Genomic DNA, 57,671 nt, shown 5'->3' with positions numbered 1-57,671 from the left:
GCCCGGTTCACCGACCGGGCGCCCCGGCTCAGCGACTACACCGGTAGGGACATCTACTACCGCTCGATCCAGCGCAACGCCGACCGCGGATCCGGCGACCACCTCACCGTTCACGACTACCTGTGGCGCTGGGACACCGACTGGTTCTGGTGCTCGCGCGCCTTCGGCGTCCAGCACCCCCTGGTGCGCCCCCTCTGGCCGCGCTCCCTCAAACGCTCCGACGTCTACCGCAGGCTCGTGGCCTGGGACCGGCGTACCGCCTTCTCCCGGCTGCTCGACCACTACCGGGGCCACCGGCCCCGGGAACCCCTCATCCAGGACATCGAGGTGGGCGTGGAGCGCGGCGCCGAGTTCCTCGACTTCTTCCACGACGAGATCGGCATGACCCCGGTGTGGATGTGCCCCCTGCGCCTGAGCGAACCCCGCGGGGCGGCCCCGGACCTCGACGGCCACGTGTGGCCGCTCTATCCGCTGGAGAACGACCGCCTCTACGTCAACTTCGGCTTCTGGGGCCTGGTGGACATGAAACCCGGCCAGCGCCGTGCCCACCACAACCGGCGGATCGAGGAGCGCGTCGCCGAACTCGGCGGCCACAAGTCGTTGTACTCCGACTCCTTCTACACGGAGGACGAGTTCTGGCGGCTCTACAACGGTTCGGCCTACGCCGACCTCAAGGAGACGTACGACCCGCAGGGGAGGCTGCTCGACCTGTACGCCAAGTGCGTACGCAACGGCTGACCCGTGCGACAACGGGAGGCGACCCGTGGGGCGGGCCGCGTCCACGAGAGGAAGGAACAGAACATGCGGCTTGCCGAGATCTTCGAGCGCATCGTCGGACCCGACGCGCCCATTCACTTCACCGCCTACGACGGCAGTGCCTCCGGGGATCCGAACAGTGGCGTCCGGCTGCACGTGCGCACTCCGGTCGCGGTCAATTACCTGGCCCAGTCGCCCAACGCCGTGGGGCTGACCCGCGCCTACGTGTCGGGGCATCTGGAGGTGGAGGGCGACATGTACACCGTCCTCAGGCGGATGGCCGATTTCGTCTTCGCCAAGGGGATCACCGTCTCCCCCCGCGACCTGGTGGCCATCGCCCGCTCCATCGGCTGGGTCAAGTTCGTCAACCGGGTCGCCCCGCCGCCCCAGGAGATGACGCGCGGACGCCTGGCCGGGCTGGGCTGGCGCCACTCCAAGCAGCGCGACGCCGAGGCGATCCACCACCACTACGACGTCTCCAACGCCTTCTACGCAATGGTCCTGGGCCCTTCGATGACCTACACCTGCGCGGTCTTCGACGACGCCGACGGCGCCCTGGACCGGGTGGCGGCCGACGACGGCGCACTGGAGAGCGCCCAGTTCCGCAAGTACGAGCTGGTCTCGCGCAAGCTCGGCCTGGAACCGGGCATGCGCCTGCTCGACGTGGGCTGTGGGTGGGGCGGCATGGTCATACACGCCGCCCGCGAGCACGAGGTCAAGGTCCTGGGCGTCACGCTCTCCAAGGAACAGGCCGAATGGGCGGCCAAGCGCATCGCCCAGGAGGGACTGTCGGATCTGGCCGAGGTCCGCCACATGGACTACCGGGACGTCCCCGACGGCGGCTTCGACCGGATCAGCTCCATCGGCCTGACCGAGCACATCGGGGACCGCAACCTCCCGGCCTACTTCTCGTCGCTGCACGACAAGCTGGTCCCGGGCGGAAGGCTGCTCAACCACTGCATCACCCGGCCCCGCAACGACCTGCCGCCCATGCACACCGACGGTGTCATCAACCGCTACGTGTTCCCCGACGGTGAACTGGAGGGCCCCGGCCGGATCCAGACCGCCATGAACGACGCCGGGTTCGAGATCCGCCACCAGGAGAACCTGCGCGAACACTACGCGCTCACCCTGCGCCACTGGGGCGCCAACCTGGAGCGCAACTGGGACGACGCCGTCGCCGAGGTCGGCGAGGGCACCGCCCGCGTGTGGCGGATGTACATGGCCGGCTGCGTGCTCGGCTTCGAGCAGAACGTGGTGCAGCTCCACCAGATCCTCGGCGTCAAGACCGACGGCGCCGATTCCCGCATGCCGCTGCGTCCGAGTTTCCAGTGACCCCGCGGGCCGGGATCATCCCGACGGTGATCCCGGCCTGTCCGGTCCACACCCGGGCCCGTGACACGGCATCATGGACCCGACACCGTACGAGGAGCGTTCCGTGACCGAGAACCCCGAGGGGCAGGGCCCCCTCGCACCGGATCCGCCCGATCACGTCAAGCGGACCGCGATCGATCTGATCGCGGCCTACGCCGACCACGATCGGGACGCGTTGGAGCGGGTGATCCCGCGGGCGACCGACGACGCCGAGGCGGTGCGGTCCGAACTGCGGATCATCAGCGCCTTCCTCGGCCGCCGCGTCCAGGAGACCGGGGTGGTGTGGAAACCCGTCGACTCGCGGGAGGCCGTCGCCCGCACCGTGGCCGAGATGCTCCCGCCCGAACTGGAGTTCGCGGTCTCCACCGCCTGGGAGGCGCACACGGTGGGCGAGGAGGAGGCCGCCGAACGCCTCACCCGCGGGGACCCCATGGTCTACGTGCACATGCTCGCCGCGTTCGGCGCCGCCATCGGGCTCGCCGTGTACAAGCGCGCCGAACTCGTCTCGATCCTGCGTCAGGTCACCGGGCTCTCCGAGTGAGGGAAACGGGCAGGGGCGTCATCGCGCCCCTGCCCTCACGGCGCTTCGGGGTCGTCGGGTGATCCCCCCTTAACGGCTCAGACACGAATGTCAGCGGTTTACTTCACTCCGGGCGGTTCCTTACGTAGGTTTCCTACCAACCCCGAGGGGACCCACGAAAGGAACGGGAGGCGAGCCCATGGCCCGCACACGAACCCGCAAGTACGTTCCGCTCCCCGCGGCCGCGCTCGCCCTGACCCTGGCCGCGACCGCGTGCACGGGCGGTGGTGGAGGCGGTGACGCCGACACCCTCACCGTGTGGATCATGCAGGGCACCAACCCCGACGAGAGCGGATTCTTCGACGAGGCCAACGCCGCCTTCACCGAGGAGACCGGCATCGAGGTCGACGTCGAGTTCGTGCCCTGGGACGGCGCCCAGGAGAAGATCTCCACCGCCATCGCCGGCGGCACCACACCCGACGTCATCGAACTCGGCAACACCTTCGTCCCCGGATTCGCCGACTCCGGGGCCCTGCACGACCTGTCCGGGTACGGCGTCGACACCTCCCTCTACGTGCCGGGCCTCATGGACATGGGAGCCGTGAACGAGGGCGTCCACGGCGTCCCCTGGTACGCCTCGATCCGCTCCATGGTCTACCGCACCGACGTGTTCGAGGAGCACGACCTGGAGGTCCCCGAGACCTGGGACGAACTCCGCGAGACCGCCCTGGCGATCGAGGAGGCCGAGCCCGACATGATCGCCCTGCCCGTGCCGGGCGACGCCCAGTACTCGGTGATGCCGTGGATCTGGGGCGGCGGCGCCGAGATCGCGGTCCAGGGGGCCGACGGCACCTGGGTGTCCGAGGTGGACACCCCCGAGGCGCGCGCCGGGATCGAGTTCTTCACCGGCTTGGCCCTGGAGGACGACACCTCCACCACCGGCGCCGTCAACTGGAACGAGATCAAGATCATGGAGTCCTTCTCCGAGGGCGACGCCGCCATGGCCCTGCTCGGCAGCGCCAACCCCAAGGCCATCGTCGAGAACAACCCGGAGTTGGAGGGCGCCCTGGGTTCCTTCCCCATCCCCGGCCGGGAGAGCGGCACGTACACGCCGTCGTTCGCCGGCGGTTCGCTGTTGTCGGTGTTCGAGGGCACCGGCAACGAGGAGGCCGCCTGGAGCTACGTGGAGCACCTCACGAGCGAGGAGAACATGATGCTCTGGGCCGAGCAGACCGGTTTCTTCCCCGGCCTGCTCTCCGGCGTGGACACCTTCACCGCCTCCGCCGACCCCGTCCTGGAGGCCTACGCGATCCAGCTCAACGAGGCGAGCAAGGGCGTGCCCACCGCCCCCGCATGGAGCCAGGTCGAGGCCGAACAGGTCCTGGTCGGCATGCAGCAGGCCATCCTCAACGGCACCTCGGTCGAGGAGGCCACCACCAAGGCCGCCGATGACATCGAACGCATCCTCAACGGGGGCTGACACGTGGGAACACCGGTCGGGCAGGCCGTCGACGGACACGGTGCGCGGCAGCACCGCCGTGCGCCGACGGGCCCGCCCGGCCGGGGGCGGCGCGCGTCCGCCCTCGGCCTGAGGCGGCGCCGCGCCCTCCTGCCCTGGGTACTGCTCGCCCCCGCCCTGGCGGTCATCGCGGCCCTGCTGCTCTTCCCCCTCGCCCGGATCGTGTGGCTGTCCTTCCGCGAGTACCGGCTGCGCAACCTGGTGTCGGGCGAATCCGAGTTCATCGGGCTCGCCAACTACGTCTCCCTGTTCACCGACTCCTACCTGTGGCGGATCGCCCTGCCGAACACGGTGGTGTTCGCCGCGGTCGCGGTCGTCGCCACGGTGGTCCTGGGCACCCTCGTGGCGCTGCTGCTGTCCCGGCTGCGACCGGTCACCCGGGTCGTCGTGGTCTCGTGCGTCATGGTGGCCTGGGCCATGCCGGCCGTCAGCGGCACCTACGTGTGGCTGTGGATCTTCGACGTCGACGACGGCATCGTCGCCCAGGCCCTCATGCGGCTGGGGGTCATCGGCCCCGAGGGGTACAACTGGTTCGCCGACCGGCTGTTCTTCTACGCCATCGTCACCCTCAACGTGGTCCACGGCGGTTTCCCGTTCGTGGCCGTCACCGTCCTGGCCGGCCTGCTCACGGTGCCCCGCGAACTGCACGAGGCGGCCCTCATCGACGGCGCCGGCGCCTGGAAACGGTTCTGGCACGTCACCTTCCCCGTCCTGCGCCCGGTGTTCGCCGTCGTCACCATCCTGTCCACCATCTGGGACTTCAAGGTGTTCGCGCAGGTCTACCTGATGCCCGGCGGTGGGGTCGGCGGCTCGGAGATGCTCAACCTGGGCGTGTGGACCTACGTGAGCTCCTTCGGCCAGCGGGACTACGGGACGGGATCGGCCATCGCCGTCGTCCTCACCCTGCTCCTGCTGGGCGTCACCGCGATCTACCTGCGGGCCCTGTTCCGAGAGGACGAACTCCGTTGAGCGCCCCCGTCGACACCGACTGGGAACACCGGGTCCGTCGGGCCCGCCGACACGGCGACGCGCTGCGCCTGACGCGGCTCCTCGGCCGGGCCGCGGGGGTGACCGCGATCCTGCTGTTCACCCTCTTCCCCGTCTACTTCATGATCGCCAGCGCCTTCTCCGGCCGGATGACCTCCGGCATCGGCACGCTGGTGCCCCGGGACCCCACCCTGGACAACTTCGTCCACGTCCTCACCGAGGGCGACTTCGGGCTGTACATGCGCAACTCGCTGGCGGTCGCCGGCATCACCGTCGTCGGGGCGTGCCTGCTCTCCCTGCTGGCCGCCGTGGCCGTGGCCCGGTTCCGCTTCCGGCTGCGCACCTCGGTCCTGGTGATGATCCTCATCGTCCAGATGGTCCCCCTGGAGGCCCTGGTCATCCCCCTCTTCCTCCAGGTGCGCGACCTCAGGCTGCTCAACACGGTGCTGGGCCTGGGCATCGCCTACATCGCGCTGTCCCTGCCGCTCGCGGTGTGGATGATGCGCGGATTCGTGGCCGCCGTGCCCAAGGAGGTGGAGGAGGCCGCCTACATCGACGGCGCCTCCTGGCCCGTCATGTTCTGGCGGGTGCTGTTCCCGCTGGTCGCACCGGGCCTGGTGGCCACCGCGATCTTCTCGTTCATCATCGCCTGGAACGAGTTCGTGCTGGCTCTGACGTTCATGCAGCAGAGCGACAAGTACACCGTCGCGGTGGGGCTGCGCCGGTTCTTCGGCGAGTACGCCAACGAGTGGGGACACGTCATGGCGGCCTCGACCCTCATCACCCTTCCGGTGATGGTCTTCTTCGTTCTGGTACAGCGCTGGCTGGCCGCCGGACTCGTCCAGGGCGCCGTCAAGGGCTGAAGGGCCGGGGAGACGAGGTGAAGAGGGGAGGGGCGGGACCCGCGCGGTCCCGCCCCTCCCACGTCCGAGAGCGTCAGCCGCGCAGCTCGCGCTTGAGGATCTTGCCGGTGGAGGTCATCGGCAGGCTCTCGCGGAACTCGATCTCACGCGGGTACTTGTACGCCGCCAGACGCGCCTTGGACCACTCGACCAGTTCCTCGACGGTGATCTCGACGCCCTCCAGGGGGATCACGAACGCCTTGATCTCCTCGCCGTGGGTGTCGTGGGGGACGCCGACGACCGCGGCGAGGCTGACCGCCTCATGGGTCATCAGGACCTCTTCGATCTCGCGCGGGTACACGTTGTATCCGCCGCGGATGATCATGTCCTTGGACCGGTCGATGATGAAGTAGAAGCCCTCGTCGTCGCGCCGGGCGATGTCGCCGGTGCGGAACCATCCGTCCCTGAGCACCTCGGCGTTGGCCTCGGGCCGGTTGTGGTAGCCCTTCATCACCAGGTGGCCGCGGATGGCGATCTCACCGACCGGGTCCTCGTCGCCCTCCTTGACGATCTCGTTCCACTCGTGGTCGATCAGCTTCATCTCCACACCCCACAACGGCCGGCCGATCGAGCCGGTCTTGGCCTTGACGGCGGGGTTGTTGAAGGAGGCGGCCGGGGAGGTCTCGGACAGGCCGTAGCCCTCCTTGATCCCCACGCCGAACGTGTCCACGAAGTCCTGGGCGAGCTGGGCGGGCAGCGCCGCGCCGCCGGAGACCGCGTCGACCAGGTTCTCCGCGATCGCCTTGAGGTCGTACTTCCCCTCACCGGAGGAGCGCACCGCGTTGAGCAGGCCCCAGTACATGGTGGGCACCCCGGCGAACCCGGTGACGCCCTCCTTCTCCATCAGGCGCAGCGCCTCGTCGCCGTCGAAGCGCGGCATGAGCACCAGGGTCGCGTGCCGGTACAGCGCCGCGTTGAGCATGACGGTCTGACCGAAGATGTGGAACAGCGGCAGCACCACCAGGGCCACGTCGCGGCCGTCCGGGTGGGGGTTGACCAGGCTGCACGAGACGATCGAGTTCATCATCAGGTTGTTGTGGCTCAGCTCGGCGCCCTTGGGCCTGCCGGTGGTGCCGCTGGTGTAGATGATGACCGCGGTGTCGTCGGAGTTCGCCTGCACGGTCTCGAAGTCGCCCGGCCGGCCCTCCAGGGCCTTCCACAGCGTCTCGGCGCCCTCGATGGCGGACTCGGTCGCGCCGGGGGAGGCGGGCAGGTCGATGTAGATCTCACAGGTGTCCACCTGGTTGAACGCCTCGAACGCGCGCTCGCCCAGCGGCAGCTCCGGGGTGCCGGTGAACGCGAAGATCGCCTTGGCGCCCGAGTCCTCCAGGTGGTAGGCGATCTCACGCGGGGTGAGCAGGACGTTGAGGGGGACGACCACCGCCCCCGCCTTCAGCGCGCCGTAGTAGACGAACGGGAAGTAGGGCACGTTGGGACTTGCCAGCGCGATCCGATCACCCGGCCGGATCCCCCGGGCGACGAGAAGGTTGGCGACCTGGTTGGCGATCATGTTGGTGATCGCGTAGTTCAGGCGCAGATCGCCGAAGACCAGGCAGTCCTTCTCGGGGACGGATCGGGCGCCGTCCTCCAGGACCACGGACAAGTTGAGCATGGGGCCTCCCGCAGGCGGATGTGCCGTGAAAACGGCAGAGATGGAACCCGGTGTGATCCGGGTCGCGTGTTCTGCGCCACTTTTACGGCAGAGTAACAAACCGGGCGGTCGGTGTGGAGGGGCGAGGGGTCCGTAATATCACGCGACTTCCCCTCACCCTCCGTGACGATGGCGTGTCGTGAAGGGCCGCCTCGGAACCCGTCCCCAACCCGTCCGAACCGCCCGGGGGCGGCCGAAAACCCGTCCGCGCCCCACCCCGCCAGCCGCTAACCTGAAACGGAGTGCACCGGCCGACACGGTGCGCGCGGACGGACCGACCCGAGGGAACAAGCAGCGATGACAGCGGTAGACGGCGACCAGACGACGGGCGACACCTACGACGCCCGCGCCCTCCAGGACAAATGGCAGGCGCGCTGGGCCGCCGAACTCCCGTTCCAGGCGAGCGAGGACCCCGGCGACACCCGGCCCCGCTCCTACATCGTCGACATGTTCGCCTACCCCTCCGGGGACCTGCACATGGGCCACGCCGAGGCCTACGCCATCGGCGACGTCATCGGCCGCTACCGCTTCCAACGCGGCGACAACGTGCTGCACCCCGTCGGATGGGACTCCTTCGGTCTGCCGGCCGAGAACGCCGCCATCAAGAACAACTCGCACCCCGCCGAGTGGACCTACGCCAACATCGACACCCAGGCGGCCTCCTTCGGCCGCTACGGCATCGCCGTCGACTGGTCCCGGCGTCTGCACACCAGCGACCCCGAGTACTACAAGTGGAACCAGTGGCTGTTCACCCGGTTCTTCGAGCGCGGCCTGGCCTACCGCAAGGACGGCCAGGTCAACTGGTGCCCCAAGGACCAGACCGTGCTGGCCAACGAGCAGGTCGTCCAAGGGCGCTGTGAGCGCTGCGGCACCGATGTCGTGCGTCGCAGCCTGAACCAGTGGTACTTCAAGATCACCGACTACGCGCAGCGCCTGCTGGACGACATGGACCAGCTGGAGGGCGGTAACTGGCCGGACGAGATCCTGGCCATGCAGCGCAACTGGATCGGCCGCTCCACCGGCGCCGACGTCGACTTCTCCATCGAGGGACGCGACGAGCCGGTCACCGTCTTCACCACCCGGCCCGACACCCTGTACGGCGCCACCTTCTTCGTGGTGGCCGCCGACGCCGACCTGGCCGACGAACTGTGCGCCCCCGAGCGGCGCGAGGCCTTCGAGGCCTACCGCTCCGACGTCGCCAAGCTGTCCGACATCGAACGCCAGACCACTGAACGCCCCAAGACCGGCGTTTTCCTGGGTCGTCACGCGATCAACCCCGTCAACGGCGAGCGCATGCCCGTGTGGGCCGCCGACTACGTGCTGGCCGACTACGGCCACGGCGCCATCATGGCGGTGCCCGCCCACGACCAGCGCGACCTCGACTTCGCCCTGGCCTTCGACCTGCCCGTCCGGGTCGTCGTCGAGACCGGCGAGCCCGACCCCGTCGAGACCGGCGTCGCCACCACCGGCGAGGGCACCCTGCGCGACTCCGGTCCCCTGGACGGCCTGTCCAAGACCGAGGCCATCGAGCGGATCATCGAGGTCCTGGCCGAGCGCGGCACCGGCAAGGGCACCATCAACTACCGCCTGCGCGACTGGCTGCTCTCCCGCCAGCGCTACTGGGGCACGCCCATCCCGATCATCCACTGCCCCTCCTGCGGCGAGGTGCCCGTCCCCGACGAGCAGCTGCCCGTCACGCTGCCCGAGCTCAAGGGCGCCGAACTGGCGCCCAAGGGCGTCTCCCCGCTGGCCGGCGCCACCGACTGGGTCAACGTCGACTGCCCCTCCTGCGCCGGCCCCGCCCAGCGCGACACCGACACCATGGACACCTTCGTGGACTCGTCCTGGTACTTCCTGCGCTACTGCTCGCCGCGCCTGGACACCGCGCCCTTCGACACCGAACTGGTGAACGAGTGGGGCCCCGTCGACCACTACATCGGCGGCAAGGAGCACGCGACCCTGCACCTGATGTACGCGCGTTTCTTCACCAAGGTCCTGCACGACATGGGCCTGGTGTCCTTCACCGAACCGTTCCGCCGCCTGACCAACCAGGGCCAGGTCATCAACCAGGGCCGGGCCATGTCCAAGTCCCTGGGCAACGGTGTCGACCTGGGCAAGGAGATCGACGCCTACGGTGTCGACGCGGTCCGCCTGACCATGCTGTTCGCCAGTCCGCCCGAGGAGGACGTCGACTGGGCCGACGTGTCCGTCGGTGCCGCCCAGAAGTTCCTCAACCGGGCCTACCGCGTGATGAACGAGGCCGGCGCCGCCTCGAAGCCGGGCGTCGACGTCACCACCGGCCACACCGAGCTGCGGCGGGCCACCCACCACGCCATCGACCAGGTCACCGCCCTGGTCGAGGCCAAACGGTTCAACGTCGCCATCGCCCGCGTCATGGAGCTGGTCTCCGCCGCCCGCAAGGCGATCGACTCCGGTCCCGGTGCCGCCGACCCGGCGGTGCGCGAGGCCGCCGAGTTCGTCGCCATCGCCCTGTCCCTGTTCGCGCCCTACGTGGCCGAAGAGGGCTGGGAGCGCCTCGGCCACACCGGTACCGTCGCCGTCGGCAACTGGCCCGAGGCCGACCCCGCCCTGCTGGTCCAGGAGACCGTGACCTGTGTCGTGCAGGTGCAGAGCAAGGTCCGTGACAAGCTGTCCGTTGCGCCCGACATCGATCCGGCCGAACTGGAACGGCTCGCACTGGCATCGGAGAAGGCGCAGGGCTTCATCGGCGACAAGCAGATCCGCAAGGTGATCGTGCGCGCGCCGAAACTGGTGAACATCGTCGTCGGCTGACCCGGCACCGCGACGGCGGCCGCGATGGGCGGCCGCCGTCGCGATGCCGTCCGACCGGCGACCGGACAGGGAGGCGGTGACCGGGTGGGTCCCCTCGTACGGGCGGCCGTGATCACGGCGGGCGTGGCGGTGGTGTCCGTCGCGGCGATCGGCGGCGGGCTGTGGGCCGCCCGGGACGACCCCGACCGACCCCACCCCGGGGACGTCCACACCTCCGCACCCGACTGCGGTGACCTGGGCGGACCGCTCGACGAACACCTGCCCGGCGCCGTCTTCGACCTCGACGGGCGAGGACCCCTCTCCGGAGGGGAGGGCGTCGTCTGCCGATGGACCTCCGCGGGCACCTCCGACGACGCCCGTCAGGGCGCCCTGCGCGTGGAGTTCTCCGCGCTGTTCACCGACCCCACCGACGCCGAACCCGTCCCCGGCGCCGACCGGGCCCGCGAGGCCTACGAGGCCCTCACCCCCGGAACCGCCGAGGCGGTGGCGCTGCCCACCGGTGAGGGACAGGTGTGGCGGGGCGGATCGCCCGGTGACACCGAACTCGCCTTCTTCGTCGACAACCTCCTCGTCCGCGTCTCCTACGCGGCCGTGGACGGGACCGAACCCGTCGGCGCCGACGAGGGCCGGGACACGGTCGTGGCCTTCGCCGAGCGGATCGGTGAGGGCCTGTGAACCCTCACCACCCGATGCCCGAGACCGTGCCCGCCGGTCAACCCCACAGCCGTGGCTGCGCCGCCGTCGGCGTGATCCTCGCCGCGGTGCTCCTCCTCGGCGCGGCGGGAGGGGCCGCCTGGTACGTCCTCACCCGGGAGGACCCCGAGACCGGTGCCTACGACGCGGCCCCCGGCTGCGAGGTGGGGGAGACCGGTGCCCTCGACGCCCGGGTCCCCGACCACGAACCCACCCTGGAGGAACCCCTCGGCACCGCCGTGGACGTGTTCGGCCAGGGGTGGCAGTGCCGCTGGGCCACCCCCGGCGGCGACGGTGACTCGGTGCCCGCCACCGCCACCCTCGTCCTGGTGGCCGCGCCCAACCCCGGCGGGGTGCCGACCGCGCGGGACAACTTCGACTCCACCACCTCCCGCCACGCCACCACCCCGGTCGAGGACCTGGGGGAGGAGTCCGTCGCCTGGATCGCGGAGGACGTCTACACCACCGCCTGTGTGGCCACCCGTGTCTCCAACCTGTACGTGGAGACCTGCCACAGCACGGCGGCCGGCTACGACGCCCGCGAACCCGCGGACGAGGAACGCGTCATCGCCGGGGCGGAGGAGATCGCCCGCGCCACCGTGGCCGCCCTCCCAGACGAGGTCGTCGGGGAGGGCGACTGACCCCCGGGTGAGAGGTGGGGCGTCGGCGGCCTCGGAGACGGCCGCCTCCCCCGTGCCGTTGGCGGGCGTGCCCGGCCGGGGGCGTTCGTCCATCCGGGCCGACGGGGCACGGGGACCGGACCCGTCGGGTGCTCGGGGTCCGTCCCATCAGGACCGCGTGCCGGGCCACCGGGGGTTCTCCGGGCCGGTGGGCGCGGGGTTCACCAGGCGGAGTCGACGAACTCCGTCAACGCCGGACCGACCTGCGGCGCGAGGGGACGCTCGGAGTCCAGTACGGTCGCCCCCGGCTCGTCCTCGTAGATCCGGAAGATGTGGTCGGCCTCGGGGACGTCCACCCGTTCGGCGTCGGGCAGCCCGGTCATCAACCGGTCCACGTCCTCCCGGGAGACCTGGGCGTCCGCCTCTCCCCACAACACCAGGACCGGGGTGTCCGCGGGCAGCGCCCCGGCCAGCTCCACCGGGTCCAGCGCGTCCATGGAGGCCAGGAAGTCGGCGTTCTGGCGCGAGTACAGGGAGCCGATGAAACCGCTCAGGTCGTCGGGCACCGCCCGACCGCCGCGTACGGCGGCCCGCCCGGCTCTGGCGTCGGAGAGCAGCGTCACCGCCTCGGTCTCGGCGATCCCTCCCTGTGCTTCGAGCGTTCGCACCTGTTCGGTGAGCTGACGGTCCAGGAGGTCCAGGTAACGGTTCCCGACCGGGGCGGCCAGGATCAGCGCGGGTTCGGCGTCCACCAGTTCGTGGGCGCGCAGGGCGTACAGCGATCCCTCGCTGTGCCCCACCACCGCGGTGCGGTCCGGGTCCACCTCTCGCTGGTCCACCAGCGAGGTGTAGGCCGCCGTCACCTGGGCCTCGAACAGGCCCGGGTCCACCGGGTCGTCGGGGTCGAGGTCGCCCATGCCGGTCTCGCCGCTGCCGAGCTTGTCGTAGCGCAGCGACGCCACCCCGGCCTCGGCCAGCAGCCGCGCGAAGTTCAGGTTGGTGTTCGCCTCCGGGCGCATGTCGCCGTTGCCGTCGCGGTCCGTGGGGCCGCTGCCCGAGATGATCAGCGCCCCCGGCACCGGGCCGGACACGTCCTCGGGCAGGGTGAGGGTGGCGAACACCTCCAGCCCGTCCACGGTGAAGCTCAGCTCCCGTTCCAGCCCCGTCACCCCGGGCTGGGGGGCGGTCTCCTCCTCTGCCGTCGGAGTGCAGGCGCAGGTCGACGCCACCAGGGTCACGGCCACGGCTGCCGCCGTGGCGCGTCCACGGGCGGAGCGGGAGGAGGAGAGGGAAGCGAACACCCCCTCAGCTTAGGGGAGGGGCGGTCCGGGGGAACTGCGGCGGCCGGAGGACGCGACCCGGGGTGAGGGACGGCGAGGAGAACGCCCGCGAGGCCGGGGTCCCGTGGCGGTCGCCCCGTCGGTACGCCGGTCGAGGTCCCGCCGGGGGCGGGGGTGATCGCGGGTGGTGGGTGAGGGGCCGTGGGTCCCGTGGTCGACCCCCTGTGGGAGATCCACCGGGCGTCCGCCTGCCGAGGTCCCGCCCGGGGCGGAACCGTGGGATCCCACGGGTACCTCCGTGGCGCCCGCCCCCGTGCGGCGGGGGCGGGCCGAGCGGTCAGATCCGGCGCATCACGGTGACGACCTTGCCCAGGATGGTGGCGGCGTCCCCGTTGATCGGCTCATAGGCGTCGTTGCGCGGCATCAGCCACACGTGCCCGTCCTCGGTGCGGCGCAGCACCTTGACCGTGGCCTCCTCGTCCAACAACGCCGCGACGATGTCACCGTTCTCGGCGTCGGGCTGTTGGCGGACCACCACCATGTCGCCGTCGGTGATGGCGGCGTCGGTCATCGAGTCGCCGACCACGGTGAGCATGAACAACCGGCCCTCGCCGACCAGCCGGCGTGGCAGCGCCAGCACGTCCTCCACCGACTCCTCCGCCAGGATCGGCCCTCCCGCGGCGATCCGACCGATCAGGGGCACTCGGGCGGAGCTCGCCGAGTCGGACTCCTCGGGGGTCGGAACCCGCATGCCGGGGTGGCCGGGCCGACGCAGCTCCACGGCGCGCGGCCGGTTCTGATCGCGGTACAGGTAGCCCTTGCGCTGGAGCACCTTGAGCTGATGCGCGACGCTGGAAGGGCTGGACAGGCCGACCGCTTCGCCGATCTCCCTTATCGACGGCGGATAGCCGCGCTCTCGCAGGTACCGCTGGATGCAGTTCAGGACGCTCTGCTGACGCGCGGTCAGCTTGGGCGCCTCTTCGGGTGCACCCGGCTCGCCCACGGGCGCGAGAACGGTGGTGGTTCCGGAATCCAGGGTTCCGGGATTCTCCTCCGGCACGGCCGGCCTCCTCGGCATTGGTTCGGTCAGGGCCTGTGGCCACCACCGGTCCGCGCCTTCACCGGACCTCAGTCCGCGCGATGGCGAAACCGGCGTGAAATCAAGGCCAACGTTAGTCGTTGCGCACGGTGATATCAAACAAGCGTTCGAGGCCTGTGGATAATTGCCGTGGGATTTCCCGGACGATTTTCCGACCTCACTTACGTGTGTACACGTGTTCACGTCGTGTCGTCCCCGGAATGGCGCAAGATGTGCGCCCGGGTTCGAGAACTCGGGGATGTGGGGCTCGTCTCTTCCGCGCAAAGGTCGGTCCGAAAACCGGCGAGGCACGTTGGGGGCCGATCGGCGGCGATATCCTGGGCCGCGTTCCCCGTGTGACACGCGTACCTGCGGAGCTTGCGGCACGCTCGACCCCCGGGCTAGGTTCGACCACAACATCTGGTGTCGATCTATGAAGCTTCGACCTAGGAGTTGTGGTTAAGTAGAGGCAGGGGTTGTCAGTTCGGCGAGGGGAGCAGGTGAACCGGGATGCATTGTCCGTTCTGTCGCCATCCGGACACCCGAGTGATCGACAGCAGGTCCACCGACGACGGTGCGGCCATCCGTCGGCGCCGCTCCTGCCACGCCTGCGAACGCCGTTTCACCACCCAGGAGACCGTCCTCCTGATGGTGGCCAAACGCTCCGGGGTCACCGAGCCCTTCAGCCGCACCAAGATCATCGCCGGCGTCCGCCGCGCCTGTCAGGGCCGCCCCGTCTCCGAGGACGCCCTGGCCAAACTCGGCCAGCAGGTCGAGGAGGAGATCCGCGGACGGGGCGTCGCCGAGGTCCCGGCCCATGAGATCGGCCTGGCCATCCTCGGCCCGATGCGCGACCTCGACGAGGTCGCCTACCTGCACTTCGCCAGCGTCTACCGCGGTTTCGAGAGTCTCGCCGACTTCGAGGCCGAGATCGCCAGCCTGCGCCGCGACCGCGAGGCCGAGGCCCGGGCGGGGCAAGAGGCCGACAGCACGGCCTGACACCGCTCTCCGGGGGCGGTGGAGGGGCCGCCCCCGCGCACCCACTTCGCGCCACACCTTCGGGGGACTCCGCCATGACGGAAACCACCAGCGGATCGACGGGACGTAAGGGCAAAGGGAAGCGCAAGGGGCTGAAGATCCCACGGATCTTCACCACCGAGGGCGTTCATCCCTACGACACCCTGGAATGGGAACGCCGGGACGTCGTCATGACGAACTGGCGCGACGGCTCGGTCAACTTCGAACAGCGCGGGGTGGAGTTCCCCTCGACCTGGTCGATGAACGCCACCCAGATCGTCACCGGGAAATACTTCCGGGGCGCGGTCGGCACCCCCGAACGGGAGTGGAGCCTCAAACAGCTCATCGACCGCGTCGTCGGCGTCTACACCCGCACCGGACACGAACACGGGTACTTCGCCACCGAGGCCGACGCCGAGATCTTCGATCACGAACTCAAGTACGCCCTCTCCCACCAGTTCTTCAGCTTCAACTCACCCGTCTGGTTCAACGTCGGAACCTCGGCGAAGGCGCAGGTCAGTGCGTGTTTCATCCTGTCCGTCGAGGACACGATGGAATCGATCCTGGACTGGTACAAGGAAGAGGGGACCATCTTCAAGGGCGGCTCCGGCGCGGGGGTCAACCTCTCCCGCATCCGCTCCAGCAGGGAACTGCTCTCCTCCGGCGGCACCGCGTCGGGGCCGGTCTCGTTCATGCGCGGAGCCGACGCCTCGGCGGGGACCATCAAGTCCGGCGGCGCCACCCGCCGGGCCGCCAAGATGGTCGTGCTCGACGTCGATCACCCCGACATCGAGGAGTTCGTCGAGACCAAGGCGCGGGAGGAGCACAAGATCCGCGCGCTGCGCGACGCCGGGTTCGACGTCGACCTGGGCGGAGCCGACATGGTCAGCGTCCAGTACCAGAACGCCAACAACTCCGTGCGCGTCTCCGACGACTTCATGCGGGCCGTCGAGGCCGGCGACGACTTCGGGCTGGTCTCCCGGACCACCGGAGAGGTCATCGACGAGATCGACGCCAAGACCCTCTTCCGGAACACGGCGCGGGCCGCCTGGGAGTGCGCCGACCCGGGGATCCAGTACGACGGCACCATCCAGGACTGGCACACCACCCCTGAATCCGGCCGCATCAGCGCGAGCAACCCGTGCTTCCCGGCCGATCAGAGGGTCGCGACGGACAAAGGGCAGATCGCCATCGGCGACCTCGTACGCCGGGCCGCGCTCGGAGAGACGTTCGCGGTCTACACCGACGACGTCACCTCCGAGGGGGAGCCCGGGGAGGGAGTGACGGCGACGGTCCCGGTCCGCTACATGGTCACCGGTACCAATGAGATCCTCGAACTGCGCTTCTCCGACGGCTCGCGGCTGCGCTGCACCCCCGGCCACCGTGTCTGGACGGGCAACCGGGGCTGGGTGCGCGCCGAGGACCTGGACGAGGACGACCGCGTGGTCCGCTCCTTCCACTACGCGCCGCGGTCGAACCCCGACCTCGGGCTGCCCGCCGCCGCGCTGGAGGCCGCACGGCAGGGCGCGCTCGGCCCCCACGCCCGCCCCGTCGCCCTGCCCGACAAGTGGGACGAGGACCCCGACCTCGCCCACCACCTGGGATGGCTCATCGGTGCCGGGTCGGTCACCGGCGACGAGGTCACCACCGTGTACGGCACCGCCGAGGAGCGGGAGACCGTCCTGCCCCGGCATCTGGCGCTGATCGAGCGGCTCACCGGGCATCCGAGCGAGCCCGATGTCCGGGCGAACGGCACGGTCCGACTGCGCGTCACCCACCCGGGCATGGCCGCGTTCGTGCGCGCGCTCGGCATCGGCGCCACCGCCGAGCGCGCGTCGGTGCCCCCGGCCCTCTTCGAGGCCCCGGAGGAGGCCGTACTGGAGTTCCTCCGGGGCCTGTTCGACGCGGCCGGGTGCGTGGTGGACGCGCCCGACGGCACCCGCCACGTCGGCCTGAGCAGCCGTTCGGACCGGCTTCTGCGGGACGTGCAGGAACTGCTCGCCCCGCTGGGCATGGCGAGTCGTGTCCATCGCACGTCCCGTGGCGAGCCGACGAGCTCCTCCCATCTCCGCGAGGACGGCGGCGAAGCGACCTACGGCGGCGACGGTTCCTTCCATGAACTGCGCATCACCGGCCGATCGCTGCGCGAGTTCGCCGCAGCGGTCGACTTCTCACGTGAGGAGAAGGGGGAGGAACCGCGCAGGACGGCGGACCTCCGCCGGGAGTACGCCACCGACGAGACGGTCCGACTGGTCTCCCGAGAGCCCCAGGGACACGAGACCACCTACAACCTCACCGAGCCCCGCAACCACTCGTACATCGTGGCGGGAACGGTCGTCGCCAACTGCTCCGAGTACATGCACCTGGACGATTCGTCCTGCAACCTGGCGTCGATCAACCTGCTCGCGTTCCTGCGCGAGGACGGCACCTTCGACGTCGACGGCTTCACCCGGCTCACCGAGCTGATCATCACCGCGATGGACGTCTCCATCACCTTCGCCGACTTCCCCACCGAGAAGATCGGCGAGATCACCCGCGCCTACCGTCAGCTCGGCATCGGCTACGCCAACCTCGGCGCCCTGCTCATGACCACCGGGCACGCCTACGACTCCGAGGGCGGCCGCGCCATCGCCGCCGCGATCACCTCGCTGATGACCGGAGTCGCCTATCGGCGCAGCGCCGAACTCGCGGGCGTCGTCGGAGCCTACGACGGCTACCGGCGCAACGCGGAGTCCCACGAGCGGGTCATGCGCAAGCACGTCGCCGCCAACGACGCCCTGCGCACCGTCGGGACCCTGGAGGAGCCGATCCACGCCGCCGCCACCCGCGCGTGGGCCGCGTGCCTGGAGACGGGTGGGCGACACGGCTGGCGCAACGCCCAGGCGAGCCTGCTGGCGCCCACCGGGACCATCGGCTTCATGCTCGACTGCGACACGACGGGGATCGAGCCGGACTTCTCACTGGTCAAGTTCAAGAAGCTGGTCGGCGGCGGGTCCATGCAGATCGTCAACCGGTCGGTGTCGCGGGCCCTGCTCAACCTCGGCTACCGGCCCGAGCGGGTCGAGGCGATCGTCGAGTACGTCGCCGAGCACGGCCACGTGGTCGACGCCCCCGGTCTGCGGGAGGAACACTACGAGGTGTTCGACTGCGCCATGGGCCGCCGGTTCATCGAGCCCATGGGGCACGTGCGCATGATGGCCGCCGTGCAGCCGTTCCTGTCCGGGGCGATCTCCAAGACGGTGAACGTGCCGGAGACGGCCACCGTCGAGGACTTCGAGCACATCTACCTGGAGGGCTGGCGGCTCGGCCTGAAGGCGCTCGCGGTCTACCGGGACAACTGCAAGGTCGGCCAGCCGCTGTCCACCTCCCAGGAGGCGCCGAAGGCGGCCGAGACGCCCCGGCCGGTCCGGCGGCGACTGCCCAAGCAGCGCCCCAGCGTGACCACCTCGTTCTCGGTGGGCGGCGCCGAGGGCTACATCACCGCCGGCTCCTACCCCGACGACGGGCTGGGCGAGGTGTTCATGAAGCTCGGCAAGCAGGGGTCCACCCTGGCCGGGGTCATGGACGCCTTCTCCATCGCGATCTCCATCGCCCTCCAGTACGGGGTGCCGCTGGAGACGTACGTGGAGAAGTTCACCAACATGCGGTTCGACCCCGCCGGGATGACCGACGACCCCGACATCCGCATGGCCCAGTCGGTGATGGACTACATCTTCCGTCGGCTGGCGCTGGACCACCTGTCCCCGGAGGAACGGACCGCACTGGGCGTGCTGTCGGCGGCCGAGCGGGAGGCACAGCTGGCGGGGGAGGACACGGCGCAGGTCGCCGCGCAGGTGGAGTCCTACGCCCAGTCCGCGCCCACGGGCGAGCGGGAGCCGAAGGTCGCGCCGCCCACCGGTGAGGCGCACTCCACCACCGAGGTGGTCGAGCGCGCGCAGGGGTTCGTCGCCGACGCCCCGCTGTGCGTCACCTGCGGCACCAAGATGCGCCCGGCCGGGAGCTGCTACGCCTGCGAGGGCTGCGGCTCCACCAGCGGTTGCAGTTGAAACGAGGCAGAGTTTTCCGAGAAGCCGCTCTGGAGCGGGGCGCGGACGACGGTAGGCCCCGCTCCAGAGATCGGTGAGCCATGCGGGGCCTCGGTGCGGCTTCCCGACGGAGCAAGTACGTCGCGTACTTGGCGTACTTGTCTGCTGATGGCAAGCTGAGAGCACGCCCAGACGGAGGTACCGCCATGACGACTGTGCACTACGACAGCTATACCGAAGCCCGCATCCATCTCAAGGCACTCCTGGACGCGGCGGAGAGGGGTCGAGTCGCCACAGTACGTCGTGAATCGGCTAGAACCGCTGTCGTGGACGTCGAGAGGCTGCGCCACTACCTCGCTACAGTCACTCCATCGCGTGCGCAGGTGGTACCTGAGGCCGAAGGATGGTCCGTCTTCATTCCAGGGCTGCCCGTCGCCGCGGACGGAGCCTCCTTCGAGGAGGCCCTCGCTGAAATGGTCGACGCCCTGCGGGAGTACGCGGAGGACTGGCAGGACTACCTGTTGGACGCGCCCAACCATCGGGAGAACTGGGGGCTGGTCCAATTGATCAGCCTCAGCGACGATGAGCAGCTGCGCGACTGGCTGGTGGGCAAGGCACGGTGACCTGGCCACAACCCACACGTGAGCATCATGACCGCTTCTGTAGGACGGAAGGGTGGCGTCTGGTCAGAAACGCCCACGGTGGCACAGGCACCCGTCACCTGACCTATGTACCGGATGTGCCGGATGGGCGGATCTTGAGAACGCGGGTGTCCTGGCCTGTGGATCGAACCGACTATGGCGGGAGAATGTGGCCGCACATTCTCCGGGACCAACTCGACGTCGACGAAGCCACGTTCTGGGCATGTGTTCGGGACCGAGCCGTTCCCGATCGGGGCGTGCCCGCGCCCCCTTCGGAGGCTCTGCCCGCTGATCTCGTCCACTTGCTGATCTCCAACCTCGGTCTTGACGAGACCGAGATCGCGCGGATGGACAAGGAGGAGGCGGTGGGCAGACTTCGGCGGTACTGGATGGAGGGTGACCGGTCGGGCGACCCGGGGAGTACCGCCCCCTCCGAATGAGCGCGCCGTACCGTCGTCCCGGTCCCCTCTCCGGCATCGTCCCGAGGGCCGGAGAGGAGACCCGTGTCACGCACCGCCCACCACGTGGAGGCCCACCGGCGGGGCCGGCCGATGTTCGTCCTGCGCCGGGGCCGCTCGCCAGGGCGGATGGTCCGTCGGGTGCGGGTGCACGAACTCGCCCGGGTCCTGGCCCGAAGCGGCTCCCTGGGCCCTGAGGAGGCCGTCGCCGAGCGCCGCGAACGCCGCCGTGCGCGCCGGGCCGCCGACCTGTCCCGCCGCGCCGTCGTCGCCGACGGCCGTCTGAACCCCGAGGCCGCCGACGAGGTGGTGTGGCCTCCCGGCCACCACCGCAGGAGCGCCCTCTGGTCCGTCTGAAATCGTCACGGTGTATCCGTGGGAAGTCGGGGAATGATGTTGCCACCGCCGGTGGCATCATTCGTGTGAAGGTCGAACCCATGGAATCCGGAGACACCGCACGGATCGCACGGCTCCGTCGAGCGCTGGCGTCCTCGCACGCCGCTCCCGGTGACGTCCCCCGGCTCCTGCGCCTCGACGCGTTGCTCGACGCCTTCGAGGAAGTGCTTCCGGAAGGCCGTACCGCCGAAGACAGGGGCGGCCGTGCGCGCAAGATCAGCGTCTCGATGCCCGAGGAGTTGACCACCGCCGTTCAGCGCCGCGTGGGACGGGGCGAGTTCAGCCGCTATGTCACGGAGGCCGTCGCCCGGCGCCTGGAAGCGGACCTGCTGGCCGAACTCGTCGCGCTGCTGGAAGAGGAGCACGGCCCCGTGGACGAGGCCGCGTTGGCGGAGGCGGAGGCGTTGTGGCCGGACGCCGACTGAAGGGCGGAGGAACGCTGGTCCTCGACAGCGAAGGGCTGTCGAAACTCGCCGCCGGTCACGAACGCGCCAGGGCCCATCTCCAGGTCGCCCTGGAACGCGGTGCCCGCGTCGTGGTCAGCGCGCTCACGCTCACCGAGGTCCTGCGGGGCGGTCCCCGCGACACCGAGGTCCACCGTGTTCTGTCCCGCGTCACCGTGGTCCCGGTGTCGCCGGAGATCGCCCGCGCCTCCGGCGAACTCCTCGGACGGACCGGTCTGTCCGGTCACCGGTGTGCGATCGACGCGGTCGTCGCCGAGACCGCCCTCGGGCGGGAACGTCCCGTCCTCCTGTTGACCAGTGACGCCGACGACATGCGCCGGCCGGTCGAGATGCGCCGGCTGGTCGAGGAGCCCGACCGCCCCAAGGGCGAACGGGTGGTGGTGGTCCACGTGTGAACGCCTCGCACGGACCGGGGGCGCTCGCCCGGGGCCTGCTCCGGGGCGGCTCCCCGGGCCCGGAGCGACCCCGTCGCCGAGCGTCGCGAACGCCCCCGCGCGCGCCGGGCCGCCGACCCGTCCCGCCGCGCCGTCGGAGAGTTCGCGGAGCGGCCCGGCGTCCCCGGGGGAGAGCACCGGTATGGCCGGGAGGAGGCGGAGGCACCGGATCGGAGGCCTCTGACCCGGTGGTGGTTGGGCGGTGCCGGCGGCGGGTAGCCCTTCAACAGCGACACGTCGGCGGAAGGTGGTCCCATGCTGATAGCCGCGATCCTCCGGACCAAGGGATCGGAAGTGGTGCGCGTCGCCCCGGACGACACCGTGGCACTCATGCTCACCCGACTGGCCCGGCACAACATCGGCGCCGTCGTCGTGGCCGACGGCGACCGTCTGCACGGCATCGTCTCCGAACGCGACGTGGTGCGCGGGCTGGAGCGCGAGGGCGCCGACCTGTTGGCCGCACCGGTCTCCTCCATCATGACCGTCGACGTCGTCACCTGCGCGCCGCGCGACACCGTCGAGGACATCGGCGAGACCATGACCCGCGGCCGGTTCCGGCACGTCCCCGTCGTGGAGGACGGTCGGTTGACGGGCATCGTCAGCATCGGTGACATCGTCAAGAGCCGGGTGCGGGGGCTGGAGTACGACCGGGCCCAGCTGGAGGCCTACATCCAGGGCGGCTAAGGTTCTTCGCGTGCTCTTTCGCGTCCTCGGGGGCGCGAGGGCGCCCACGGGGTCGCCGCGAGGCCCGGAGCGAACCTCCGCGCGACGAGGACGTGAGCGCGGTGCCGACGGTCCCCGTCCTCCGGGCGCACCGAGCACGCACCGGAGCGCGGGTCCGCTGAACAGTGCCTAGTCGCGTTCGGCGGCGACCGCCAGCGCGGCGGTGGCCGCGGTCACGCCCAGCACCGCGGGCCAGGAGCCGACCTTCTTCGCCAGCGGGTGGGCCAGCCCGAACGCCCCCACGTACACGCCGGTCAGGGCGATCGCGGTGCCCAGGCCGGGACCGCGCCGCCAGGTCTCGAACGCGGCCGCGCCGAATCCGGCCAGCACGGCGCCGCCCAGCGGCCGGTTCCCGGTGGTGCGGGCCACGGCGTAACCGCCGATGAGACCGGCGGTGGTCAGGACGGCGCTCGGCACGGGGGCCATGGGGACTCCTCTTGTCGGTTCGGTACGTACGGAAACGACGTTATCGCCAGGTTCGACGGCCCTGCCGACCGGCACGCGTGCGGTCCGGGAGGATCACCGTCCGGCCACGCTCCGGGCTCGCCCCCTGGGTTCCGGGTCTGACATATGCCAAGGTCGGAACCGTCCACTATGTCGCCGACCCGCGTAGGATCACCGCCCACCTGGAACCGGTCGCCCGTACGCGGCGTCGAAGCGGATAGTTCCCGCATCTCCCGACTAGGAGTACCCGCACATGTCGTTCGCTCAGACGGTGCGCGGTGCGGCCGCCGCGGTCGCCCAGGGAGGCGATCCGCGGCAGGCCGTGACCGACGTCCTGCAACAGACCTCCCAACAGGTCACCGAAGGGGGTGGACTCGACCCGAGCGACTTCGTCGCCGCCCGTGACCAGGGCGGTTCCGTGGGCACCCGGATCGAGCAGAAGACCGCCTCCCTCAACAACGCCGGCGAGGCCATCAACCGAAGCAGCTACGAGCGCGGCCCCGGCGGTCCCGTGCACGTGGTCTGTCCCATGGTCATCCCGCGCGGTCGCACGTTCATCACGATGCTCCCGGCGGTCGCCCTCATCGCACTGGGCCTCTTCGGCGCGGTCGCGGTCCTCATCCCGCAGTCGCTGGCCGGCGGCAACCCGCTCATCAACCCGTTCTTCGGGGTCCACTACTGGATCATCACCTTCGCCATCACCGCGTTCATGTGGTGGCGGCAGGGCATGGTCATGGTTCCGGAGGGCTGCGTCGCCATCGTCACCCACTTCGGTCGGATGGAGCGCATCTACCCGCCCGGTCTGGTGACCCTGTTCAACCCCTGGAAGCGCGTCTCCTACATCGTCAACGTGGTGCGCGAGTACCCCTTCAACGCGCCCATCCGATCGGCCCCCACCAAGAGCGGTGTGCAGGCCTCGGTGGATCTGTTCGTCCAGTTCAAGATCAAGAACCCGGAGGGGTTCGTCTACACGCTGGGCGGTGTGCACGGCTTCCAGGAGAAGCTCAACAACGCGATCAGCGAGACCACCCGCAGCCTCATCTACGAGCAGGAGGCCTCGGCGATCTACGACCTGGTCGGCGAGAGCACCCAGACCCTGTTGAACCAGCTCAACCGTCAGTTCAGCGACATCGTCGTGCTGACCAGCGCCAACATCACCCACGCCGAGCCCTCCAACCAGGAGTACCGGATGGACCTGGCGGCCCCGGAGATGGTGCGGGTCGCCAAGGACGCCTACACGTTCGAGTACGAGCTGCAACTGCGCAAGGAGCAGAACGAGGGTGACCTGAACAAGGAACTCGCCACCCTCAACGAGACGCTGTCGGCGATCCAGGCCGACATCGCCCAGTACCAGGCGCAGATGGACACCGCCCTGGAGCGCGAGACCAACCGGGCTCGCTCCCTGGCCCGTCAGCGGTTCGTCGAGGCCGAGTCCGAAGCCAACGCCAACGCCGCCCTGTTGCAGGCCCAGGCCTTGGACATCCGCGCGGTCAGCGCGGCCGAGGCCCCGGAGATCCTCAACTACCGGTTCCGGGAGAGCCTCCTGGACAAGCTCGCCGACGTCGCCGACAGCCTGCCGCAGGTGCTGCGGATCGGTTCGGGCGACGCGGCCAGCGTCGACTACCTGCGCATCGCCCAGGAGATCATCGGCCAGGCCGACACCGCCCTGTTCTCCCAGGAGGACATGCACGCCCTCCGCTCCCGGCTGGGCGAGATCAACGCCCGCATCGCCGAGCGCCAGGAAGAGATCGACGCCCTGCTGCGCGAGGACGGCGCCGCACCGGCGCGGACCCGTACCGAGGACGCCGACCCCGGTCGCGACCCGGTGGAGGAGATCCGCCAGTCGGTCTCCGACGAGGCCATCGGCGAGCGGTTGGCCGAGGCCCGGGAGACGATGGAGCCGCCGGCGGAGGAGTCGCGGTTCGACGCTCCGCCGCCCACCGGTGAACCCTACGGGGGGCCGCCGTCTCCGCCGTGGTCCCAGGGACCCGGCCCGCACGAGGGAGGTCGCTAGATGAACCAGCTCGCCAATGTCAGGAGCGGCTCCAGCATCAAGGAGTCCCTCGCCTCCTGGGGCGACCTCGCCGGCCTGCTGCGCGGCGGTGACCAGGGCGCCGTGGTGCCCGTCGTCATCCCCCGGGACAACCGCGGCCTGCGGTGGATGATCCTGGTGTGGTTCGGTCTGTTCGCGCTGACGTCGGCGTTGATGATGACCGTCAACGCCGCTGTCGGCGGCCCCGCCACCGGTCTGGTGAACACGGTGCTGGCGGTGCCCACCCTGTTCGTCGGCATCGTCGCGATCATCGTCGCGGTGCTGTGGTGGTGGCGCGGTTCCATCATCGAGATCGAGCACGGCACCCAGGGCATCCTCACCAAGTACGGCAAGGTGCAGGGCGTCATCGCCCCGGGCCGCCACTACCTGTGGCACCCGTGGAAGCGCGTGGACTACGTGGTGGACACCAGCACGGAGATCCCGTACACGGCCCCGGTCGTGGCCTGTCCCACCCGGGAGAACGTGCCGCTGAAGTCGATCGAGTTCTTCCTGAAGTTCCGCATCGACGACCCGCAGCGGTTCGTGCTGACCATCGGCGCGAGCAACTTCGACCTGGTGCTGTCCAGCGCGGTCCAGGACGCGATCCGTCAGCGCAGCCGTCAGGTGCGCACGGAGTCCGCCTACGACCTGCGCGGTTCCAACGTCGAGGACATGCGCCGCCTGCTCAACCAGCAGCTGGAGAAGTACGGCGTGGTCATCACCGGCTGCAACATCCCCGACGTGCAGCTGCCCAACCAGTACCAGCAGCACCTGGCCACCCGGGAGCGGGTGTCCAAGGAGCTGGTGGCCTACGAGCAGGAGTGGGAGCTGACCCGCAAGCGGCGCATCGACACCCTGCTCATGGACATCGAGCGGTCCAAGAAGGTCTGCGACGCGAAGATCATCGAGGTCAACGCATCGCTGAACAAGGCCCGCAAGGACGTCGCCCAGATGCTCCAGGAGCAGGAGACCGAGGCGCAGCGGGTGCGCTACGAGATCGAGACGCGCGGCCGGGCCGACCTGGTCGCCGCCGAGAACGAGGCCAAGGCCCAGCGGCGTCTGGCCACCGCCTATCGGGACAACCGGGCGGTGCTGGAGTACGAACTGGCCCGTCGCCGACTGGACGTGGGCGCGACGCTGGCCGAGCGGGCCCCGCGCCCGGTGGTGGTGCAGATGGAGGCGGGCTCGGGGGACACCTCGGCGTTGTCGACGCTGCTCACCGCCCAGCTGTTGCCGCAGGTGCTGGGCAACGGCCCGGCGGGCGGCCGGACGGCCGTGGGCCCGTCGGCGTCCCAGGTGGCCGAGGGCCTGGAGTCGGTGCGCGGATCGGTCGCGTCGGCGGCCTCCCGTCAGCAGCAGTTGGCCGAGGAGTACCAGGAACAGCAGGAAGCGGCGATGCGCCGGCAGTTCGAGAACGGTGAGGGCTACGGCGGGGGTTCGAACCGCCGCCGCTGATCACCGGTGAGGGCCCCGCGACCACGACGGCCGCGGGGCCCTTCGCCGTCCGGTGTCAGCCCCGGACGTAGAGGTCCGCGTAGCCCGCGCCGAGGTCGATGCCGTTGCGGGCGGCGAGTTCCACCAGGTCCTCGACCTCTCCCGCCTGGCAGGTGGCCAGGTCGTCGTCACCGCGGGCGTGGGCGCGCCGCAGGGCGGTGATCGAGTCATGGATCCGCAGGTGGAGGGTGAGCGTGAACTCGCGCATGAATCCTCTTCTCGGAAAGGCTGCGAGGAGGGGATCAGGGGGATCCCCTCCGGGGGGTGACCCCAGGTCTACACGGCCAAGGTGAGAGCCGTGTTGGAGAAGCGCATGAGCGGGCAAAGGGACGGCGGGGTCCGGAGAACGACGAGGGCCGGGCCGGAGGCGACGCGCCTTCCGAACCCGGCCCGTGATCGGATCGTGGCCCCTGGGGCGTGTTCGGCGGATGCCTTCGTTCGGTTCGGCTCTCGCGCCGAGTGACACGAGCGGCCTGGAGGCCGCGAGGCGGAACACGCCTTAGTGCTCGACCCACACGTACCAGTCGTCGGTGACGTGCTCGTAGATGCGCGCGCCCTGACCGGGGACGAACACGCCCTCGGGGATCTCGTCGGCGCTGTGCGCCAACCCGGCGCGACCCCACAGGCCGGCACCCTGCACCTCGTAGTGGACGACCTCGTCGGCCATGGTGATGCTGCGCAGCGCGTACATCCCGGCCCGCTCCCCGTTGAGGGGGATCGTGGTGGACTCGTCGGCCCGTTCCCGCAGGTCCAGCAGGTCCTCGGCGGAGGCCTGCACCCGGGCGCTCAGCGGAACGTCGGCCGCCGAGATCCCGATGGCCAGGGCGGCGATGAGCGGAGCGGAGATCCACCGCAGCCAGTAGTGGCGGATCATCGGCCGGGCGACGGCCAGGGCGATGCCCAGCCGCAGCGCGCCCATCCCCGCCAGCAGCAGGCCACCGGCGAGGCCCACGATGAAGGAGGGAAGGTGGCCGGAGGGGACGCTGTCCTCGAAGAGGATGATCAGGGCCACCGCCGCGCAGGCGGGGATGTAGAGCCGTCCCGGGGGTCGTGAGGCCCAGCTGATCAGGCGCCGGCCCAGCGTGGGCTTCTCGGCGATCTCGATCAGTTTGGCCACGGACCCGTCAGAGGTCGGGCCGGAACCTACGACGGACATGGTGTTCCCCCCACCGAATCCATGCTGGCGACGGACGCGGGCCCGAAGGCCGTGAAGGAGGAGCCGGAAGGGGCCGCGTCACAGTTGATACGGCCGTCGTACCGCGGCCTGACCCACAGGATAGAGCAGTGGAGGAGCGTGTTCGGGGCGACGAGTGGAAATGGCGGGAGGTTTCCCCGACGTGACGTTCGGGTGACGGCGGCGCCTCCCGAGGTGCTCGGGCCGCTCGGGGGCCTCGGGCGCCAGGACGAGGTGGTCCCAGGACCAGCGTCCGCCGTTGACGGCCATGAGCAGGCACACCGCTGTGACCAGCACCGTCACCGGCAAGGAGTCGAACGGGGACAGGTTCGGCGACCCCGGGGCGAGGGCCCCGAGGAGCGCGCAGAGGGCGAGGAGGGGGCCCGCGGTCCATGTGAGCAGGCCCACGGCGAAGGACAGGGAGGCGGCCACGATGAGCGCGGGCAGGAGGGGGACGAGGAAACCGGGCAGGGGCGTTCCGGCTTCGGTCAGGTGCGTCGCCAACGGGCTCTCCCGGCCGCGCAGTGCCAGGCCGTGATCGGCGAACACCCAGCCGACGCCGACCCGGGTCAGCGCGGCCCCGATGTCGTACAGGCCGCGACGGCGCAGGCGGACGCGCGGGCGGGGACGTGGCCTCCGGCGCCGGGAGTGCGGGGTGGAGCGCTGCATGTCCATTCCTCCGGGTCACACCTGTGCGCGGTCCTGACAAGCGGAAACTACCGAAAGTCATGACCCATGACTCGTTGTGATGTTCGGCGAGTCGCACAAAGACCCTCTTCGACTCCGGCCCGCGGGCCGGAGCGGATCTCAGGCGGCCCCCGGGGGCCGCTCGCGGTGTCGGCGCACCCGCATGCGGGTGGAGCACCGGGGGGAGCAGTAGTGCCGGTTCGCGCGGTGCGAGGAGTCCAGGAACGGGGTCTCGCAGTCGTCGGCGCCGCAGGCGCGCACGCGCGAGGTCAGGCCGGCCGCCCAGGCGAGCATGACGCCCGGCACCAGGACCTCGGCGGCGCGGGCCACCGGGCGCGGGTCGGGGCTCACATGACGGATCGGGCCGCCGACGGAGTCGACCGTCGGCCTGAGGCCGAACTCCTCGGCCAGCGCGGACAGCTCCGCGGGGGCCGCGTCCGGGTCCGGCGACAAGACGAGCGGGGTCAGTCGGTCGCGCAGGGCGCGCACGTCGGCGACGTCGGTCGCCGTGGTGTCCTCGGCTCCGGGCAGGATCTCCGAGAGTTGCTCCAGGGAGTGCAGTTCCTCCGGCCAGGCGCCCGCCAGGGGGCGGGTGGCGACGAGGGCGAGGGTGATCCGGAGCAGGTCTTCGGGGGAATGTTCCGAGGTCATTCCCCCATGATCTCATGTAACGCATAAATGTCATAGTCATGCGTTACATTGATCCGTATGACCTCACCCCTCAGGGAGACCCTCACCTCCCGCCGTTTCTGGTCCTACTCCCTGGTCGCCGCCCTGTGCCGGGCCCCGGCCCTCATGGTCGCCGTCGCCACGACCACCACTTCCCTCATGCTCACCGGACGCATCGACACCGGCGCCCTCATGACCACCTGCCACGTGGTCGGCACCCTCGCGGCCACCCCCATCGCCGCCCGGATCGTCGGTGGCCGGCCGGCCCGCCGTGTCCTGGGCGTCCAGATGGCCGCCCACGGCCTGCTCTGGCTCGTGCTCTGGGCCGCCATCGGCACCGGACAGCCCGTGTGGACCTGGTATCTCGGGGCGGCCCTGGCCGGCACGGTCATCGCCGGATCCGGGGGAGTGATCCGCTCCCTGCTGCCGTACACCGTGCCCGAGAACGCCGGCCGCTCCGCCTCCACGGTCGACGTGACCTTCATGGACCTGCTCATCTTCCTCGCGCCGCTCGTCGTCGCCGCGACCGCGCCCCTGCACCCACTCGGCCCCATCGCCGCCATGGCACTGGTCAGCCTGATCGCCGTCGCGGTGCTCCCCTTCACCGGACTGCCCTCCCCGGAGACCGATATCGACCGCCGGGGGTCCCGGCTCCGGTGGAACACGGCCGCCGTCGCGTGGATCGTCTTCGGCGCCGCGATCGGCGTGTACTTCGCCACCGTCGAGGTGGGCGCCACCGCTCTGATCACCTCCTACGGCCTCGACGTCGGTCTGGCCTGGATCGTCTTCCTCCTGCTTTCCATCGCCAGCGTCGTCGGCGGGTACCTCGACGCCGCTCGGACCCCCGGGCGGCACGAGGCCCTGTGGGCCTTCGGCGCGGTGGCCCTGCTCGTGGCGGGCTGTCTGCTGCTGGCCTCCGGGCCGCCCCTGCCCCTCGCCGCGGCGGCCCTGCTCCTGAGCGGGCTCCCGGTGGCCGCGCTCCTGGGCCTGCGCTCGCACATGATCGACGTCGCCGTTCCCCCCGCGCAGCGCGCCGGGTACTTCTCCTGGGCCTTCGCCACCCAGAACGTCGGCTTCGCCATCGGGAGCACGGCACTGGCCGTGATCGGGCAGCCCGCGCTCCTCACGGCCGCCTCCCTCACCACCATGGTCGCCCTCGTCGTCGCCGTGGGGCTGTCCCGTTCCCTTCGCGAACCGGCACCGGAGGCCGCCGTACGGTCTTAGGCTGGGGGACGTGCCGACGACATCCAGGACCGTGACCAAGGCCCCCGCACCGCCCGCCCCCACCTACGAGGTGGAGGACGAACTCCGCGCCGCCGGCGCGCGCGTCGTCGCCGGAATGGACGAGGTCGGTCGCGGGGCCTGGGCCGGCCCCCTCCTCGTCTGCGCCGCCGTCCCCGGCGAGGGCGAGCCCCCCTCCGGCCTGACCGACTCCAAACGCCTCACCCCCGCGCGACGCCGCGACCTGGCCGCCCGCCTGGAACCCTGGGTGGCCGATCACGCCTTCGGCTGGTCGGCGGCCGTCGAGATCGACGAGGTCGGCATGACCGAGGCACTGCGCCGTGCGGCCCGCCGCGCCCTGGAGGGGCTCTCCGTCCGTCCCGACGCCGTCGTCCTCGATGGCTCCCACGACTTCATCGGCCGTCCCTGGCGCGTCCGCACCCAGGTCAAGGGGGACCTGACCTGTATCGGCGTCGCCGCCGCCGCGATCCTGGCCAAGGTGCGCCGCGACGCGCACATGGCCGAACTCGCCGAGGAACACCCCGGCTACGCCTTCGAGCGGGCCGCCGGGTACCCCTCGCCCGTCCACCGCGCCCACCTGGAAGAACACGGTCCCACCCCCGAGCACCGGATGAGCTGGTCCTACCTCGACGGCCTGCCCCGGTGGAGCCATCTGCGCACGTCCCGCCCCGGTCCCGGGGGACAGATCCCCCTGTTGTGACCCGGCCCCCGGCGACGACACGCCGCCCCGTACTGGACAACCGGGGGCGGTTGGGGCAAGGCTGAAGGCGTGGCCGTCGACCCCTCGACGCCCCTCCGACCCGTAACCCCCGGGCGGAGAGCCCGTCTCCCCACGGACCCCCACGCAGGAAGGGGCACCGATGACGCGCGACACGCGCCCCGGTACCGCGGTCTCCGGACCCTCCGGCCTGGACCGACTGCGCGGCCGCTACCAGGCCGTTCCCCTGGGCAGACGCCTGGTCGGCGGCGTGGTCGTGCTCACCGTCGTGGCCGTCGTCGCCCTGGTCGCCTCGGTGCCCGTGCCCACCGCGGTCACCGTCGCCCTCGCCCTGCTCCTGCTCTTCGCCGCCCTGATGCGCTCCGCCGACGCCTTCGTCACCGTCATCGTGTGCCTGGTCTGGCTCGCGGTCGCCGTCCCCCTCTTCCAGATACCGCTCCCCGGCGAACCCGTCACCCTGCTGGTGCCGCCCCTGCCCCTGCTGGTGGTCCTGGCCGCCACCGCCGTACGCGAGTTCCCCGTCTGGCACACCGCGGCCCTGTCCCTCACCGCCGGTCTCATCGGCGGCTTCTCCCTGGCCCTGGTCGGCATGATCACCACCGCCCTGCCCTCGGGCTGGGGCATCGGGGCGCTCTACGTCGCGGCGGGAGCCTGCCTGCTGTGGCGGCTGTCCGCCTCCCGCCAGATCCGACGGGAGGCGAGCGCCGCCCGGGAGAGCGCACGCAGCGATCCCCCTCCCGTCAGCCGACGTCCCCGCACCGAACGCGCACAGGGCCGCGCCGACAACGCCCGCCCCGTGGGCTCCTCCCGCGAACGCGCCGTCCCCGACGACGACGCGGAGCCGGTCCCCGTCGACGAGGCCCTGGCCGAACTGGAGGCGATGATCGGCCTGGACCCGGTCAAGCAGCAGGTCCGGGGACTGGCCGCGTCCATCGAGGCGGCGCGGTTGCGCGCCGACGCCGGCTTCCCGGTCGAACGCCCCCTGCGCCACCTGGTCTTCTCCGGACCTCCCGGAACCGGCAAGACGAGCGTGGCCCGCACCCTGGCCACGATCTTCCACTCCTTCGGCCTGCTGCCCACCGCCCGCGTCGTGGAGGCCCAACGCGCCGATCTGGTGGGGGAGTACCTGGGCGCCACCGCCATCAAGACCAACGAGCTCATCGACAGCGCCCTGGGCGGGGTGCTGTTCATCGACGAGGCCTACTCCCTCGTCAACGAGGGCGACGGGCAGAGCGACCGGTTCGGGAACGAGGCCGTGCAGACCCTCCTCAAGCGCGCCGAGGACGACCGGGAGCGGCTCGTCATCGTCCTGGCCGGCTACGAGAAGGAGATGGACGCCTTCCTGTCCTCCAACCCCGGTCTGGCCTCACGCTTCGCCACCCGCATCACCTTCCCCAGCTACACCGCCGACGAACTGTTCCGGATCGCCGAGTCCCTGGTCCGCCAGCGCGGCGACGTCCTGGACCCCGAGGCGGTCCGGACCCTGCGGCGAAGACTGGACCAGACCGTGCAGCGGGAAGCGGTCGACGACCTGGGCAACGGCCGCTTCGCCCGATCCCTGGTGGAGAAGGCGGCGCAGGCCCGCGACGTGCGGGTGGTCACCACCGGGGTGGCGGGCGACCGCCCCGCGCCCCGCCCCGAGGCCGAGGACCTCATCACCCTGCGGGCCGCCGACGTCGTCACCGCCTATGACGAGTTGACCGCGCGCCTGCCCGGATTCGGCGAGGCGCCCGGCATCGAGGAGGCCCTGGCCGAACTCGACTCCATGATCGGCCTGGAACCGGTCAAGTCCCAGGTCCGCTCCCTGGTCGCCCAGTTGCGGGTGGCCCGGCTGCGCGAGGAGCAGGGCCTGCTCAACCACGCGCCCATGCGGCACTTCGTCTTCTCCGGTCCGCCCGGCACCGGCAAGACCACCGTCGCCCGGGTGCTGGGCCGGGTCTTCGCCGCGCTGGGCATGCTGGCCCGCGCCGACGTCGTGGAGGCCCAGCGCGCGGACCTGGTCGGCGAACACCTGGGCGCCACGGCCATCAAGACGAACCGGCTCGTCGACCGGGCCCTGGGCGGGGTGCTGTTCGTCGACGAGGCCTACGCGCTCGTCAACCCCGGCTACAGCGGCGGCGACGCCTTCGGCAACGAGGCCGTGCAGACCCTCCTCAAGCGCGCCGAGGACGACCGGTCCCGCCTGGTGGTGGTGCTCGCCGGCTACCCCGCCGAGATGGAACGGTTCCTGGCCTCCAACTCGGGGTTGGCCTCACGGTTCAACGTCCGGGTGCGGTTCCCCTCCTACACCGCCGACGAACTCACCGAGATCGCCGAGACGCTGGCCGCCCGCACCGGCGACGCCTTCGACGACATCGCCGTGGAGGACCTGCGCAGCATCTTCTCCCACGTGTGCGAGGAGGGCTGGATCGACGAACTCGGCAACGGCCGGTTCGCCCGCTCCCTGTTCGAGAAGGCGTGCTCCCAGCGCGACCTGCGGGTCTCCCAGGAGGTGGGCGACGAGGCGACCGCCGCCGAACTCACCGTGCTCACCAGCGCCGACGTCCGTTCCGCCTACGCGGAGGTCACCCAGCAGACGTGACGGCGAACGGTCCACGGGGCACCGGACGCGGATCTTCGCGTACTGCTAGTGTCCGACCTTGACTTCTCTCCCGGCCGAAGCGGGGGGGACCTTCCCTCACAGGTCGGGTCCTCCGCGCCGCGGCCGGCCGCCGACCCGGATCAACGGCGGGGACGGGGTACCGCATCGGTCTCACACGGGCTCCACGGACATCACATCCCGCGGGCCCGGCGGTGGACCGACCGGGGCCCGGCCCCCGCCCGGGTCGCGGAACGAGTCAGCGCCGGCGCAGGTGCGGATGTGCGGGTTTCGCCGAACCGGTGGGAGACGGTCCTCTCCGAGGCGGACCGCCGTTCCCCATCCTGCTCCGCAGAGGCCCGATCTCCACCCGGCCGGACGGCCGAGGTCCCCTCGGAAGGATCCCGATGACCGCTTCATCCCCGACCCCCGCGCCCCCCGTCACCCAGGCGTTGATCCTGGCCGGCGGGCAGGCCACCCGGCTGCGGCCCTACACCGACACCCGCCCCAAGGCGATGGTGGAGGTGGCCGGCAGGCCCATCATCGACTACCAACTGGAATGGCTGGCTGGTCACGGCGTCGAACACGTCGTGGTCTCCTGCGGCTACAAGGCCGACGTGCTGCGCGAGTACCTGGACGCCCGCCCCGGCGGACCCGGGATCACCCTCCTGGTGGAGGACGAACCCCTCGGCCGGGGCGGGGCACTGCGTTACGCCTCCCAGGGTCTCGCCGACCCGGACGCCCCCTACTTCGCGCTCAACGGTGACGTCCTCACCTGGTTCCCCCTGGACGAGATGACCGCCCACCACCGTGCCAAGGGCGGTCTGGCCACGCTGGCCCTCGCCCAGTTCCGCACCACCTGGGGCATCGTCGACGTCGACGACGAGGACCGGATCGAGGGGTTCACCCAGAGCCCGTTGCTGCCGGTGTGGATCAACGCCGGCGTCTACCTGTTCGAGCCCGGTATCACCCGGCTCCTGCCGGTCAAGGGCGACCACGAGTCGTCGACCTTCCCCGACCTGGCCGGAGAGGGACGGCTCACCGCCTACCGCATCACGGGTTTCTGGCGCGGTGTGGACACCGCGAAGGACGTCAAGGAGGCGGGAGAGCAGATCACCGCCATGCGGCCGGGGCAGGAGGTCGGCTGACCGCCTCGACCGCGGCCACCGGCCGAGGGGCGCCGGAGCGGCAATGGGTATCGTCGTTTTCGTGACGAACGACGGTTTCATCCTCTCCAGCGCCCCCAACTTCCGCGACCTCGGCGGCCACCGCGCCGCAGGGGGAGGCACGGTCCGCCACGGCATGCTGTACCGTTCGGACGCGCTGCACACCATCTCCGAGCCGGACCTGCCGGTCTACAACGGTCTGGGCATCCGCCAGCTCATCGACCTGCGCACCGAGCACGAACGCGTGAACCTGCCGGACATCACCCCCGAAGGCGCCGCCTACACCGCCGTCTCCGTGCAGGGTCCCCGGGCGGCCGGGGGGAACTTCTCCGAGGCCCTCATGGACCGCGAACGCGCCCGCGCCATGTTCGCCGACGGCGCCGCCGAACGCTTCATGTTCGCCGTCTACCGTGAGCTGGTCACCGACGAGATCGCCCTCACCGGCTACCGCGACCTGGTGGAACGCGCCGCCAAGGGTCCCACCGCCCTGGTCTTCCATTGCAGTGCCGGCAAGGACCGCACCGGCTGGGGCGCCGCACTGCTGCTCAGCCTCCTGGGCGTGGACCGCACGGTCGTCGTCGCCGACTACCTGGCCAGCAACGAGCGGCAGGAGAACACCGACAAGTGGATGCGCATGCTGTCGGAGCACAGCGGCCTGACGTGGGAGGAGGTCGCACCGATGGCCCGCGTGCGCGCCGAGTACCTGGAGACCGCCTTCACCCACGTCGACGAGGTGTACGGGTCCTTCGACGGTTATGTGTCCGACGGCCTGGGCCTGTCCTCCGCCACCGTGGAGTCCCTGCGCGAACGCATGATCTCCTGAGCGGGGGCGCGCCCCGGGGGGCGAGGGCGCGCACGGGGCTCCGAAGGCCGGCGGGGGGACGCCTCCGAGGCGTGAGGCCGCCGCTCTCCCGTCGGGACCCCCAGGGGCGGACGGGGGTCGCGACGGCCGTCTCGGCCCCCGGAACCCGGCGCCCGTTCGTCGGGGCCGGAGCGCTCCCCGGGTCCGGTCGGGTCCGGGTCAGAGGGCGTCGAGACGGCGGCGCAGGTCGGCGTTGTCGGAGGCCGCGTCCAGCACCTCGCCCAGGGCGGCCAGGACCGCGGATCGGTCCCGGCCCTGGTCGAGCAGCCGCCGGGCCGCCGCCCACAGCTCCGCCGGACGCCCGAACCACAGGCGTTCGGCCAGCCGTTCGTGTCGGGCCAGCTCCCGTTCCCGATCCGGGTCGTCCCCGGTCACCGGCCGGTACCAGTGGTCCCGCCCGGTGGAGTGGCGGCCGTTGTGCGGGGTGGCCGCCTCGTACTCGCCGTAGTGGTCCAGGCGCAGGAGGGCCCGTCGTCCCTGCGGGGTCGCCGGGTCGAACTCCTCAAGCGCTCCGCTGACCAGTTCGCTGGTCAACAGCGGGAACGCGAACATGCGCCGGGCCAGTGCGGAGAAGTCGCCGTCGGGCAGCAGCCGGCGCACCGCCTCCTGACGCAGCCCCAAGGGCCGGGCCGGGTCCCGGTAGACCCGGGTGAACTCGGCGATGGACTCCCACACCGTGTCCAGGGTCGCCCCCACGGCGACCTCCGGCAGACCGGTGCGCGGGCCGGCCCAGCGCACCCACGCCGCCAGCACGTGCGGCATGGCCTCCTGCTCCTCCGGTAGCAGGACCACCCGCCCCGGGAGCCAGCGCAGCAGGAAGGCCTCCACCTTGCGCGGGCTCACGCGCATGGGCCGACCGGCGTCCACGTCGCAGCCGTAGGCGATGATGTGGTCGGCGCACCGGCTCGCCGTGTAGGAGTCCGACAGCTCCGCGGCCTCGTCGGAGGCCAGGAACCGGGCGGCCAGCACCGCCCGACGATCGCGTCGCCACACCGGGAGAACCTCCCCGGCGGCGTCCTCGCGGGGCTCGGGCAGCGCCCGCACCCGGGCGTTGGCCAGCGCGAAGTGGGCGGCCAGGGAACCGCCCGTCAGATCGGCGGCGGTCAGACCCGCGGGCAGGGGCAGGGCGTCCGCGCCGCCGCCCCCGATGACCCGTTCGGTGACGCGCAGCGCGCGGACCAGCCGCACCCGGGCCTGGGCGGGGTCCAGTTCGGCGAACCGCGTGAACTCGTCGGTGGCGGCCCGTTCCCGGCACCCCTCCAGGAGCCGCTCGACCTTGGTGGTGACCCAGGCGTCGCGCAGCACGCCGCCGGCGTTGTGGTCCACCACCAGGATGAGGGCGTGCTCGGGTTCCGGGACGGGGGTGCTCTCCCCCCGACCGAACACGCACACCACGTCGTCGGTGTCCCCGAACAGGTCGCTGTTGACATAGGCGGCCAGCGGCACGACCCGGCCCAGCTGGGACGCCCATTCGGGTACCTGGAGGCCCTGTTCGCGCAGCGCGATCATCCCCTGCTCGGCGAGCAGGCGCCGATCGGGCGCGGTGCCCAGGGCGGCGATCGCGGCCAGGACGCCGAGGCCGGCCGGTTTGCCGGAGGCCGCGGCGTGGGTGATCAGGCCCTCGCCGAGCAGACGCTCGACGTCGAGGCCGGGCACGCGTTCGCCCCACCAGGTGCCGAGCAGTTCGCTGAAGGCGATCTCGGCGTCGAGCGGATGCCGCATGGCCAACAGCGCCCTGGCGGCGCGGAGCATCTCGTCGAAGACGGCTCCGGGAACCGGTTCCGGGTTCGCGGCTGAGGGAGGTGTAGGGGAGGGCACGATCCGAGCGTATGACAGCCTCGGGGCCGGGACTCACGCTCCGGTGTTTTCGCATGGTTTCTCGCGGTTCGTCCCTGCTTGCCGGGACGGAAACGGGGCGCGTCCCGGCGGGCGCGCCCCTCATCCTCGTGATGCGACGGGTCAGTGCGGTTGTGGCACGGCCCGGTGTCCCGTGAACAGTGTCGTGCTCTGTCGCCTGGTGGTCTTCCGGGTGATCTGCGAGGGCGGCACGGAGTTGATCATCGCCTCCAGGTGTTCGCGGGCGACCCGCTCGACCAGGTGCGGTGTGACCGCGATGCCCAGATGTTCGATGCAGTGCCAGGTGTCGCTGACGCACTGCTCGACGCAGCGGTGGGACAGACCGTTGAACTCGTCGTGCAGACGTGCCGAGATCCGCCGTAGATCCTGGACCGGGAAGGTCTGGAGCATTCTCGCTCACACTCCTGGTTGAAGATGGCCTGGACGGTGACCTCCACCCATTCCACTTGTTCTGAGCGGACTGTCAACCCCTCTCCCGGTGCGCTGTTGATAAAACCTCGGGGGTGCATCGTTTACTTGAGCACCACCATCACCGCAGGTCAACAAGGCGAAAGGGACGTTTCGGACATATGACAGATCTGTTTCCGAGTCGCGAGTCCAAACCGGACAAGCATCTCCATCCTTAGTAATTCAGGGAAAAACGTCCGAGGAAAACCAATGGTCTTCCCGAACGATGGCCCCCGGTGGCCTATTATTTACCTTCCATGGTCGCGCGCGGCCCCCTCCCCGTCGGCCGTTGCGCCCGCACCGGTGTGTCCTATGCTTGAGCCGTGACAGCGGCCGAGAGGAGTCGTGGGACGTGACTCCCGAGGGCCGTGGATCCCCCCGATCACATTCGGCACCGCGCCCTCGACGTTCTCCCGTTCGCGGTCCGATCGCACGGTCGACGGGTCCGCGCGGTCCAGGCAGCCGATCCCCCGGGATCGGGAAATCCGAGGGTTTTGCGGAGGTGTCGAGCAGGTGAGCGCCGAGACGTCCATTCCGCCGCCCCGGACCGATGATGTCGTTCTGACCGACGCGGTCCGATCGCTTCTGGACGATTCCCCGATCGGATTCGCCCTCGTCGGTTCCGATGGCCGGATCGTCGCCGTCAACCGACTCGTGGCGGAGATGCTCGGTCTGGCACCCGAACTCTGTCCGGGCCACGACCCGGCCGAATTACTGAGCGCCTGCGGAGCCCCGGTCGGCGACGCGGAGACCGTCGACCACGGGGGAGGCCGGGTCGTCCGCGGCCGGCATCGCACCGCCGACGGCCGACTGTGGGACCTCACGTGGTTCCCCGTCTCCGACCCCGCCACCGGGGACCCCCACGTCGCCCTCATCGCCGTCCGTGACGGCGGCGAGGTGCACCGGGACGAACAGCGCCTGCGCGCCCTCCTCCAGGTCGGCAACCAGATCGTCTGGACCGCCGACGCCGAGGGCGAGGTCCACGAGGACAGCCCCCCATGGCGCAACGTCACCGGCCAGAGCCCGCAGGACTACCTCGGCCGGGGCTGGTTCGCCGCCCTGCACCCCGATGACCGCTCCGGCGTCGAACGCGCCTGGGACGACGCCGTGCTGGACCGCACCCCCTTCGACGCCCTGTTCCGCGTGCGCACCCACTCCGGCGGCTACGCCCACTACCGGGCCCGGGCCAAACCCGTCATGGAGGGCGGCGAGGTCGTCGAGTGGGTCGGCAGCCTCGTCGACGTCACCACCGAGCGCGAGGCCGACGAACTCCGCCAGCGCCTCAACCAGCAGCTCAGTGAGGCGGCCATGCGCACCGCCCGCCTCCAGAAGGCCACCTCCGACCTGGCCGAGGCGCTCACCGCGGACGAGGTCGTCGCCGCCATGTCCGAGATCGGCCGCTCCGGTGTGGGCGCCGACCACACCTGCGTGGTCCTCCTCGACCGCAACCGTCTGCGCCTGGACACCGTCGTCGCCTACGGGGACCGCCCGCTGCCCCGGGCCTCCTTCCCCCTCGAACACCCCGACATCGCGGCCCGCGCGATCGCCGACCGCCTCCCCCGGATGGCCGCCGACCCGACCGAACTCGGCGCCCTCCTGGAGGACGCCCCCGAGGTCGACGAACTGGTCCGGCTCACCCCCGAGCGCGCCTGGGCGGCCCTGCCCATGATGGTGGCCGGCCGCCCCATCGGCGCCCTGCGCTTCGCCTTCTCGGCCCCCCGCGAGATCGGCGACGAAGAGCGGGTGTTCCTGGAGGCGCTGGCCGGGCAGTGCGCCCTGGCCATCGGCCGCGCGGCCCTCTACGAGCAGGAGCACAACACCGCCGAGGAACTCCAGCGCAGTCTGTTGCCGGACGAACTCCCCGAGGTGCGCGGCGTGCGCCTGGCCGCCTACTACCGATCCGGTTCCCGCCACGTCCAGGTCGGCGGCGACTGGTACGACGCCTTTCCGCTGCCGGACGGCCGTGTCGCCGGCGTCCTGGGCGACGTCATGGGCAAGGGGATCCCGGCCGCCGCGGGAATGAGTCGCATCCGTAACGCGTTGCGCGCATTGGCGTTCTCCATGCCGGAGCCCGCCGACGTTCTCACCGGTCTGGACCGCATGTTCAGCGCCACAGAGGGCATGGATCAGGTCACCACCCTGGTGTACTTCGTCCTGGACCCGGTCACCGGCCAACTCGACCTCAGCAACGCGGGACACCTTCCGCCGCTGGTCGTGGCGGGCGGGGCCCGGCCCTCGCTGTTGGACACCGACCCCGACACGCCGTTGGGGATCACCTCACCGAGAGGTCATCACAAATTCTTCGTGCAACCCGGTAACACCGTCGCCCTCTACTCCGATGGACTGGTAGAGAACCGCAAACGGTCCGTCGACTCCGGACTCGACGAACTCGTCGACGTGGCGTCCTCGGCTCCTCCGGAGGTGGTGGGCGATCCACAGCAGATGCTGGAGTACCTTGTTGAGAGCATGCTCGAAGGGTATGAGCAGGACGATGACGTCACTCTGCTCGCCGTCCAACTCCCGGTGATCGATTCCGTGCCGGACCTGAGGTCGCACACGGAGGAGGCTCACCGTGAGAAGGAGCGGTAGACCGTACGAACAAGTCCATTGCCTTGCCTACAGTGAAGAAGCCGTTCCGCCCCGCACGGGGGTGATCCCACGCAGCAGCCCGAGGAGCCGACCGCTCCCGGTGCGTCTCTTGCGGGGGATGATCTCCGAGAGCGCATACGCTTGAAAGACAAACGGCTTCCCCGCTCCGGCGGGGACGATCCCAGGCCGCAGGCGGGAGAGGGCGCGGTGCCCGGTCCCGGTCAGGCGGATCACCGGGTCCGACAATCTCGCCACACGTCCGTTCGAGAGGTGTTTGTGTCATCTGCCAGTTCGACTCGCTCGAAGCAGTCCGAGTCACTGCAAGAGCCCGTCATTCAGCAGCTGATCGAGCGTGGGCGGTCCCAGGGCTATCTTGAGCCCGAGGACGTGCGCCGTGCCTTCGAAGAGGCCGAAATCCCGATGTCGCAGGCGCAGTCCGTGCTCCGCAGCCTCGCGAAGGAGGGTGTGACCGTGCTCGTTCCCGAGTCGGCGTCCTCCCGACGCAAGACCACGCGGCGCAAGACGGCGACCACGCGGTCCACCTCGACCAGGTCCACCACGGTCACCACGACCACGACCCGGGCCGCCAAGCCGGTGCGCGCCGCGGCCGCCCAGGAGCAGCCGGAGACGGTCACCGCCGTCGTCGACTCCTCCGAGGCCGAAGCCGACGCCGCCAAGAAGGCCCCAGCTCGCAAGGCCGCCGCCAAGAAGGCGCCGGCCGCGAAGAAGCCCACCGCGACCGCCGCGAAGAAGACCGCGCCGGCCGCCAAGAAGACCACCGTGAAGGACCCCGCCGCGGCCAAGAAGACCGCCGGTCGCAAGACCGCGGGCAAGAAGGACCTGGAGCTGGCTCCGGACGCGGAGGAGTTCGACGAGGACGACCTCGCCGACCTTGAGCACACCGGCGCCGAGCTGGAGCTGGTCGAGGACACCACCGAGGAGGCGCCCGAGAAGGACGCCAAGCCGGTCCGTCCCGAGGCCGTCGGCGCTCCCGTCAAGACCGGGAACGAGGACGAGTCCTTCGTCCTGTACGACGATGACGACGACGCCCCCGCCGCCCAGGTGGTCGCCGCCGGCGCCACCGCGGACCCGGTCAAGGACTACCTCAAGCAGATCGGCAAGGTGCCCCTCCTCAACGCCGAGCAGGAGGTCGAACTCGCCAAGCGCATCGAGGCCGGCCTGTTCGCCGAGGAGAAGCTCGCCGAAGAGGGCGACGTCCTCTCCTTCGAGCTGCGCGACGAACTGGAGTGGATCGCCGAGGACGGCGGCCGCGCCAAGAAGCACCTGTTGGAGGCCAACCTCCGTCTGGTGGTGTCGCTGGCCAAGCGTTACACCGGCCGCGGCATGCTCTTCCTGGACCTCATCCAGGAGGGCAACCTCGGTCTGATCCGCGCGGTGGAGAAGTTCGACTACACCAAGGGCTTCAAGTTCTCGACCTACGCCACGTGGTGGATCCGCCAGGCGATCACCCGCGCGATGGCCGACCAGGCCCGCACCATCCGCATCCCGGTGCACATGGTCGAGGTCATCAACAAGCTGGCCCGCGTCCAGCGCCAGATGCTCCAGGACCTGGGCCGCGAGCCCACCCCGGAGGAGCTGGCCAAGGAACTCGACATGACCCCTGAGAAGGTCGTCGAGGTGCAGAAGTACGGCCGTGAGCCGATCTCCCTGCACACTCCGCTGGGCGAGGACGGCGACAGCGAGTTCGGTGACCTCATCGAGGACTCCGAGGCGATCCAGCCGGGCGAGGCGGTCAGCTTCACCCTGCTCCAGGAGCAGCTGCACTCGGTGCTGGACACCCTGTCCGAGCGCGAGGCCGGCGTGGTGTCGATGCGCTTCGGTCTCACCGACGGTCAGCCGAAGACCTTAGACGAGATCGGCAAGGTCTACGGGGTCACCCGAGAGCGCATCCGGCAGATCGAGAGCAAGACGATGTCCAAGCTCCGTCACCCGTCGCGTTCCCAGGTGCTCCGCGACTACCTGGACTAGGCCGTCCTGAGTACGTCATGGCCTGAAACGGCCTGAACCCGTGTGCCCTCACGCTCCAGAGCGCGAGGGCACACGGGTTCTTCGGTGCCTTCGTCGGTCGACGGGTGTGGCGACGCCCGCGTTCCGCACCGTGCGGCCGTCGCGCTCCCACACGCGCCGACCGGACCGGGAACCGCCCGGCCGCGGTGAATCGATCCCAGGTGTGTCGTCCGTCCGACGGGTCCATGCTTTCGCAGGGCCTGTAGGCGCGGCATAAAGTCGCGATACCGGGTCGTTATCTCACGGACCGCGATCGCGCGACCCCGCCCTCAGTCCCGGACGACCACGTCGAGGACGCGCGGGGCGCCCGCCGCGGTCTCGGGCGTCTCCACCGTGTGACCCAGATCCCGCAGGGCCGAGGCCAACCCCGCCACGTCGGCCGCCTCGACCCCTTCGGCCAGCAACGACCTGGCGATGTCCCCCCGGGTGGCCTTGGCCATGTGGCTGACGACCGAACGCCTCACCTCCGTGCCGACGACCCGTTCGCGCAGCACGCGCACCGACACCGACCGTTCGGCGTCGGCGCCCCTGGGCTTGAACGCGGTGGCGTAGGTCGCCGAGCGGCAGTCCACCAGCAGCCGTCCCTCGGCCAGTTCACCGAGCGGTCCGGCCAGCGCCCCGCGCCAGTACGCGCCCAACCCGCCCAGGGGCGGCAGCTTCACGCCCATCGACAACCGGTAGGGCGGCAGCGCATCGGTCGGCCCGACCACGCCCCACAGGCCGGAGAAGATCAGCACCCGCTCCCGGACGTGGTCGGGACGCTCCGCCAGCAGGGAGGGCAGCCCGAGACGGTCGTAGAGCACGCCGGTGTACAGTTCGGCGGCCCGCAGGGTCGGGGCGGAGACCACGTCCAGATCGCGTTTGACCGCGTCGGCCCGCCCCGGGGTCAGCCCCAGCACCTCCATCGCGGTGTCCTCCGGTCCCGAGCACAGTTCCGTCAACGCCGCCACGACCTCCCGACGAGCGGGGGTCAACGCGGGCAGGGTCAACGACTCCAGGGCCACCCGAGGCCCTTCACCGGAGGTGGCCTTACCCTCGGACGGTGGCAACAGGATGAGCATGATCGAAAGGTCTCCCGGGTCGAACAGGGTGGTCAGCCCACATGTTAGGGCGTGGTCGGTGCCCCGGGGGCGGGTGCCGGAGAGGCCACTCGCCAGGATCCACGGTCTTCATCGCGGAGGAGAAGGGGCACCGGACATGCACGAGTGGGCGGCACGGGTGGCGCGGGACTGGCCGGCCTTCGAGGTGGTCGAGCGCGGCGGATGGCGGTTCGGGGTGACGGAGGGGGTGACCAAACGGGCCAACAGCGCCCTGCTCCTGGACCCCGACGCGGATCCGGCCGAGGTCACCTCCTTCTACCGGGAACGGGGGATGACCCCGTGCGCCCAGATCTGGCCGGGGGAGGAGGCGGCGGACGCCCGCCTGGCCGCACACGGGTACGCGATGGTCGAACCCACGTCGGTGCTGGTCCGGGAATCGCGGGAGCGCCCCGACGCCCCCGGCGTCACGATGGTCTCCGACACGCCGGGGGCCGATTGGCTCTCCTCGGGCCCGGAGGGGGCGGAGGTGATCGCCCGCATCCTGGGGCGGACCACCGCCCTGTACGCGACCGCGCCCGACGGGACCGGTCGCGGATGCGCGGTGCTGTCGGGGAGGTCGGCGGCCGTCTGCGCCATGGTCACCGTGCCCCGGGCCCGGCGGCGGGGCGTCGCCTCGGCGATCCTGGCCGATCTGATGGCGGCGGCCCACGACGAGGGCGCCGACGACGTCTACCTGTGCGTGGTGACGGAGAACACGTCGGCGCGGCGTCTCTATGAGCGCTTCGGCTTCACCGAGCGCTCCCGGTACCACAACCGGGTCCTGGGCTGAGCGGCCTCGAACGCACATCGGCGGCGACCCCCTGCGAGGGGCCGCCGCCGTGGTCCATGTGTGTCCGACGCTACTTGTCGGTGAGCTTGTCGGTCTCGTCTTGGATGTCCGAAGCGATCTTTCGGAGGGAATCATCGTGCTTGCGCATGTGGTGCGCGCAGAACAGCAGCTCACCGCCGGAGTTCAGCAGCACCCGAACGTAAGCCTGTGCACCACAGCGGTCGCAACGGTCAGCAGCCGTCAGCGGCTGGGTGGGGGCAAGGGTTCCAGTCACTTCGCCATCCTCAATACTCGGCGTCGGTCACCTCAGACAACATCTAACCCGACCCAGACGTTCCCAACCCGGGGCCGTGTACGCCGACAGCGGAATCCGCCTGATTGGTGCCTGGAAAACTCCCTTTGGGGCCTTTGCGGCCTGACATCATTTCTACTCCTCGTTGTACCCCCGGAAGGCCCCGCGCATCCCCGGAAAAGGGGAGTATCCAGGTCGCATCCACCAGAGGTGGTAGTCTCGCGCGGGGCAGCACCCTTCCGACCGCGATTCCCGCTCTCCGGGCCGTACCCGGTCACCATGGAGCCCGCCCCGGGCGACCCGGCCGGCGACGACGCCGGACCCGTACGAACCAGCCCGAACCTCCCTCGGCGCACGAGGTGAACAGACCCGTACGTCGTGGCCCGGCCCTATTCGTCGGTGCGGCGCGGTACAAAGGGCACGCACCGCATCCGAGCCCCGATGGCCCCCAAGACGCAGGAGATGTCCGAGTGACCGCCTTGACCGCAGCCGTCCACGACCCCGAGGACTATTCCGCCCGGCACCTGTCGGTCCTCGAAGGTCTTGAGGCGGTGCGCAAACGTCCGGGCATGTACATCGGGTCCACCGACAGCCGCGGCCTCACCCACTGCATGTGGGAGATCATCGACAACTCCGTCGACGAGGCCCTCGGCGGGCACTGCACCCGCATCGACGTCGTCCTGCACGGCGACGGCTCGGTGTCGGTCGCCGACGACGGCCGCGGCATCCCCGTCGACATAGAGCCCAAGAGCGGTCTGTCCGGTGTGGAACTGGTCATGACCAAGCTCCACGCCGGCGGTAAGTTCGGCAGCGGCTCCTACACCGCCTCCGGCGGCCTGCACGGCGTCGGCGCCTCCGTGGTCAACGCCCTCTCCGCCCGCGTCGACATCGAGGTCGACCGGCAGGGGAACACCCACGCCATCTCCTTCCGCCGGGGCATCCCCGGTCGCTTCGCGGGGGCGGGTCCCGACGCGGACTTCACCCCCGTCTCCGGGCTGGAGCAGGTCCGCAAGATCGCCAGGAAGCTCTCCGGCACCCGCATCCGGTTCTGGCCGGACATGCAGATCTTCATCAAGGGCGCCGAGATCGCCAGGGAGTCCCTCCTGGAGCGGGCCCGTCAGACCGCGTTCCTGGTACCGGGTCTGACCATCGCCGTGCGCGACGAGCGCGTGGAGGGCGAGGAGAAGCCCTACGAGGAGGATTTCCGTTTCGACGGCGGAATCGGCGAGTTCTGCACCTTCCTGGCTCCCGACGACCCCGTCAGCGACGTCCTGCGCATTCAGGGCAGCGGCAACTTCACCGAGACCGTTCCCGTGCTGGACGAGGCCGGGCACATGGTGCCCGCCGACGTCGAGCGCCGCCTGGACGTCGACGTCGCCCTGCGCTGGGGCACCGGATACGACACCACGATCCGCTCCTTCGTCAACGTCATCGCCACGCCCAAGGGCGGCACCCACATCAACGGCTTCGAGCGGGCCCTGGTCCGGGTCATCAACGACCAGCTGCGCGCCGTCAAGCTGCTCAGGAACAGCGACGACCCCGTCACCAAGGACGACACCCAGGAGGGGCTCACCGCGGTCGTCACCGTCCGCCTGCCCGAGCCCCAGTTCGAGGGGCAGACCAAGGAGATCCTGGGCACCTCGGCGGCCGCCCGCATCGTCTCCCAGGTGGTCGGCCGGGAACTGCGCGAATTCCTCACCTCCGCGAAGAAGACGGACAAGGCCAAGGCCCGCACCGTCATGGAGAAGGTCGTCAACGCGGCCAAGGCACGGCTGGCCGCCCGCCAGCAGCGCGAGACCCAGCGGCGCAAGACGGCCCTGGAGAACTCGGCGCTGCCCGCGAAGCTGGTGGACTGCCGCAGCGAGGGCCTGGACCGCAGCGAACTGTTCATCGTCGAGGGGGACTCGGCGCTGGGCACCGCCAAGCTGGCCCGCGACTCCGAGTTCCAGGCGCTGCTGCCCATCCGCGGCAAGATCCTCAACGTGCAGAAGTCGTCGGTCGCCGACATGCTCAAGAACGCCGAGTGCGCCGCGATCCTCCAGGTGATCGGCGCCGGCTCGGGCCGGAGCTTCGACATCGACGCCGCCCGCTACGGCCGGATCATCCTCATGGCCGACGCCGACGTCGACGGCGCGCACATCCGCTGCCTGTTGCTCACCCTCATCTACCGCTACATGCGGCCCATGCTGGAGGCCGGTCGGGTGTTCGCCGCGGTCCCGCCCCTGCACCGCATCGAGCTGACCAACATCCGCCGCAAGCGGGGGGCCAAGCCCGAGGACCGGTACATCTACACCTACTCGGACGCCGAGCTCCGGCGCACCCTGCTCGACCTGGAGAAGCGCAACGTCTCCTGGAAGGAGCCGATACAGCGCTACAAGGGTCTGGGCGAGATGGACGCCGACCAGCTGGCCGAGACCACCATGGACCCGCGCCACCGCACCCTGCGCCGCATCCGGGTGGAGCAGGCCGAAGAGGCCGCGACCGTGTTCAACCTGCTCATGGGCAACGAGGTCGCGCCGCGCCGCCGGTTCATCCAGCAGGGCGCCCAGGAACTGGACGTCGCCCGTATCGACGCCTGATCCGGTGCCCGCGGCACGGACTCGGAAGGGCCCCGGGGGTGGGTGGATTCCAGGGGTCTTCGCGACGCCTCGTTGATCGAACGGGTTCGACCGGACGCTCGGCCGGGGTTTCCCGGCCGAGCGTCTCGCGTGGTCGGCCGTCGGGCTCGTGCGCGACGTGTTCCGGGTCCGACGGCCCGTGTGCGGGGCGCCCTCAGGCGGGAGGCGCCCACACGCCCTCGTCCAGGAAGCGGTCGATCGCCTCCCGGTACGGGGCGGGGTCCAGCCCGCGCTCGGCCACCCAGGCGTCGTTGTGGTAGCTGTGCCGGTAGCGTTCGCCGCCGTCGCAGATGAGGGTCACCACGCTGCCCTGACGGCCCTCACGGAGCATCCGGGCCATCAGATGCCACACCCCCCACAGGTTGGTGCCGGTCGAGCCGCCCGCCGACAGCCCGGTGCGGTCGTACAGGTGGCGCATGGCGGCGATGCTCGCCGCGTCGGGCACCGGCATCATCAGGTCGATCACCGAGGGCACGAAACTGGGCTCCATACGGGGACGGCCGATGCCCTCGATGCGCGAGGGCATTCCCGTGGCGTAGTCCGGGGTGCCCGTCACCCACCCCGGGAAGAACGCCGAGTTCTCCGGGTCGACCACCGCGAGCCGGGTGTGCAGACGGCGGTAGCGCAGGTAGCGGCCGATCGTCGCCGAGGTGCCGCCGGTCCCCGCGCCCACCACGACCCACTCCGGGCACGGGTGGCGCTCCATCGACAACTGCTCGAAGATCGACTCGGCGATGTTGTTGTTGCCCCGCCAGTCGGTGGCCCGCTCGGCGTAGGTGAACTGGTCCATGTAGTGGCCGCCGCTCTCCGCGGCCAGCCGCTCCGCCTCCGAGTACATCTCCGGCGGGGTGTCCACGAAGTGGCAGCGACCCCCGTACCGCTCGATGAGGGCGATCTTCTCCGGGCTCGTCCTGCGCGGGATGACCGTGATGAACTCCAGCCCGAGCAGCCGGGCGAAATAGGCCTCCGACACCGCCGTGGAACCCGAACTGGCCTCCACGATCGTGGTGCCCTCCTCGATCCACCCGTTGGCCAGCCCGTACAGGAACAGGGACCGCGCCAGCCGGTGCTTGAGGCTGCCGGTCGGGTGGACCGACTCGTCCTTGAGGTAGAGGTCGATGCCCCACTCGGGGGGCAGCGGGAACACGTGCAGGTGGGTGTCGGCCGAGCGGTTGGCGTCGGCGATCACCTTGCGGACGGCCTCATCGGCCCACGACCTGCGGGAGTCGCTACATCGGTCCACCCACGGGGTGCCGTCCGGATCTGTTGAGGGTGCCATGGGCAGCAGCGTAGCGGGCGTACGACGAGGCCCCCGGGACGGTGTCCCGGGGGCCTTCGGTCTCGGGCCTCAGTCGAGGGAGCCGCCCGACATCACCGCGTGCATACGGCGGTAGGTGGCCGCCTCCTCGTGCCGGCTCTGCCGCTCCAGGGTCCGGGCCAGCGCGATGTGCGCCCAGTTGTCCACCGGGTCCAGTTCGATGATCCGGCGGAAGGTCCGTTCCGCCCGGGTCAGCTGTGCGGAGTGGAAGTAGGCGCGACCGAGCAGCTCCAACAGGGAACGGCTGTCGGGTTCGTCCTCGATCGCCGGTTCCAGCGTCTTGGCCGCGTAGATGGGGTCGCCCAGTTCCATGAACATGCGGGCGCGGTTGTAGATGTCGTACGTGCTCTCTTCCACGAGTGCTCCTCCCGGCGGCACGGGGCCGTCCTCGGGTCACAACGGTCGGGGAGACGACCGCATTCCCCTGATTGATCCCCGGTCACCGTCGGCGCACACGCCCGCGCCGCCCCGGCTCAGAAGTCGACGGGCGAGATCCGTCCGGTGTCCACGTCGTAGATCGCCCCGGCCACCGCGAGCCCGGCGGGCAGCAGTGGGTGGTGCCGGATGCGCTCCAGGTCGTGCCGCAACGCCCCCTGCTGGTCATTGTCGGTGTGGAACTCCAGACTGCGGGTGTCCACCCCGTGCTCCTCCATGATGACGTCGTGCACGGCGTCGTCGCTGGGCACGGACGCCATCTTGCAGCGGGTGTGCGGCAGGACCAGCACCCGGTCCACCCCGAGCAGGTAGACGGCCAGCACCAGGGTGCGCAGCGTGTCATCGGTGACCCTGGCCCCCGCGTTGCGCAGGATCTTGGCGTCGCCGGGCTTCAGGCCCAGCATGTCCAGCGGTTCGATCCTGGAGTCCATGCACGTCACCAGCGCCAGGCCGCGTGCGGCGACGGGCTTGAGCCCCGCCATCGCGTACTGTGCGGCGTAGTCGGCGTTGGCCGTGAAGACGTCCTCGAACGCGCCGCCCGCCGGAGCGGTTCCGTTGTCGTCACTCACCGGTGAATCCCCTCTTTCCGTTGTCACGACGATGCCGCGCACATCGAACCAGATCGATGTGCACGGCATGTTGCGACGAATTCAGCCGCCGGACCTCGGCGTCGTGATGCCGAACTCGGTCCGTCCGCTTCCCACCGTAACGATCGCGCGGGGCAGGGTCTCGCCCGACCCGTCCCGACGGTCGGTCGTGTCGGGCAGCCGGACCGGTTTCCCGTCGGCGCGGGCGGCTCGGGCCGGTCCCCGACCGATCCACGCCATCAGCAGCGTGTCCTCGTCCTTGAGGTAGCGGTGGCAGCGCACACCGCCGGTGGCACGGCCCTTGGCCGGGTAGGCGGAGAACGGCGTGACCTTGGCCGAACCGGCCTGGGTGCCCTCCAGGACGTTGCCCGCGCCCGACACCGTGACCACCACGGAGTCGTCCGGACTGCTCACCGCGCCGAACCACAGCACGCGCGCCTCCTCCGAGAGACGGACGCCCGCGACCCCGCCGGCGGGGCGGCCCTGCGGTCGCACGGTGGTGGCGGAGAAGCGCAGCAGCTGCGCCTCGGAGGTGACGAAGGCCAGGTCCTCCTCGCCGGTGGACAACTGGGAGACACCGATGATCCGGTCGCCCTCCTTGAGGGTGATGACCTCGAAGTCGTCCTTGTTGGACGGATAGTCCGGGGCGACCCGCTTGACGACGCCGCCGACGGTGCCCAGCACGAAGCCGGGACCCGGGGAGTCCATCGACACCACCGACACCACCCGTTCGCCCTCGTCCAGCTGGACGAACTCGGTGACCTGGAGTCCGGACGCCAACGGTGGCGCCTCCTCGCCCTCGTCGGGCAGTTCCGGCAGCTCCACCACGGGGACACGGATCATCCGCCCCAGGTCGGTGACCAGTCCCACGTCCGACCGGGAGGTGGTCGGGACCGAGACGGCGATCGCGTCGTGGCGTACCCGCAGGCCCTCGTACATGCGCGGCGGGGTGGCGCCCTTGCTGCGGCCGATCTGCCCGTCGACGTCCATGAGGACGTGGCAGGGCTGGTCGGCCATCTCCAGCGGGATGACCGCGGCCCGAGCGGCGCCGTCGCTCTCGCGCAGGCGGGTACGGCGCGGGGTGGCGAACGCCTTGGAGACGTCGCCCAGTTCCTTGGAGACGACCCGACGCAGCTTCTTGTCCGACTCCAGGATGGAGGTGAGCTCGTCGATCTCCTTGTTCAGCTGATCGCGCTCGGTCTCCAGCTCCAGTCGGTCGAACCGGGTCAGCCTGCGCAGCGGGGTGTCCAGGATGTAGCGGGCCTGGATCTCCGACAGGTCGTAGGCCGCCATGAGCGACTCGCGGGCCGCCGTGGAGTCGTCCGCCTCGCGGATGAGCGCGATGACCCGGTCGATGTCGAGCAGGGCCACGAGCAGGCCGTCCACCAGGTGCAGGCGCTCGCGGCGCTTGCGGCGACGGAACTCGCTGCGCCGGCGCACGACCTCCAGACGGTGCCCGACGTAGACCTGGAGGAGTTCGCGCAGGCCCAGGGTCTGGGGCTGGCCCTCCACCAGGGCGACGTTGTTGATGCCGAAGGACTCCTCCATCGGCGTGAGCCGGTACAGCTCCTCCAGGACGGCCTCGGGGTTGAAGCCGTTCTTGAGCTCGATGACCAGGCGCAGACCCTGGTTGCGGTCGGTGAGGTCCTTGAGGTCGGAGATGCCCTGGAGCTTCTTGGACTGCACCAGCTCCTTGATGCGGGCGACGACCTTCTCCGGGCCCACGTTGTAGGGGAGTTCGGTGATGATCAGGCCGGTGCGACGGGCGCTGACCTTCTCGATGGAGACGGTGGCGCGGGTCTTGAACGTGCCCCGGCCGTTGCGGTAGGCGTCGCGGATGCCGTCCAGGCCGACGATGGTGCCGCCGGTGGGCAGGTCGGGTCCGGGGACGAACTCGGTGAGCTCCTCCAGGGTGGCTTCGGGATGGGCGATGAGGTGGCGGGCGGCCGCGACGACCTCGCCCAGGTTGTGCGGGGCCATGTTGGTGGCCATGCCGACCGCGATGCCCGAGGCACCGTTGACCAGCAGGTTCGGGAAGGCCGCGGGAAGGACCTCCGGTTCGGTCTCCTGTCCGTCGTAGTTGGGCTTGAAGTCGACGACGTCCTCGTCGATGCCCGAGACCAGGAGTTCGGCGGCCTTGGCCAGACGGGCCTCGGTGTAACGCATCGCGGCGGGGGCGTCGTCGCCGCCCAGGGAGCCGAAGTTGCCGTGGCCGTCGACCAGGGGGACGCGCATGGCGAAGGGCTGGCTCAGGCGCACCAGCGCGTCGTAGATGGCGCTGTCACCGTGAGGGTGCAGGCGGCCCATCACCTCACCGACCACGCGGGCGCACTTGACGTGCCCCTTCTCCGGACGCAACCCCATTTCGTTCATCTGGTAGAGGATGCGGCGCTGAACGGGTTTCATGCCGTCGCGCGCGTCGGGCAGCGCGCGCTGGTAGATCACCGAGTAGGCGTACTCCAGGAAGCTGCCGCGCATCTCCTCGGAGACGTCGATGTCGATGATCTTCTCGGCGAGATCCTCGGGGGGGTGGGAAGTTGTACGGGCCATGTCCGTAATTCTGGCCCTAGCCAGAGACTGAAACGTACGCGGGCGCGTGGTCGGGCGTGTGTGAGTCGCGCGACTGGTGGTTTTCGTCCCACGGAAGACCGCTTTTCGACCTCGGATGTCGGCCCCGAACAGGCGGATCCGCCCCGGCGGGGCCGGGGCGGATCCGTGGCCGGTCGGCCGGTGGGGACGGACGGGGGTCAGCCGGTGAAGGGGACGGTCAGGGTCGCGCCTCCCTCCGGTCCGGTCCGGACGACGGAGTCGGCCGAACCCAGGGCGCTCCAGATCCGCAGGCGCACGGTCCCGCCGTCGAGATCGGCGAAGTCCCCGGTGACCGGGCCCGGGGCCTGCGTGTAGGTCTCCCATCCGGGAACGTCGTCGGTGGCGAAGTAGCGGTGGGTCTCCACCCGGTCGGCGGTGCCGTCACCGTCGAAGTCGTACTCGACGCGGACCTGCACGGCGTTGGCGACCGAGCCGCCGGAGTCCACCGGCAGGGAGAAGGCGGTGGTGCCACCGGTGAAGGTGCCGCTCACCCCCTCCAGTTCGAGCACGACGGCGTCCGAGGGCGGGGTGCCGTCGCGGTTGACGCCGCCCGCGTCGGGCACCGTGATGAGTCCCTCGGTCCCGGGCGGTGTGGCGGACAGGCCGCCGGAGCCCGCGTGCAGCACGCCGTCCCCCAGGTCGCCCTCCCCGGGGTCGGGGGACGGGGACGGGTCGGGGTCACCGGGGTCGCCCCCGCCGCCCTCGCCCACGGTGGAGGCCAGGGTGCCCGGAGCCACCTCCAGTTCGGTGCCGTCGGAGAACGTGACGGTGATCGGGGAGGCGCCGGGGTTGAAGGCGGTGTACGCCCGCCCGTCGCCGTCGGAGAACACCGCGTAGTGGGCGGTGTCGGCGGTGACGGAGGCGTCCACGGTGCCGACCTCGGCCAGCGTGGAGACCCACTGGTAGGTGTGCGGCTTGGAGCCGCCCGCCTCGGGCTCGTAGGTCCGCCACTGCGCCTCGAACATCCCCAGGGCGTCGTCGCCGTCCGACAGCGCCCGGTGCGCCCAGTGGATGTCCCGCCAGATCTCGGGCTCGCGGCCCAGCCGGTCCACGAGCGAGGTGTACATCGCCCCGGCGTGCTCCGGGTCGTGTCCGAGGTAGAGGGAGCCGGCGGTGATGGGCAGGTAGTTGATGCCGTAGTGCTCCTCGTCGCCGCCGTCCCACCAGATGCGGTAGTCGCCGCCGTCGCCCCAGACCATGCCGACCACGTCGTGGTCGAACCCGTCGGGGAAGGTCTCCCCTCCGTGGTCCTGCCAGTAGCGGGTGACGGTGGAGGCCTGGGTGGTGTGCAGGAACACGCCCAGGTCGCGGAGTTCCTCGTCGCCGGTCAGGGCGCCGAACAGGGCGGTGGCCGAGGCGAAGTGCATGCCCTCGGAGGAGGACTCCTGGTTGTTGCCCGCGGCGAACCCGGCGTGGCCGGAGGCCCAGCCGTGCCCGGCGTAGGGGGAGAAGGAGCGCAGCCGCGGGAACGCGCCGTCCTCGGTGGCCGCCACGTCGTCGATGACCATCCGCACCATGCCGCCCCAGGCGTCCTCGTCCGCCCAGTCGCGGTCGTAGCGGGCGATGGTGGCGGCGGCCGTGACGAGGTAGCCGTAGTGGAAGTCGTGGTCGTTGAGCTCGGTGGTGGCGCCGAAGCTGTCGGGGTAGCCGAGCAGGGTGCCCCAGCCCGCCTCGTAGTGCAGGCCGCGGTCGCCGCCGGCCGTCAGCCACTCCTGGACCCGGCCCTTGAGCAGGCCCAGGAGTTCGTCACGGGCCTCGGTGTGGCCGATGGAGTCGGCGATGGGCACCAGCTGGGCCAGCCGCCCCATCGCCTTGCCGTCCCAGTAGGTGTCGCCGGGCGAGGGGAAGTGCTCCTCCTCCGCCAGCACCTCGTCCAGCAGCAGGCGCAGCCGGTCGTGGTCGGCGGAGTCGACGGTGGGCAGGCTCGGCAGGATGCCGTGGGCGGTCAGCTCCGTGGTGAAGGAGGTGCCCAGGGCCACCCGCATCTCCCCGCGCGGGGAGGGGTAGGCCAGGTCGGGGACCTCGTCGTCGCTGTTGTCCCAGTGGTGGGGGTACATCGCCAGGACGGTGCCCTCGGTGTCGCCCTCCAGCGCCTCGGTCTCCACCCGGTAGGTGCTGGTGAGGGTGGCGCCGGTCTCGTCGTAGTCGTACTCGACCACCGAGCCGGTGACGGCGGAGTGGGCGTAGGGGGCGAAGTCCGCCAGCGACTCGGGAGAGGGCAGCAGTGCCACCGAGTAGTGGCCTCCGCCGCCGGTGGGCGCGGTGAAGGTGTTCCCCGACCGCGACCACGCGTCCCCGGTGGGGGCGAACAGGGCGTAGTGGTTGCCGTTGACGGTGACGCCGACCGTGGCACCGTCCTCGTGCCAGACCTGCGGCGAGGCCGTGAAGGACACCTCCGCGTCGCCGCCGTCGGTGCGGGCGTGCGCGAAGGGCAGCCCCTGGCCGATGGTGACGTCGAGGACGGCGCCGCCCTCCCACCGGGCGGTCACGGTCCAGTCGCCGCTGTCGGCGACCCGGGTGTCGGGGGAGTCGAGGCCCACGGCGCCCAGGGAGAGGTCCGCGGTGTGCGGGAACTCGTACTTGAGGCCGTCGGCGACGATCCGCGGCTCGCTCGGGTGGCCCATCTCCAGACCCTCGGAGTGGGGGCGGTAGGTGGCCGGGTGGGCGTACAGGTTCTCGCCGTAGGGGTTGTCGGGGTAACGCTGGAAGATGAGCGAGGACCACCACTCGTTGGTGGGGGCCGGGCCCTCGAAGTCGTCGGTGACCTTGGGCGAGACCGGGGTGCCGTTCAGGTCGGCGGGGCCGGTGGCGCCCGGGGGGAGCGCGTCATCGTAACTTCCCGAGCCGACCGGGACGAGGGCCGTGGCGGCCGCCGCCGGTTCGGCGTCGGCGCCCGCGCCGACGGTGATGACGGCCGCGCCGCCGACGGTCAGCGCCGCGAGCACCGCGAGGGCGCCGCGACCGATCGCGGGGGAGCGTGCGGGTTCGGGGGAGGGTGGTCGTCCTGGGAGTTGCTGGTCCATTCGGTGCGCCTCTCTTCATTGCAGCGGGGCGGCCCGCACGAATGGGAGCGCTCCCATTCGTGCGGAACCGTGCCAAGAGTCTCCGGACCCGGCGTGGGGGGCGCAACGGAGGAAAGCTGGAAAGTTTCTTTTTTGTTACCGTTGTCGACTCTCGGGTCCACCGGGTACCCCATGCCCGCGCGCGAGGGTCGACCTGTGGACGACGGCCCGGACGTCGGTCGGCTCTGGTACCAAGGAGACATGGCCACCACCCCTGACCCCACCGTCACCCCCGCCCCCGTCGGCGGGGATCTGCGCGAGCGCGCCGAAGCGCACCTGCGCGCCCTGGCCGGGGACGCCGCCCGGCTGCGCGAGGACCAGTGGACCGCGATCCACGCCCTGGTCTCCGACCGGCGCCGCGCCCTGGTCGTCCAGCGCACCGGATGGGGAAAGTCGGCCGTCTACTTCGTGGCCACCGCCCTCCTGCGGGCGCAGGGGGCCGGCCCCACCGTCATCGTCTCCCCGCTGCTGGCCCTCATGCGCAACCAGATCGCCGCCGCCGACCGCGCCGGCATCCACGCCCGCACGGTCAACAGCGCCAACACCACCGACTGGCAGACCGTCTACGCCGACGTCGAGGCCGGCCGCGTCGACGTGCTGTTGGTCAGTCCGGAACGCCTCAACAACCCCGAGTTCCGGGACCGGGTACTGCCCGAACTCGCCGCCGGCGCCGGCCTGGTCGTCATCGACGAGGCCCACTGCGTCTCCGACTGGGGCCACGACTTCCGCCCCGACTACCGGCGCATCCGCTCCCTGCTCCTGGACCTGCCCGACGGCGTCCCCGTCCTGGCCACCACCGCCACCGCCAACGAGCGCGTCACCCACGACGTCGCCGAACAGCTCCGGGCCGGCGCCGACCGGGACGAGACCCTCGTCCTGCGCGGCCCGCTGGACCGGGAGAGCCTGCACCTGTCGGTGGTGGACCTGCCCGAACCCACCGCCCGCCTGGCCTGGCTCGCCGAGCAGCTGCCCCGGATCCCCGGCTCCGGGATCGTCTACACCCTCACCGTCGCCGCCGCCGAGGAGACCGCCCGCTTCCTGTCCGAACAGGGCATGGCGGTGCGGGCCTACACCGGGCAGACCGATCCCGACGAGCGCCGCGAGGCCGAGGACGACCTGCTCGCCGACCGGGTCAAGGCCCTGATCGCCACCAGCGCCCTGGGCATGGGGTTCGACAAACCCGACCTCGGGTTCGTCGTCCACCTGGGCGCCCCCTCCTCGCCCATCTCCTACTACCAGCAGGTCGGCCGGGCCGGGCGCGGTGTCGAGCGCGCCGAGGTCGTCCTGCTCCCCGGGCGCGAGGACACCCGCATCTGGGAGTACTTCGCGAGCCTGTCCTTCCCGCCGGAGGAGACGGTGCGCCGCACCCTGGCGGCGCTGGCCGAGGGCGGACCCCTGTCCGTCGCCCGCCTGGAGACCCGGGTGGACCTGCGCCGCAGCCGCCTCGAACAGATGCTCAAGGTCCTCGACGTCGACGGGGCGGTGCGCCGGGTGCGCGGCGGTTGGGAGGCCAGCGGGAACCCCTGGAGCTACGACGCGGAACGCTACGAGGCGGTCACCAAGGCCCGCGAGAGCGAACAGCGCGCGATGCTCGACTACATCGCCCTGGACGGCACCTGCCGGATGGAGTTCCTGCGCCACCAGCTCGACGACCCCGAAGCGACCGCCTGTGGGCGCTGTGACGTGTGCACCGGCCGTACCTGGTCCGTCGACGTCGACCCGGGCCGCCGCGACGCGGCCGCCGCCCACCTGGACCGCCCCGGCGTGCCCATCGAACCCCGCCGCCAATGGCCCACCGGCATGGACACCCTCGGAGTCCCCCTCACCGGGCGCATCAAGCCCGACCGTCAGGCGTCGCCCGGTCGCGCCCTGGGCCGGTTCACCGACATCGGCTGGGGCGGTGAACTGCGCGCGCTCCTCGCCGAGGAGGCCCCGGAGGAACCCGTGAGCGACCGGGTCCTGCAAGGCCTGGTCCGCGTCCTGGCCGCCTGGGACTGGGAGCGGCGGCCCGTCGGCGCGGTCATCATGCCCTCGCGCACCCGACCACGGATGATCGCCGACCTGGCCCGCCGCCTGTGCGCCCTGGGCCGACTCGCCCCCGTCGGATCCCTCGCCTACCGCACCCCCGAGGGCCCGGGAGCGCGCCGGCACAACAGCGCCATGCGTCTGGCGCAGGTGCACGAGGCCCTCGTCCCCGGGGGCGGCCTGGCCGAGGCCATGGCGGACCTCCAGGCGGCCACCCCGGGCCCCGTCCTGCTCATCGACGACCACACCGACACCGGATGGAGCCTCACCGTCGGCGCCGCCCTCCTGCGCGATCTGGGAGCCCCCGCCGTACTGCCCCTCACCCTCGCCACCACCGGCGGCTGACCGGCCGGCCGGACCGCGCCCTCCCGAGGTCCGGGCGCACGAGAACGGGGCCCGACCGGCGTGGTCGGGCCCCGGCAGGGGGACATCGGGGTCAGCGGATGCGCTGGCCGCGCGGGGCGCCGCGCCGTACCGGCTGGCCATCGCCCAGATCCGGGCGGGCGCCCGGCTGGTGCAGGGCGCGCGCCGCCAGGCGGTGGGCCCGCGCCAGCGCCT

The 57,671-nt window shown here is 70.8% G+C and carries 47 protein-coding genes (2 of these 47 running past the window's edge); 29 read left to right on the top strand and 18 right to left on the bottom strand.

The features are described from left to right. The 6 genes from PWG71_RS14950 to PWG71_RS14925 form a co-directional block, all read left to right on the top strand. Positions 1–738, top strand: the 3' portion of a protein-coding gene (locus tag PWG71_RS14950) for an FAD-binding oxidoreductase (RefSeq protein WP_274810317.1). It extends 714 nt beyond the left edge of the window; 738 of the gene's 1,452 nt are visible here — the last part of the coding sequence; the start codon falls outside the window, past its left edge; its stop codon occupies positions 736–738. Positions 739–801: 63 nt separating this feature from the next. Beyond that, entirely contained in the window at positions 802–2,091 is a 1,290-nt protein-coding gene (locus tag PWG71_RS14945) for an SAM-dependent methyltransferase (protein WP_274810316.1), read from the top strand. A 73-nt stretch (positions 2,092–2,164) separates the two neighbouring features. Continuing rightward, entirely contained in the window at positions 2,165–2,671 is a 507-nt protein-coding gene (locus tag PWG71_RS14940; protein ID WP_446725031.1) for a hypothetical protein, read from the top strand. A gap of 178 nt (positions 2,672–2,849) precedes the next feature. Then, the gene (locus PWG71_RS14935) at positions 2,850–4,130 is read left to right on the top strand and encodes a sugar ABC transporter substrate-binding protein (RefSeq protein ID WP_274810314.1); all 1,281 of its coding nucleotides are present in this window, start codon (positions 2,850–2,852) and stop codon (positions 4,128–4,130) included. Positions 4,131–4,238: 108 nt separating this feature from the next. Next, on the top strand, positions 4,239–5,138 hold the full coding sequence (locus PWG71_RS14930; RefSeq protein ID WP_274810399.1) for a carbohydrate ABC transporter permease: 900 nt from the start codon (positions 4,239–4,241) through the stop codon (positions 5,136–5,138). Positions 5,139–5,206: 68 nt separating this feature from the next. Next, positions 5,207–6,019 (top strand): carbohydrate ABC transporter permease, encoded by an 813-nt coding sequence (locus PWG71_RS14925; RefSeq protein ID WP_274810398.1) that lies wholly within the window; start codon positions 5,207–5,209, stop codon positions 6,017–6,019. A 73-nt stretch (positions 6,020–6,092) separates the two neighbouring features. On the opposite strand, the gene PWG71_RS14920 is transcribed toward PWG71_RS14925, so the two are convergent. Next, the gene (locus PWG71_RS14920) at positions 6,093–7,670 is read right to left on the bottom strand and encodes a long-chain-fatty-acid--CoA ligase (protein ID WP_274810313.1); all 1,578 of its coding nucleotides are present in this window, start codon (positions 7,668–7,670) and stop codon (positions 6,093–6,095) included. A gap of 336 nt (positions 7,671–8,006) precedes the next feature. On the opposite strand from PWG71_RS14920, the gene leuS reads away from it, so the two are divergent. The 3 genes from leuS (at position 8,007) to PWG71_RS14905 (ending at position 11,836) form a co-directional block, all read left to right on the top strand. Beyond that, the gene (gene leuS / locus PWG71_RS14915) at positions 8,007–10,502 is read left to right on the top strand and encodes a leucine--tRNA ligase (protein ID WP_274810312.1); all 2,496 of its coding nucleotides are present in this window, start codon (positions 8,007–8,009) and stop codon (positions 10,500–10,502) included. A gap of 84 nt (positions 10,503–10,586) precedes the next feature. After that, positions 10,587–11,177, top strand: a complete 591-nt coding sequence (locus PWG71_RS14910) for a hypothetical protein (RefSeq protein ID WP_274810311.1) — start codon at positions 10,587–10,589, stop codon at positions 11,175–11,177. A gap of 14 nt (positions 11,178–11,191) precedes the next feature. Further along, a complete protein-coding gene (locus PWG71_RS14905) occupies positions 11,192–11,836 on the top strand; it encodes a hypothetical protein (RefSeq protein WP_274810310.1) in 645 nt (214 codons plus the stop codon). Between the two features lie 200 nt (positions 11,837–12,036). On the opposite strand, the gene PWG71_RS14900 is transcribed toward PWG71_RS14905, so the two are convergent. Continuing rightward, positions 12,037–13,116 (bottom strand): alpha/beta hydrolase family protein, encoded by a 1,080-nt coding sequence (locus PWG71_RS14900; protein WP_274810309.1) that lies wholly within the window; start codon positions 13,114–13,116, stop codon positions 12,037–12,039. Between the two features lie 316 nt (positions 13,117–13,432). Then, positions 13,433–14,155, bottom strand: a complete 723-nt coding sequence (gene lexA / locus PWG71_RS14895; RefSeq protein ID WP_274810308.1) for a transcriptional repressor LexA — start codon at positions 14,153–14,155, stop codon at positions 13,433–13,435. A gap of 528 nt (positions 14,156–14,683) precedes the next feature. Between lexA and nrdR the strand changes: the two genes are divergently transcribed. The 8 genes from nrdR to PWG71_RS14855 all read left to right on the top strand — a co-directional run bounded on the left by nrdR (position 14,684) and on the right by PWG71_RS14855 (position 22,292). Continuing rightward, positions 14,684–15,172 (top strand): transcriptional regulator NrdR, encoded by a 489-nt coding sequence (gene nrdR, locus PWG71_RS14890; RefSeq protein WP_274810307.1) that lies wholly within the window; start codon positions 14,684–14,686, stop codon positions 15,170–15,172. Between the two features lie 74 nt (positions 15,173–15,246). Continuing rightward, on the top strand, positions 15,247–19,236 hold the full coding sequence (locus tag PWG71_RS14885; protein ID WP_274810306.1) for a vitamin B12-dependent ribonucleotide reductase: 3,990 nt from the start codon (positions 15,247–15,249) through the stop codon (positions 19,234–19,236). Between the two features lie 80 nt (positions 19,237–19,316). Then, complete coding sequence (locus PWG71_RS14880; protein ID WP_342455976.1) at positions 19,317–19,838, top strand: prevent-host-death protein; 522 nt, start codon at positions 19,317–19,319, stop codon at positions 19,836–19,838. 275 nt (positions 19,839–20,113) lie between these two features. After that, a complete protein-coding gene (locus tag PWG71_RS14875; protein ID WP_274810304.1) occupies positions 20,114–20,296 on the top strand; it encodes a hypothetical protein in 183 nt (60 codons plus the stop codon). Positions 20,297–20,359: 63 nt separating this feature from the next. Beyond that, positions 20,360–20,671: a hypothetical protein gene (locus tag PWG71_RS14870; protein WP_274810303.1), complete on the top strand. Its 312-nt coding sequence runs from the start codon at positions 20,360–20,362 to the stop codon at positions 20,669–20,671. A gap of 80 nt (positions 20,672–20,751) precedes the next feature. Next, entirely contained in the window at positions 20,752–21,135 is a 384-nt protein-coding gene (locus PWG71_RS14865) for a hypothetical protein (protein ID WP_274810302.1), read from the top strand. Next, entirely contained in the window at positions 21,117–21,569 is a 453-nt protein-coding gene (locus tag PWG71_RS14860; protein ID WP_274810301.1) for a type II toxin-antitoxin system VapC family toxin, read from the top strand. The genes PWG71_RS14865 and PWG71_RS14860 overlap by 19 nt, the downstream gene beginning before the upstream one ends. A 294-nt stretch (positions 21,570–21,863) precedes the next feature. After that, a complete protein-coding gene (locus PWG71_RS14855) occupies positions 21,864–22,292 on the top strand; it encodes a CBS domain-containing protein (protein WP_274810300.1) in 429 nt (142 codons plus the stop codon). Positions 22,293–22,460: 168 nt separating this feature from the next. Here the strand turns inward: PWG71_RS14855 and PWG71_RS14850 are convergent, their stop codons facing one another. Continuing rightward, entirely contained in the window at positions 22,461–22,757 is a 297-nt protein-coding gene (locus tag PWG71_RS14850) for a hypothetical protein (RefSeq protein WP_274810299.1), read from the bottom strand. A 271-nt stretch (positions 22,758–23,028) separates the two neighbouring features. Here PWG71_RS14850 and PWG71_RS14845 point away from each other — a divergent pair, with 271 nt between their 5' ends. Together PWG71_RS14845 and PWG71_RS14840 are read left to right on the top strand one after the other, a co-directional pair. Beyond that, positions 23,029–24,789, top strand: coding sequence for an SPFH domain-containing protein (locus PWG71_RS14845; RefSeq protein ID WP_274810298.1), 1,761 nt, complete (start codon positions 23,029–23,031; stop codon positions 24,787–24,789). After that, positions 24,790–26,262, top strand: coding sequence for an SPFH domain-containing protein (locus PWG71_RS14840; protein WP_274810297.1), 1,473 nt, complete (start codon positions 24,790–24,792; stop codon positions 26,260–26,262). A gap of 55 nt (positions 26,263–26,317) precedes the next feature. Here PWG71_RS14840 and PWG71_RS14835 read toward each other — a convergent pair whose 3' ends face one another. The 4 genes from PWG71_RS14835 to PWG71_RS14820 form a co-directional block, all read right to left on the bottom strand. Beyond that, the gene (locus PWG71_RS14835) at positions 26,318–26,509 is read right to left on the bottom strand and encodes a hypothetical protein (protein ID WP_274810296.1); all 192 of its coding nucleotides are present in this window, start codon (positions 26,507–26,509) and stop codon (positions 26,318–26,320) included. 291 nt (positions 26,510–26,800) lie between these two features. Next, positions 26,801–27,457 (bottom strand): hypothetical protein, encoded by a 657-nt coding sequence (locus tag PWG71_RS14830; protein WP_274810295.1) that lies wholly within the window; start codon positions 27,455–27,457, stop codon positions 26,801–26,803. A 78-nt stretch (positions 27,458–27,535) separates the two neighbouring features. Further along, positions 27,536–28,144: a DoxX family protein gene (locus PWG71_RS14825; protein ID WP_274810294.1), complete on the bottom strand. Its 609-nt coding sequence runs from the start codon at positions 28,142–28,144 to the stop codon at positions 27,536–27,538. A 138-nt stretch (positions 28,145–28,282) separates the two neighbouring features. Continuing rightward, a complete protein-coding gene (locus tag PWG71_RS14820; protein ID WP_274810293.1) occupies positions 28,283–28,813 on the bottom strand; it encodes a CGNR zinc finger domain-containing protein in 531 nt (176 codons plus the stop codon). A 57-nt stretch (positions 28,814–28,870) separates the two neighbouring features. Between PWG71_RS14820 and PWG71_RS14815 the strand changes: the two genes are divergently transcribed. The 5 genes from PWG71_RS14815 to PWG71_RS14795 all read left to right on the top strand — a co-directional run bounded on the left by PWG71_RS14815 (position 28,871) and on the right by PWG71_RS14795 (position 35,358). Next, positions 28,871–30,055, top strand: a complete 1,185-nt coding sequence (locus tag PWG71_RS14815) for a hypothetical protein (protein ID WP_274810292.1) — start codon at positions 28,871–28,873, stop codon at positions 30,053–30,055. A 10-nt stretch (positions 30,056–30,065) separates the two neighbouring features. Continuing rightward, complete coding sequence (locus PWG71_RS14810) at positions 30,066–30,773, top strand: ribonuclease HII (RefSeq protein WP_274810291.1); 708 nt, start codon at positions 30,066–30,068, stop codon at positions 30,771–30,773. A gap of 160 nt (positions 30,774–30,933) precedes the next feature. Then, entirely contained in the window at positions 30,934–33,372 is a 2,439-nt protein-coding gene (locus PWG71_RS14805; RefSeq protein WP_274810290.1) for an AAA family ATPase, read from the top strand. Positions 33,373–33,776: 404 nt separating this feature from the next. Next, entirely contained in the window at positions 33,777–34,517 is a 741-nt protein-coding gene (locus tag PWG71_RS14800) for a nucleotidyltransferase family protein (RefSeq protein WP_274810289.1), read from the top strand. Positions 34,518–34,560: 43 nt separating this feature from the next. Continuing rightward, positions 34,561–35,358, top strand: a complete 798-nt coding sequence (locus tag PWG71_RS14795; protein WP_274810288.1) for a tyrosine-protein phosphatase — start codon at positions 34,561–34,563, stop codon at positions 35,356–35,358. A 198-nt stretch (positions 35,359–35,556) separates the two neighbouring features. On the opposite strand, the gene PWG71_RS14790 is transcribed toward PWG71_RS14795, so the two are convergent. Both PWG71_RS14790 and PWG71_RS14785 read right to left on the bottom strand, forming a co-directional pair. Then, the gene (locus tag PWG71_RS14790; RefSeq protein ID WP_274810397.1) at positions 35,557–37,149 is read right to left on the bottom strand and encodes a hypothetical protein; all 1,593 of its coding nucleotides are present in this window, start codon (positions 37,147–37,149) and stop codon (positions 35,557–35,559) included. Between the two features lie 207 nt (positions 37,150–37,356). After that, the gene (locus PWG71_RS14785; protein WP_274810287.1) at positions 37,357–37,644 is read right to left on the bottom strand and encodes a hypothetical protein; all 288 of its coding nucleotides are present in this window, start codon (positions 37,642–37,644) and stop codon (positions 37,357–37,359) included. A 570-nt stretch (positions 37,645–38,214) separates the two neighbouring features. Here PWG71_RS14785 and PWG71_RS14780 point away from each other — a divergent pair. Next, a complete protein-coding gene (locus tag PWG71_RS14780; RefSeq protein WP_274810286.1) occupies positions 38,215–40,290 on the top strand; it encodes a SpoIIE family protein phosphatase in 2,076 nt (691 codons plus the stop codon). Positions 40,291–40,566: 276 nt separating this feature from the next. Next, positions 40,567–42,279 (top strand): RNA polymerase sigma factor, encoded by a 1,713-nt coding sequence (locus tag PWG71_RS14775; RefSeq protein ID WP_274810285.1) that lies wholly within the window; start codon positions 40,567–40,569, stop codon positions 42,277–42,279. A gap of 308 nt (positions 42,280–42,587) precedes the next feature. Here PWG71_RS14775 and yaaA read toward each other — a convergent pair whose 3' ends face one another. After that, the gene (gene yaaA / locus PWG71_RS14770) at positions 42,588–43,379 is read right to left on the bottom strand and encodes a peroxide stress protein YaaA (protein ID WP_274810284.1); all 792 of its coding nucleotides are present in this window, start codon (positions 43,377–43,379) and stop codon (positions 42,588–42,590) included. A gap of 136 nt (positions 43,380–43,515) precedes the next feature. Between yaaA and PWG71_RS14765 the strand changes: the two genes are divergently transcribed. Then, positions 43,516–44,187, top strand: a complete 672-nt coding sequence (locus PWG71_RS14765; protein WP_274810283.1) for a GNAT family N-acetyltransferase — start codon at positions 43,516–43,518, stop codon at positions 44,185–44,187. A 70-nt stretch (positions 44,188–44,257) separates the two neighbouring features. Here PWG71_RS14765 and PWG71_RS14760 read toward each other — a convergent pair whose 3' ends face one another. Next, positions 44,258–44,461: a DUF7455 domain-containing protein gene (locus PWG71_RS14760; RefSeq protein ID WP_274810282.1), complete on the bottom strand. Its 204-nt coding sequence runs from the start codon at positions 44,459–44,461 to the stop codon at positions 44,258–44,260. A gap of 488 nt (positions 44,462–44,949) precedes the next feature. On the opposite strand from PWG71_RS14760, the gene PWG71_RS14755 reads away from it, so the two are divergent. Then, positions 44,950–47,058: a DNA gyrase/topoisomerase IV subunit B gene (locus tag PWG71_RS14755; RefSeq protein ID WP_274810281.1), complete on the top strand. Its 2,109-nt coding sequence runs from the start codon at positions 44,950–44,952 to the stop codon at positions 47,056–47,058. Between the two features lie 193 nt (positions 47,059–47,251). Here the strand turns inward: PWG71_RS14755 and PWG71_RS14750 are convergent, their stop codons facing one another. From PWG71_RS14750 to PWG71_RS14730, 5 genes are all read right to left on the bottom strand, one after another. After that, complete coding sequence (locus PWG71_RS14750) at positions 47,252–48,376, bottom strand: PLP-dependent cysteine synthase family protein (protein ID WP_274810280.1); 1,125 nt, start codon at positions 48,374–48,376, stop codon at positions 47,252–47,254. A 69-nt stretch (positions 48,377–48,445) separates the two neighbouring features. After that, the gene (locus tag PWG71_RS14745) at positions 48,446–48,772 is read right to left on the bottom strand and encodes a tetratricopeptide repeat protein (protein ID WP_274810279.1); all 327 of its coding nucleotides are present in this window, start codon (positions 48,770–48,772) and stop codon (positions 48,446–48,448) included. A 116-nt stretch (positions 48,773–48,888) separates the two neighbouring features. Further along, positions 48,889–49,419, bottom strand: coding sequence for a beta-class carbonic anhydrase (locus PWG71_RS14740; protein ID WP_274810278.1), 531 nt, complete (start codon positions 49,417–49,419; stop codon positions 48,889–48,891). Positions 49,420–49,500: 81 nt separating this feature from the next. Next, entirely contained in the window at positions 49,501–51,987 is a 2,487-nt protein-coding gene (locus PWG71_RS14735; RefSeq protein WP_274810277.1) for a DNA gyrase/topoisomerase IV subunit A, read from the bottom strand. A 197-nt stretch (positions 51,988–52,184) separates the two neighbouring features. Beyond that, entirely contained in the window at positions 52,185–55,049 is a 2,865-nt protein-coding gene (locus PWG71_RS14730) for a glycosyl hydrolase (RefSeq protein WP_274810276.1), read from the bottom strand. 240 nt (positions 55,050–55,289) lie between these two features. Between PWG71_RS14730 and PWG71_RS14725 the strand changes: the two genes are divergently transcribed. Continuing rightward, entirely contained in the window at positions 55,290–57,458 is a 2,169-nt protein-coding gene (locus PWG71_RS14725) for a RecQ family ATP-dependent DNA helicase (RefSeq protein ID WP_274810275.1), read from the top strand. 91 nt (positions 57,459–57,549) lie between these two features. Here the strand turns inward: PWG71_RS14725 and PWG71_RS14720 are convergent, their stop codons facing one another. After that, positions 57,550–57,671: the end of a carbohydrate kinase family protein gene (locus PWG71_RS14720; protein ID WP_274810396.1), read on the bottom strand. Its footprint extends 814 nt past the window's final position; only the last 122 of its 936 coding nucleotides appear in the window; its start codon lies off the right edge, out of view; its stop codon occupies positions 57,550–57,552.

Source organism: Nocardiopsis sp. N85 (assembly GCF_028882275.1).
GTDB classification, from domain to species: Bacteria; Actinomycetota; Actinomycetes; order Streptosporangiales; family Streptosporangiaceae; genus Nocardiopsis; species Nocardiopsis lambiniae.
Note: the sequence above shows the minus strand (reverse complement) of the source record. Positions and strands in the feature narration are given on the sequence as shown.

Coding starts and splice junctions, on each gene's coding strand:
- PWG71_RS14945 (WP_274810316.1), top strand. CDS start 802: ATGCGGCTTGCCGAGATCTTCGAGCGCATCGTCGGACCCGACGCGCCC.
- PWG71_RS14940 (WP_446725031.1), top strand. CDS start 2,165: ATGGACCCGACACCGTACGAGGAGCGTTCCGTGACCGAGAACCCCGAG.
- PWG71_RS14935 (WP_274810314.1), top strand. CDS start 2,850: ATGGCCCGCACACGAACCCGCAAGTACGTTCCGCTCCCCGCGGCCGCG.
- PWG71_RS14920 (WP_274810313.1), bottom strand. CDS start 7,670: ATGCTCAACTTGTCCGTGGTCCTGGAGGACGGCGCCCGATCCGTCCCC.
- leuS (WP_274810312.1), top strand. CDS start 8,007: ATGACAGCGGTAGACGGCGACCAGACGACGGGCGACACCTACGACGCC.
- PWG71_RS14905 (WP_274810310.1), top strand. CDS start 11,192: ATGCCCGAGACCGTGCCCGCCGGTCAACCCCACAGCCGTGGCTGCGCC.
- nrdR (WP_274810307.1), top strand. CDS start 14,684: ATGCATTGTCCGTTCTGTCGCCATCCGGACACCCGAGTGATCGACAGC.
- PWG71_RS14885 (WP_274810306.1), top strand. CDS start 15,247: ATGACGGAAACCACCAGCGGATCGACGGGACGTAAGGGCAAAGGGAAG.
- PWG71_RS14880 (WP_342455976.1), top strand. CDS start 19,317: ATGCGGGGCCTCGGTGCGGCTTCCCGACGGAGCAAGTACGTCGCGTAC.
- PWG71_RS14865 (WP_274810302.1), top strand. CDS start 20,752: ATGGAATCCGGAGACACCGCACGGATCGCACGGCTCCGTCGAGCGCTG.
- PWG71_RS14855 (WP_274810300.1), top strand. CDS start 21,864: ATGCTGATAGCCGCGATCCTCCGGACCAAGGGATCGGAAGTGGTGCGC.
- PWG71_RS14850 (WP_274810299.1), bottom strand. CDS start 22,757: ATGGCCCCCGTGCCGAGCGCCGTCCTGACCACCGCCGGTCTCATCGGC.
- PWG71_RS14845 (WP_274810298.1), top strand. CDS start 23,029: ATGTCGTTCGCTCAGACGGTGCGCGGTGCGGCCGCCGCGGTCGCCCAG.
- PWG71_RS14840 (WP_274810297.1), top strand. CDS start 24,790: ATGAACCAGCTCGCCAATGTCAGGAGCGGCTCCAGCATCAAGGAGTCC.
- PWG71_RS14835 (WP_274810296.1), bottom strand. CDS start 26,509: ATGCGCGAGTTCACGCTCACCCTCCACCTGCGGATCCATGACTCGATC.
- PWG71_RS14830 (WP_274810295.1), bottom strand. CDS start 27,457: ATGTCCGTCGTAGGTTCCGGCCCGACCTCTGACGGGTCCGTGGCCAAA.
- PWG71_RS14825 (WP_274810294.1), bottom strand. CDS start 28,144: ATGCAGCGCTCCACCCCGCACTCCCGGCGCCGGAGGCCACGTCCCCGC.
- PWG71_RS14820 (WP_274810293.1), bottom strand. CDS start 28,813: ATGACCTCGGAACATTCCCCCGAAGACCTGCTCCGGATCACCCTCGCC.
- PWG71_RS14815 (WP_274810292.1), top strand. CDS start 28,871: ATGACCTCACCCCTCAGGGAGACCCTCACCTCCCGCCGTTTCTGGTCC.
- PWG71_RS14805 (WP_274810290.1), top strand. CDS start 30,934: ATGACGCGCGACACGCGCCCCGGTACCGCGGTCTCCGGACCCTCCGGC.
- PWG71_RS14800 (WP_274810289.1), top strand. CDS start 33,777: ATGACCGCTTCATCCCCGACCCCCGCGCCCCCCGTCACCCAGGCGTTG.
- PWG71_RS14795 (WP_274810288.1), top strand. CDS start 34,561: ATGGGTATCGTCGTTTTCGTGACGAACGACGGTTTCATCCTCTCCAGC.
- PWG71_RS14790 (WP_274810397.1), bottom strand. CDS start 37,149: ATGCTCCGCGCCGCCAGGGCGCTGTTGGCCATGCGGCATCCGCTCGAC.
- PWG71_RS14785 (WP_274810287.1), bottom strand. CDS start 37,644: ATGCTCCAGACCTTCCCGGTCCAGGATCTACGGCGGATCTCGGCACGT.
- yaaA (WP_274810284.1), bottom strand. CDS start 43,379: ATGCTCATCCTGTTGCCACCGTCCGAGGGTAAGGCCACCTCCGGTGAA.
- PWG71_RS14765 (WP_274810283.1), top strand. CDS start 43,516: ATGCACGAGTGGGCGGCACGGGTGGCGCGGGACTGGCCGGCCTTCGAG.
- PWG71_RS14750 (WP_274810280.1), bottom strand. CDS start 48,376: ATGGCACCCTCAACAGATCCGGACGGCACCCCGTGGGTGGACCGATGT.
- PWG71_RS14735 (WP_274810277.1), bottom strand. CDS start 51,987: ATGGCCCGTACAACTTCCCACCCCCCCGAGGATCTCGCCGAGAAGATC.
- PWG71_RS14730 (WP_274810276.1), bottom strand. CDS start 55,049: ATGGACCAGCAACTCCCAGGACGACCACCCTCCCCCGAACCCGCACGC.
- PWG71_RS14725 (WP_274810275.1), top strand. CDS start 55,290: ATGGCCACCACCCCTGACCCCACCGTCACCCCCGCCCCCGTCGGCGGG.